Raw genomic sequence first — 44,544 nt, 5'->3', positions numbered from 1 at the left:
AAGGCGTGAACATCGCGCCCGGCCCGGCCGAGGAGGAGGACCGGGAAACCCCGGACGATCGCGGGCTCACGACTGACACCAGCCCGAGCGACTGATCCGCGCGCGCGACAGCGCCCGTTGCCTCTTCGGTGACGGGCGCTGTCGTGTCGAGGCCCGGGCGGCGGCAGTGCCCGGGCGGCGGCAGTGCCCGGGCGGCGGCAGTGCCCGGGCGGCGGCAGTGCCCGGATCGCGGCAGTGCCCGGATCGCGGCAGCGCCCGGGCGGCAGCGCCCGGGCGGCTGCCGTTCCCGCGGCGGGGATCGGGGTGGTGACCGTCCGCCGTCGGATCAGTCCGCCTTTACCACCGGCAGCTCCGACCACTCGGTGGTGTAGCGCGGCGAGGAAAACTCACGCTTCATCGACCACGCCGCCGGGGCAGCCAGCCCGCCCTGGCCGAGGCCGATCGCCGCTTCGCCAAATTTTGACCGGACGGCGCCCATCAGGTCGCCGATGTGCCGCTGATCCAGTTCATTGACAAAGGGATCCAAGGTCTGCTGGCCTCCCGCCGGCTCCAGTCCGGACAGCAGCACTCCCGCCCTGACGTACTGGGCGCCGGGAACAAGGCAGCCGCGCATGGCCGCCACAGCCGCCTTGGTCAGCTGGATTGGATCCTGCGTGGGGGCGGGCAGATGAACGCTGGCAGCAGGAAAGGATGCCTCGCCGCCGGCGAATTTGCTGGTCCCTGCCGTCACGGTCAGCACCGAGGCGCGCAGTCCCTCGGCAGCCATCCGGGCAGCGCCGCGCTGGGCATAGACCGCCATCACTTGGTCCATCTCTTCCAAGGTGGTCACCGGCGTGGAGAAACTGCGCGAGAACATGATTTGCTGCTTGTCGGCCCGTTCCTCCGTGTGCGGGATGCATGCCGTGCCGTTCAGTTCCAACACGGTCCGCTGCAGCACCACGGAAAACTTCTTGCGGATCACCTGCGGGTCCGCAGCCTTCAGGTCCGCAACCGACTCGATTCCGATGGCATTCAGCCGCTTCCCGGTTCGTCCGCCCACGCCCCACAGCCCGGTCACCGGAACGCGCGACTGGATCCAGCCGATGTCGGAAGCCGGCATTGAATCCAGCGAGCACACTCCGGCCATCTGCGGATTGCGTTTGGCTATGTGGTTGGCAAACTTAGCCAGGGTCTTGGTCGGTGCCACGCCCACACTGACGGGCAGACCCACCTGCCGGGCCACAGCCGCGCGGATCCTGGCGGCCGTCTCCCTCACCTGAGCCTCATCACCCGGCAAGCCCAAGAACGACTCGTCAATCGAATAGACCTCTTGCCACACTCCAAACCGACCGAGCACTTCCATCACCCGGGCACTGAGGTCCCCGTACAGCTCGTAGTTGCTGGAGCGCGCCACCAGCCCCCATGCTTTGGCCCGCGGCGCTACCTGGAACCAGGGCGTCCCGGTCTTCAGCCCCAGTTGCTTGGCTTCCTCGGAGCGTGCCACCACGCAGCCATCATTATTGGAGAGCACGACGACGGGGCGCCCCTCGAGCGATGGATCAAACACCCGCTCACAGGAGACATAGAAATTATTGACGTCCACCAGCGCAATCCGTTCGCTCCGGTGTGCAATGGGTTCGCGGGATACGGTTGGTTCCCCAGACCCGGACACGGGCGCGCTAGACATGGTGCAGACATCGGGTGGCCACACCCCAGATGCTCAGATCGGCCAGTTCGCCCACCTCGGTGGGGACACCGCCGTCGTCAGTCTGCAGGCGCACGCCGTCCGCAGCGACATACAGCCGCCGCACCACCAGCTCCCCGTCCAAAACGGCGATCACCACGGAGCCATCGCGCGGCGTCAGCGCGCGGTCCACGATCAGCTCATCGCCATCGCAGATCCCGGCCGCGGCCATCGAGTTCCCGGCCACCCGCATCACAAAGGTGCTGGTGCGGTCGTGGATGAGGTGCCGGTTCAGGTCGATGCCGCCGTGGAAGTAGTCGCGCGCCGGCGACGGGAAACCACGGGCATCCTCTGGCGTCCCGTCCCCCAGCTCCGGGCCAACCGACGCACCGGAGGGCCGTTCCAGACCGAACATCCCGACCCCCGTCTTCGAACAAAGCTTCGAAGCACAACACTAGCACCCGCAGCCCGCGAAGGGCTTGGCTGACCCAGGTCCGTGGGCTTTCCGGGAGCGACTCCTGCCCGGTCGACTGATCCTCCACAGACAGAGGGCTGTTGGGGGTTATCCACTTAGCTCGAATACCGGTTCGAGCCGGAGCTTTGGCTGCGTAGCGTTGAAGAATGGCAGCGGAACCGTTGGACGAGGCACAGGAGCCGGAGGAACATTCCGGCCTTCCTGCCCTGCCCGACGGCGGTGCCGCCGACGGACTCGGCGAACCCACAGACGCCGGCCCGGGTGAACTAACAGGCGCCGGCTCGGGCGAACCCACAGTCGCCAGCCCCACAGAACCGGCGGGTCCCGAGAGTGTTCCTGATGCCGCCGCGCCGGATGGTGGGATAGGGCCGGAACCTGCGGCGCCCCTGCCTGCCGGTGAGTTGTGGGCGGAGGATTGGCAGGAGCTGGAGCCGGCGGAACTGGCCGGCCTGCTGGCCGGGATTGATCCGGGGGCCTTGGACGACTGGTCGGCGTTGGAATACCTCAAGGCGGTCCGAAAGCATGAGGCATGGACGCATTCCCGCCGCCTCCGGGCCCAGCACCGCATGGCCGTGCTCAGGCCCGCCGTGGGCCCCGATGCCGGTGCACCCGACGGGATCTCCCGCCACGCCGCCACCGAACTGGCCCCCATCCTCGGGGTACCCCGCAGACAAGCTGCGGCGGAACTGGCCGACGCGCACCAAATCGCCACCTACCTGCCCAGCACCCTCGCGGCCCTCGACCAAGGCATCATCGACCTGCCCAGGGCCGCGGCCATTGCCCGCAAGGGCACCGACCTGCCACCGGCCGTCCTGACCGAATACGAGGCCCAAATCCTGCCCGGTGCCGGGGCCATCACGCTGGAATCCGTCCAGGCCCGTGCCCGCACCGCCCGCGATCGGCTGCATCCCGAACCCTTGGAAACCCGGCACCGGGCCGCGATGGAATACCGGACCGTCCAGTACCAGCCCCAGGACGACGGGATGGCCGAACTCATCATCCGCACGTCGGCGGAGAAAGCGATGCTGGCCTACAACCTCATGCAGGCCCACGCCCGGAAACTGCAGACCGCCGGCGAGACCCGCACCCTGGGCCAGCTGCGCGCCGATGTCTTCACCGACATGCTCCTGCACTACCCCGACCACGCCTACCAACCCCATACGCCTGACACCGGCAGCTCAACGCCGGACGCAGCCGAAACAGCTCGGAGGGAAGCCGGCGGCCACCCCGTGGCCGGCGACCCGAAGGCCACCGGAACCCCGGCAGATGGACCACCCGCAGCAGCCACCAGGGAGGCCGACCGGCCGCCAGGCCGCGGGCGGTGCACTTGCGGATCCGGGAACGTGACCGCGTCCGTCGCCGTGACCGCACCCCTTGCCGCCTTGCTGGCGCTCTCCGAAGAACCCGGTGAACTCACCGGCTACGGTTTCATCCCGCCGGACATGACCCGCGAGCTCGCCGCGCTGGCCAAATCCTGGCTGATCGTACTCACCGACGACTACGGCCAGGCCATCGCCGCCGCCAAAGACCTGCGCCACCCGCCCGAATGGCTCAAACGCCTCGTACGGCTGCGCGACCGGCACTGCCGCGACTACGGCTGCACCACCCCGGCCGACCAATGCGACATCGACCACACCATCGCCTGGGAAAACGGCGGCAAAACCGTTCTGGAGAACCTGCACGCCGCCTGCAAGCCCGATCACAAGACCAAACACAACGGCGGCGGAACCGTCAGCCAACACCACGACGGGACCCTGCACTTCACCACCCGCTCCGGCCACACCCACACCACCACCCCCGACGAAGGATGGGCACTCACCATTCCCACTGCCGAAGGGGAACATGGCAGCGAAGTGGGTTCGGATGACACCACGGGCCGTTACCCGGCTGAAGATGCTGGCGAACAACGGGACGACATTCCCCCGCCCTTCTGAGCAAGCCGCGCGGCGTCGAAAGATAGAGAGGCGTCCCTGATGCTTTCCTCGGCTTGCGGTGTTATCCACAGGTGCTAGGCCCCCGTTGGCATGAGCCAGCTGGACTCAACTTTTTCAAACTTCTGGAATAATCTGGGGACAGAGGCGTTAATATGAGTCGAAGGCACTCAAGTTCCATACGGGAGGATTTACATGCCACTGTTCTTCGGACCAGCTTCCGGCAACGGTTCATTCGACGAGTTCCTGGCCCGCTACCTGCAGGGCCAGCGGGCGGCCCAATCCCGCCGCACCGTCGACCTCACCCGGCTGCTCAGCCGCCGGACGCACGAAGTGCTGGCACAGGCAGCCCGGTTTGCCGCTGGACTGGGGCACACCGAGGTGGACGCACTGCACGTCCTGCACGTCATGGTCGGCCAAGAGCCCGCTGCCAGCCAGATCAAGCTGACCGGTGCCGACCCGCACTCCCTTGCACGCGCCGCCGAGCAAGGTCTGCCAGAAAAGACAGGGCCGACCAACGAGACGCCGTCGCTGACGCCGTCGGCACAGCGTGCCCTGCTCGACGCCCATCAGGTGGCCCGCGCGTTCGGCTCCACGTACATTGACCCCGAACACCTGTTCGCAGCCTTCGTCCTTAACCAGGAGACCCCTGCCGGCCAGATTCTGGCCGACGCCGGCGTGACCCCGCAGGCGCTGCAGCAGGCCGCCGAGGAAGCTGCAGCCAACGCTGGCGCCACCAACAACACCATCGGCGAACAGCCGGCAACCAACCCGGCTTCGGACACCCCGATGCTGGACCAGTTCGGCATCGACTTGACCGACCGGGCCCGGGAGGACCGGCTGGACCCGGTGATTGGCCGCGCCGACGAAATCGCGCAGACCATCGAGATCCTCGCGCGTCGGACCAAGAACAACCCGGTGTTGATCGGCGAGGCCGGCGTCGGCAAGACCGCCATCGTCGAAGGCCTCGCCCAAGCCATCGTGGCGGGAGATGTCCCCGAGCAGCTGCGCGGCAAGCGCGTGGTGGCACTGGATCTGCCGGGGATGCTGGCCGGCACCCGCTACCGCGGCGATTTCGAGGAACGCCTGACCAAGACCATGGAAGAGATCAGTGCCGCCAGCGGCGAGCTGATCGTGTTCATCGATGAGTTGCACACGGTGGTCGGGGCCGGCGGGGGCGGCGAAGGCGGCATGGACGCCGGCAATATCCTCAAGCCCCGGCTGGCCCGCGGCGAACTGCACCTAATTGGTGCCACCACGCTGGGCGAATACCGCAAGGTGGAGAAGGATCCTGCCTTGGAGCGCCGCTTCCAGCCGGTCATGGTTGGCGAGCCCTCGCTTGAAGACGCCCTGCAGATCCTCGCCGGGCTGAAGGACCGCTATGAGGAACACCATCAGGTGACCTACACCGACGGCGCCCTCCGCGCCGCCGTCGAAATGTCCGCCCGCTACATCACCGACCGGTTCCTGCCGGACAAGGCGATCGACCTGATCGACCAGGCCGGCGCCAGGTTGAATCTGCGGCGCGGTCCGCGCGTTGACGTGGATGCGCTGCGCGCCCGGATGACGGAACTTGAGACTGCCAAGAACGCTGCGGTCGGCGAGGAACGCTACGAGGACGCGTCCAAGCTGCGCGACGAAATTGAAGACCTGAAGGACCGGGTCGACGCCGCCTCCAAGCCTGCCACCGGTTACTCGGAAGACAACGACGGCGCAGCGCGCCGCGGCGTCGCGCCGTCCGATGTGGTGGGCGAAACGGAGATCGCGGAAATCATCTCGCGCTCCACCGGCATTCCGGCCGCCCGGCTGACGCAGGGCGACCGGCAGCGGCTGGCCCGGCTGGAGGAGGACCTGCACGCCCGCGTGATCGGACAGGACGGCGCGGTGACAGCAATCGCCAAGTCCGTGCGGCGCAATCGCACCGGCATGGGCGACGAAGGCCGTCCCGTCGGCAGCTTCCTGTTCCTAGGACCCACCGGCGTCGGAAAGACCGAGTTGGCCAAGGCACTGGCAGAGTCGCTGTTCGGCGACGAGAACGCCATGGTCCGCTTTGACATGAGCGAATACGGCGAGCGCCACACCGTCTCGCGCCTGGTCGGCGCACCTCCGGGCTACGTGGGTTACGGCGAGGCCGGGCAGCTGACCGAACGCGTCCGTCGGCACCCGTACTCGGTGGTGCTGCTGGATGAGGTGGAGAAAGCACATCCGGACGTGTTCAACCTGCTGCTGCAGGTGCTCGACGACGGACGCCTCACCGACGGGCAGGGGCGCACCGTGGACTTCCGCAACACCGTGGTGATCATGACCTCCAACCTTGGGTCGGAGTTCCTCGCCAGCAAGGGCGGCGCACTGGGTTTCACCGCCAACAACGGCGCGGATGGCTACGGGAGCGAGCAGGACCTGCGCGCCCGGGTGATGGGCCGGCTGCGCGAGACCATGCGGCCGGAGTTCCTGAACCGGATCGACGAGATTGTGCTGTTCCGCAGGCTGGAGAAGGAGCAACTGCGCTCCATCGTGCGGCTTCAACTGCGCAAGTCGGAAGCCCGGTTGGCCGCGCAAGGCATCTCGCTGGCCGTGGACGAAGACGCGGTGGACTGGATTGCCGACGCCGGCTACGAGCCGGAATACGGAGCCCGGCCGCTGCGCCGCGTGATCCAGCGCGAGCTGGATGACCGGGTCGCGGACCTGCTGGTGGCGGAGGCGGTCGCCGAGGGCGGGCGGATCAGTGTGACCGCGGGCGATAGCGGACTGCTCGTAAGCGCCGACAGCCTGGCGGCAGCCGCATAGCCCTTATCAGCTGGCGGCGCGGCGAGAGCGAGGGCGGGACAAACCCATTAACCGGGGTGTCCCGCCCTCGTTGTTGTGTGCCACCGCAGATGAGTCCCGACATTAAGGTCCGGCACAGACGATGGAGATCGTGGCCCACCTTTGCACTATGCGGCTTAGCTCATACCCGCGGCACCTCAGGTCACACCTGATGGCGGCTTAGCTCATCCCTGCACCGGGGGGCTCGGCCGCCGGCAGGTGGGCAGCAAGGCCTTCGAGGATCAGGTCTACGCCGAAGTCGAACTCGTCGCCAAAATCGTAGCCGGGCTGCAACACATGCTCCGTGGCCAGCTCCCGCAAATGCGGATAGTCCTCGGCAGTGAACATGTCCACCATTTCCCTACCGACTTCCGCCAGGCTGTCCGGTCCGTCGAAGGGCAACGACGCCTCCTGGAGAGCAGTTCCGTAAATGTAGGCGTCGAGCAAAGCGTAGGCGTGTGCCGCCAGGGGCAGCGAGAATCCGGCGGCACGGAGGGTCCCCAACGTCGCATCGTGGTGGCGCAGGTTGGCCGGTCCCGGTCTGGTGCGGGATTCCATCAACGCGATCGCCCACGGGTGCTGTCGCAACACCAAGCGGGCAGATGCCGCCCGGCGCTTCAACTCAGGCTTCCACTCCCGGCCGGGCACCGGCAGTTCGATCTGGTCGAAGACGGCGTCGACAATGCCGTCGAGGATCTCGTCCTTGTTGCGGACGTGGTGGTAGAGCGACATGGGCTTGGTGCCCAACGACTGAGCCAGCGAGCGGATGGTCAGGCGAGCCAGCCCGCCGTCGTCGGCAATTTCCATGGCGGCGCGGAGCACCCGTTCCCTGCTGAGTGGAACCCGTTCTGCGGGGGCGGCGCCCGATTTTTCTTTCATTGTCCCGGCGACTATAGCATTTCCGTACTTTGTACGGTACTTTCGTACAAAGTACGGGAGTACCACCCAGTCCGAGAGTTCGGTCCTCGAGAGGAAGCCCCATGGAAGCCACAGATTCCGCCGATTCGTCAGCAAAATCCGCCCCGCTGCACGACCGCTCTGGCCCGCCGGCAAAAGGCACCATGCGCGCCATCGTCCAGAAGGAATACGGATCAGCCGACGCCTTGCACCTGGCCCAGATCGCGGTTCCGGAGTTCACCGAAAACCAGGTGCTCCTCAAGGTCCATGCCGCCGGGCTGGACCGCGGGACCTGGCACATGGCCACCGGGCTGCCTTACCCCGTCCGCGCAGTATCCGGGTGGAAAGCCCCCAAAAACCCAGTCCCCGGCCTCGACGTTGCGGGCACGGTGGCAGCTGTTGGGAGCGAGGTCACGAAATTTGCTGTTGGCGACGAGGTCTTCGGATTCGGCAAAGGCTCCTTGGCGGAGTTTGCGGTGGCGTCGGAGTCGCTGCTGGCCCTGAAGCCGGCCGGACTGACGTTTGAGCAAGCCGCGGCGGTTCCGGTTTCCGGTGTGACCGCGCTCCAGGCGCTGCGGGATATCGGACGCGTCCAGTCGGGGCAGCGGGTGCTGATTACCGGTGCTTCGGGCGGCGTCGGTACGTACGCCGTGCAGATAGCCACGGCTCTGGGGGCAACCGTCACCGGTGTGTGCAGCGCCGCCAAAGCGGAACTGGTGCGTGATCTGGGTGCCGAGACCGTGGTCGACTACGCCCGCGAGGACTTTGCCGCCGGGGGCCATCAGTACGACGTGATCGTGGACATCGCGGGGAACCCGTCCCTGGCGCGCCTGCGCAGGGCTTTGGCCCCTGCCGGCACTGCGGTCATCGTGGGCGGCGAACACGGCGACCGCTGGACGGGCGGTCTGTTCAGGCCGGTGGGCGGAATGCTCCTGTCCCTCCTCCGCCCGCAGCGTTTTGTGATGTTCATGGCGCGCCAAACGTCCGCCGATTTGGAAAAGCTGAGTGAGCTGATCGTCACCGGGCAGGTGAAACCGGTCGTCGACCGGACTTTCCCGCTGGAGCAAATGCCCGAAGCCTTGGGACACCTGGAGGCCGGTGCGGTTCGGGGCAAGTTGGTCATCACCGTGTAGTCCGGGCGCTGGGCTCCATCGCCGGAACGCACATTAGACGGGAGGCCTTCGCCGACACACAAGGCTAAATAGTGGCGCGTGCTGCTGCCGGGTCCCAGACTGGGAGCGTTACCAGTTCGGGCAGCACCGCGAAGGAGCCACGGCCAATGCTCAAGACCCATCTCCGTCTCAAACCCGTCCTCGAGATCCTGGCGGCCGCAGCCGCAGCCGGTACCCGGCCGGATGCCAGGGAAGTAATCAGCGAAGCATTGCGCCGCGTACCTCCCACCACGCACGAGCAGGAACTGCTCAGCGGCGGGGTGCCGCGCGCGTTCAAGAACCTGACGACGGCGACTGCCCGGCTGGTGAAGGCCGGCTGGATGTCCAAGGGCCGGGGCGGTTGGTCCATCACCGATCAGGGGCTGCGGGCTATCGAGGCCTTTCCCGACGCAGCGGAACTGGCCGCTGCCCTCGACGCAGGTACCCCGCTGCCGGAAGTGTCGACGCCGGCGGACCCCGAGCTTCCCGCCGGCCAGCCTTCCCCGCTGGAACCGTCATCGTCATCGGCGGCGGATCGCGAGCTTCCCGCCGGCCAGCCCTCACCGCTGGAACCGTCGTCGTCGCCAGCGGATCCCAAGTCTCCCGCGGACCAGCCCTCGTCCGTCGCCGTGGTGGGCGACTTCGGCGTATTGCTTGGCGCAGACCGGGATTGGGATCCGGCCGCCGAGTCGGTGCAGATGCGTTTCGACGCCAGCGACGGCCTCTGGAAACTGGACGCTGAACTGCCGGCCGGCCGGTATGCGTTCAAGTTCGCCCTGAATGGCTCGTGGGAGGAAAACTACGGCGCCTACGGTCTCCTGGACGGCGCCAACCATGAGTTCCAGCACGACGGCGGTGCCCTCGCCATCGCCTACGACCACGCCATCCACGATCTGGCGCCAGAGTCGCTGCCGGTCCGCGCCTGACACCTGGCGGCGGGCGGCGGGCGGCGGGCGACTGGCGGTTGTTGGCTAGCGCCTGACGGCGGGCGACTGACGCCTGTTGGACCAGAGTGTCCCGCTGTAGCCCCGAGGCCAGCACGACGAGGGGAATAAAAGGCGGTGGATCGCCGTCGTGATCGGCTGCTGCCCAGGCGACCGCACTGTGTTCCGGGCGGGTCGGGTCGCGACGCCGTCGAAGTCCTGTTGGCCGAGCCCTCTGATTCTGCGGGAGGGCCCGTCGGAGAGGTGCCAATAACGCCCTGCCGGAACCCTTGACTGCTCCGTAAAGCGGCTGCCACCATGAGTCCCACATGGCGCAAAGTTGCGCACCATGCGCAACTGCTTCAGGTCCGGCTGGCGCCAGCACCTCGAAGGAGAAAGCACTCATGTCGGAGATTCTCGATTCGGGCTCCGCCCCGTTCAATCGCACGGATTCATCCCTCGTCAACCCCAACCCCGCGGTCACGCTTTATACCCGGCTCCGCAAGTCACCCTATTTCTGGAAATCGCGGGAACACGGCGTCGCGGCCTACAGCGTGTACAACCACACCTACCATCCGCGCCACTACGGCGATCCGGTCAGTGAGTACTGGTCGCTGTTGAACGACGTCACCTTGTGGGACGTCGGGGTGGAGCGGCAGTTGCAGATCAGCGGACCACAGGCCTTTGACTTCACCAATATGCTGACCCCGCGCGACCTGACCAAGTGTCAGGTGGGCCAGTGCAAGTATGCCTTCATTACCGCGGCCGACGGCGGCATCATCAACGACCCCATCCTGTTGCGTGTGGAGGAGAACAAGTTCTGGCTGTCGCTGGCCGACAGCGACGTGCACCTGTGGGCCATGGGTCTGGCACACGCCGGCGGCTGGGACGTCACGGTGGAAGAAGTGGACGTGGCGCCAGTCCAGGTCCAGGGCCCCAAAGCCAAAGGGCTGATGTCCGACCTGTTCGGCCCGCAGATCCTGGACATGCCCTACTACTACATGCAGCACCACACCTTGAACGGCATGGATGTGGTGGTCAGCCGCACCGGCTACACGGGCGAGGTTGGCTACGAGATTTACCTGTACAACGCCACCGAGAACGCCGGCCGCCTCTGGGACACCATCTGGGAAGCAGGCCAGCCCCATGACCTGCGGGTCATTGGCCCCTGCCACATCCGGCGGATCGAGGCCGGCATGCTCGCCTACGGCTGCGATATCACCCTCGACACCAACCCCCTGGAAGTCGGCTACGACTACAACTGGATGGTGGATTTGGACCAGGAAGCGGACTTCGTCGGCAAGGAAGCGCTGGGCCGTATCCGCGAGAAGGGCATCGATCGGCTGATGGTCGGTCTGGATATCGGCGGCGAACCGCTGGGCAGCTACAACGACGGGTCCATGATCGAGCCCTTCCCGGTCTCGGTCGGCGGCGGCTCCCCCGTCGGCGCGGTCACCAGCGCCTGCCATTCCCCGCGGCTGGAACGCAACATCGGGCTGGCCATGGTGCCGATCGACCTCAGCACCGAGGGCACCGCCCTGTCCATCCATACCCCCGAAGGCGTCCGCGAAGGCACAGTCGTCCAAAAGCCCTTCGTCGATCCCACCAAGTCCACACCGAAGGACTGAACGTCAGGCCCGCCCACCCACAACAACGACGGCGGAACCTTCCTTTCGGAGGAAGGCTCCACCGTCGTGCTTTCCACCTTTCACAGGCGGCGCCGGCTCCGCGGCTTCACGGTGTTGTCCGGGCGGCGACAGGCGCCCTTCGGCGATCCGGGCTGCCGTCTTCGAAGGCATCCCCGATCGGCGGCCCGGCCACGGGCAGGGTGAACCTGAAGACGCTGCCCACGCCGGGCTTGCTGTCGCATGTGATGGTTCCGCCATGGCGTTCCACGATGTCCTTGGAAAGCGCCAGTCCGAGGCCCAGTCCCGGGATGGAGCCTCGGCGGGCCGCCGGACTGCGGAAAAACCGCTTGAAGACGTTCTTGCTTTCCGCTTCACCCATGCCCATTCCCATGTCTGCCACGCTGCATTCCACGACGCCGTCCCCTGCAGCGCAGCTGACCGTGACGTCCCCTCCCTGCGGGGAGTATTTGATGGCATTGGAGAGCAGGTTGTCCAACACCTGACGGACACGCGCCGGGTCGCAGACCACGTTCAGCTCCCCGGGCGTCTGCACGGTGAGCCTGACGCCTCCGACGGCAGCCCGAGGTTCGGCCGCCGCCACCGCCTGAACGGCGATTTCCCCGAGATCCGCGGGCACCGGCTGCAGCTCCGAGAAGCCTGCAGCAGTGCCGAGCAAATCGTTGACCAGGTTGAGCAGCTGGTCCGAATTCCTGGTGATGGTTTCCAACCCTGAGACCATGTTCGCCGGCAAGTCCGGCGCCATGGCCAGCAACTCCGCATACCCCTTGATGGAGGTCAGCGGTGTTCGGAGTTCGTGGGACACGCTGGAAAGAAAATCACTCTTTGCGTCCACCGCCGCCACCAGCTCGGTGACGTCGCTAAAAGCCAGCACCGTACCTTCGCGGCGGCCGCTGTCGTCTGCCATCACCTGGGCGGACGTGGACAGGACACGTTGCCGGGGCTTGCGGCCCATCCAAATCAGGTACTCGGAAAACGACTCGCCCCGCAGGGCGCGGCAAATCGGCCGGTCCTGCGCCGGGATAACGGTAGTACCGCCGTCGGTATAGAGCTCCAGTCTGGATTCCGGCGCGAACTTCTCCCCCGGAGGAAGTGCCAAAAGGCGCAGCTCCTCCTGCCGTCGGTTGCGCAGGATCGTGTTGCCGCCTTCATCGACCGCGAGGACCCCAACGTTCACCGCTCCCACGACGGCGGAGAGGAGCCGTTCACGCTTGCCACTGGCTGCCAACAGGCTGCGCAGCTCGGCGTCCTTGGCCTCAACCACGCGCTGCTGCTCCATCATGCTTGCCGTCATGACCCGGACCGTGATCCCAATGGCCAGCATCATGAACGGGATGAGCAGTGGGTGGGTTAACGCTTCGACAGTGACGGCAGGCTGCTTGAGGAACACCGGAATCCACACCATCGCCAGGGCGGCCAGCGCACCGGCGATCACGGACAGCCGCGGGAGTTGGCCCGAGGCCGCCAGCCAAATCACTGGGAAGGCGGCCAGCAGCCCCACGCCGGTCAGGAACGACCCGGTACCTTCGCGCAGCAGCCCGATGGGAATGAAGTCAAGCAGCGGAATGATCAGGAAGGACGGGTAGGGCAGCTTGTCCCAGGGAACGAGGAAACATGCCGCCAGCAGCACAGCGTTGAGCACCATGCTGAGCCCAAACAGCGGATCCGCGAGGATGGGCGCAGCCGCTATCCAGGTGCCCACCAGCAGGAACAACATCGTGACAGACAAGGGCAGTTGGCTCATCACTACGCGCCCCCGCAGCGAGAGAGTATGGAACTTCACCCGGTTCAAGATCAACAGATCGAGGACTTTTTCCACGGCGGCGACTCCAATATCGTCGTCACGGGCGGATTCTGCAGTGACGGATGTGACAAACGGGAAGATAACCGCCTTAATGAAAGCATGCCCGCTGCCCCCAGCAACCGCCGTGCCGTCATAGTCGAGGACAACGCCGACATCCGCAGGCTGCTGGTTCAGATTGTCAGCGATCAAGGCTTTACGGTTGTGGAAGCAGAAACCGGGCGGGACGGTCTTGAGCTGATCCGCAACGGCGGCGCCGACCTCATCACGTTGGACCTGAACCTGCCCGATTTGGACGGCATCGAAGTCTGCCGCCAGGTAAGGGCTTTTTCTGACGCTTACATCTTGATGATCACCGCCCGCGTGGACGAGATCGACCGCCTGAATGGGCTGGAAACGGGCGCGGACGACTACATCAGCAAGCCGTTCAGTCCCCGCGAACTGCAGGCACGGATCGCCGCGCTGTTCCGCCGCCCGCGCACCCAGCCTGCCGAAGCAGCGCCCAGCACCGCCGACCAGGAACGCGCCGCCGAGGTCCAGCGCAGCCTGCTGCCCGGCGAGCCGCTCCGGTTGAAGGACTACGACATGAGTGGTCGTTGCCGGCCCACCCGGAACGTGGGCGGTGACTTCTTCGACTGGTGCGCCACCGAAAACGGCCTGCAGGTTACCGTTGCCGATGCGATGGGCAAAGGCATGGGCGCTGCCCTCATCGCGGCCACAGTCCGCGCGGTGCTGCGTTCCTCCAACCGGCATGCGGACCTCAACCGGGCCTTCGAAGCAGCCAGCCAGGCGCTGGAAGTGGACTTGGCGCAGTCCTCGTCGTTTGTGACCATCTTCCACGCCCGACTGGACGCCGGCAGCGGAACGGTGGAATACGTGGACGCCGGTCATGGGCTCGGGCTGCACCTGTACGACGGCGGCCTGCGCCGCCTCCCCTCGGGCGGCCCTCCAGTGGGTGCTGTGCCGGGCAGCACGTGGACCGCCGGCAGTTTGTTGCTGGCGCCCGGGGATTCCCTGTTGGTTCTCAGCGACGGGCTCCTCGACGCCTTCGACTCAGTGGATGCGGCAATGGACGCGGTGGCCGCTGTTGCGGCCGTGCGGAACTCACCGCACGAGGTCTGCGACGCCGTGCTGGATCTGGCCGGCAGCGCCGTTGCCGACGACGTTACCGCGGTGATGTTGCGCCGCTGCCCGAGCGGCCTGGGAGCCGAGGCCGCTCGGTGAAACCTTTCGCCATCCGTTTGCTGGTAGTTCTGACGGTCATTCTGGGCGCCAACTACTTGATCTGGCGCTGGCTGGAATCGCTGAACTGGTCCGCCTGGTGGATTGCTGTTCCGCTGGTTCTTGCCGAGACCTACAGCTTGATCGACGTGGGGCTCTTCGGCCTGACTGTATGGCGGATCCGTGAACGCAAAGTGCCGCCGCCTCCGCCAGCGGACGCCACCGTCGACGTGTTCGTCACCACCTACGACGAACCGCTGGACCTGGTCATGGCTACAGCGCTGGCGGCACGGGACATCCGTTACCCGCACAGCACGTGGATTCTGGACGACGGTGCCAGGCCGGAACTGGCCGACCTTGCCGCCAGTCACGGGCTGGGGTACCTGACCCGCACCGGCGACTGGGCGGACAAGCCGCGGCACGCCAAAGCCGGCAACCTGAACAACGCGCTAATGATGACCCAAGGGGAATTCCTCTTGATCCTCGATGCCGACCAAATCCCCCGGCCGGACATATTGGACAAGACCCTGGGCTATTTCAACCAGCGCCGGGTCGCCCTCGTCCAGACCCCGCAGTACTTCAGCAACGTTCCGGCCGACGACCCGCTGGGCAGCCAGGCCCCGCTGTTCTACGGGCCCATCCAGCAAGGCAAGGACGGATGGAACGCAGCGTTCTTCTGCGGTTCGAACGCCCTGCTCAGGCGCGAAGCTTTGATGCAGCTGGGCCTGGCCGGCTATGTCACCGAAGTCGACCGCGGGGTTCAGCGCGCGCTGACCGGGGTGCGAAGTGCCATCCGCAAGGCCCGAAGGTCGCCGGAAGCGGCAGATCCGCTGGTGACAATGCTGCTCGACGAGGTGGAGGCGGCTGCTGACACGGCCCGCGCCAAGCTCCGAAGCGGCGGCTCACTCAGTGAAATCACCTATGACCTCCGGAACAAGGTCGACAGCGCCGTGCGGTCCTTGGTCGCCGAAAACTTCGCGGCCGTGGAAGCGGACCTGGCCGAGATTGCCGCCATGGGGCTCGGGGGCAAGATGGGCACGCCTGAACCGGACGAACTGGACGGGGCAGTGGAGCGGATGTCCCAGCGGGATTGGTCCCCGCTGGGGGCGCTGGGATCGGTGCAGGCCGTGCTGGACGCTGTGTCCATTGAACGCCCCGACGAAGCCCAGCCGGTAATGCCGCTGGCTACCATCTCCGTGACAGAGGACATGGCGACCTCGATGCGGCTGCATGCGATGGGCTGGCAAAGCGTCTACCACCACGAGGTCCTTGCCCACGGGCTCGCCCCGGAGGACCTCAAGACCATGCTCACCCAGCGGCTGCGCTGGGCCCAAGGCACCGTCCAGGTGATGCTCCGCGAGAACCCGCTGGCGCAACGGGGGCTGAAGCTCGGCCAACGGCTGATGTACTTCTCCACAATGTGGAGCTACCTCAGCGGCTTTGCCGCGGTCATCTACTTCGCCGCACCGGTCATCTACCTCACCTTGGGCATCCTCCCCGTCAATAGCCTAAGCACGGACTTCTTCATCCGATTCATTCCGTTCATGGTGGTCAACCAGCTGCTGTTCGCGGTGGTGGGTAAGGGCGTCAGCACCTGGCGCGGGCAGCAGTACAGCCTTGCTCTCTTCCCCACCTGGGTCAAGGCGTGCACGACGGCGGCCCGTAATGTCTGGCTAGGACGCCCCCTCGGATTTGCCGTCACTCCGAAAGCCCGCCAATCCGAAGGGAGCAGCTGGAACCTGATCACGCCGCAGCTGGTGACCATGGCGTTGCTGGTTGTTGCCCTCCTGGCAGGCACGGCAAGACTGGCCGCCGGGCTGAATGAACCCCTGGGCACTCTGGTGAACGTGGCGTGGGTTATCTTCGATTTGCTGATCCTGAGCGTGCTGGTCAAAGCTGTCAGGTACAAAGGGTTCAAGCCCGACGAAAGGAACGCCGATGCAGTTCACCGTTGAGACAACGCCCGGTTATGCCGAAGTGAACGGGAGCGGCCGGCTGAACATGGTCGCAGCCCCCCGCCTCCGCGAAGTTGTGGCCGCAGTCGTGGCTGACGGGAACCACCATGTGGTGGTGAATATGGCGGGCACGGAGTTCATGGATTCCTCCGGCCTCGGGGCGCTGATCGGCTGCCTGAAGATCGCCCGCCAAGCCGGGGGCGACCTCCGCATCGCGAACGTGCAGCCGCAGGTGAAGATGGTGCTTGAGCTGACAAGCATGCACCGCGTGCTGACCCCGTACCAGAGCGTCGAGGCAGCGTTTTCCAATGACTGAGGTCCTGGCCGAAACATCGCGCCAGGGACTGGCCACGGCGGAAACTGTCGACGCCCTGCACGAGGACTTCGAGGCACTGTGGACGAAAGCCGGCTTCGTTCCGGATATGGACCGCATGGCCTTCTCGACGGCCGTGATCGAGGCCGCAACCAACGTGGTGCAGCACGCCGTCCCCGCTTCCGATACTCCCCTGCAGCTCGGCGTCGAGATCACCATACGGTCCCGCCGGCTGGAAGCACGTATTTCCGAAATCGGCGCAGCACCTTCCCGCCCCGGCTTCCCGGACCAGCACGGGCATGAGGTTGACGCGGAATCGGAGTCAGGCCGTGGACTCAACCTGATCCATGCCTTGGTCAGCACGGTCACCTTCGAGCGCCACGGCGAGGACAACGTCTGGGTTCTCTGCCGCCACGCCTCCGAGGACAGCCCCTAAAGCCGCCGGCAGGCTACTAGTCAGCTGCGAGTTCGCCGCGGACCAGCCGCCGGGCGACTTCGGTCAGCAGCTCCAGGCCGCGCAGGGCGTCGTCGTCGCGGGTGAATTCGGCTTCGTTGTGGGAGACACCGTCGACGCTGGGGACGAAGAGCATGACCGTCGGGACAACGTCCTTCATGTTGGTCGAGTCATGCCCGGCCACGGTCATGATGTCGGTGTGGCTGAGGCCGAGCCGCTCGGCACTGGCGATGCCAAGCGCAACACCGGCAGGCTGGTAGGACACCAGTCCCCACTGGTGGGTCAGCTCGAGACTGACCGCCGTGCGGGAGGCCACCTCCGCGTCCGCGATGCGCTTGTCCAGCAACTCCTTGGCCCTGGCCAGCACGTCCTCGTCCGGAGACCGCAGGTCCAGGTTCATGACCGCCTGCCGCGCAACGGTCACCGGCGAGTTGGGCAGCACATACATTTCCGACACCGATGTGTGCAGCTGCCCCGGGGCGAACTCGGCCGCGAGGTTGCGGGCGGCGGCGATGACCAGCGCTGCTCCGTAGAGGGCGTCCCGGCGGTCCTCCATCCGGGTGGAGCCGGTATGCGACTGCGCCCCGTCGACCGTCACGCGGTACTTGCTGGCTGCCCACGTACGGTCCACGATCCCGACCTGGGTGCCGGTTTCCTCAAGATTCCTGCCCTGCTCAATGTGGATTTCGGCATACCGGGCCACATCAGCCAGCACGGGGGCGCCGCCGTCGGCACTGCGGTGCCCTTCGGCCAAGGCTTCCGCAACCGTTGTTCCGGCCGGGTCTTCCGTGGCCAGCGCCTGTTCCAGGGCCAGCTTGCCGGTGAAGACGGAACTGCCCATCATGCTGGGTGTGAAGCGGCTGCCTTCCTCGTTGAACCAGTTGACCACGGCGACGTTGTACACCGCGTCGATTCCTCCGTCAGCGGCTTCGGCTGCGACGCGGGCCGCGGCATGCGCGCCGGCCAGCACGCCGTAGGCGCCGTCGTACCTGCCGGCCAGCGGCTGGGAGTCCAGGTGCGACCCCAGCAGCACGTAGGGGGCACCGGGAGCAAGTTCAACGGTGCCGAATTGGTTGCCGGCGGCGTCGATGGTTTCGGTGAAACCGTGCTGTGCCAGCCACTCGCCGAACCAGCGGCGGGTGGCGTGGTCCGCCGTCGTACCCGCCTGCCGGTCAACGCCGCCGCCGGCGGTGGCGCCGAAACCGGACATGGTGGTGAAGTCTGCAAGGAATTCCTGGTTGCTGGTACTCATCGGGTTTCTTCCCGGGTTGCGGCAGTCGCCGTCTCCGCGGCTTCCGTGGCCGGGAAGTTTTCCGCCCCGAAGCGGATCTCGCCGCCCACCATGGTGGCCAACACCTGCGTGGAACTGATGCGCGAGGGGTCAACGGCAGTGGGGTCCTGATCCAGGAAAACCAGATCGGCGAGCATGCCGGGCACCAACCGCCCCTTGTTCTCTTCCGTTCCCGTGGCCGCCGCGGATCCAGCGGTATAGGCAGCCAGCGCGTCGGCCGCGGTGATCCTCTCGTTGGGCCCGTAGACCTTGCCGGAAGGGGTCAGCCGCTGCACGAACGACTGCATGACATCGAGCGGCCGGCCGTTGGAGACCGGCCGGTCCGAGCTCCCCGGCAAGGTGGCGCCGCGTTTGAGCAGGCTCTGGGCCGGGTAGGACGTCGCCGTCCGTTCCGGACCAAGCAGCCTCGCCATGCCATCACCGAACTCGGTGATGAAGTGCGGCTGCGGGACCAGGACAATTCCCGCCGCTGCGATGCGGTCCAGCTGTTCCGGCCGGACCACGCCTCCGTGCTCAATCCTGTTGGGCAGCGGCTTGCGGCCGTAGGTTTCCTGGGCTTCCGTGATGATGTCGATCGCGTGGTCCACGGCATGGTCGCCGATTGCATGCATGGCTATGGCCCAACCCGCCCGGTACGCTTCGAGTGCCGACGAGCGCAGTTCTGCGGCGTCCATCTGCAGGTAGCCGTGGTTGTGCGGGCACCCGACATACTCTTCGGTGACGTAGGCGGTGCTGCCCAGCAGCGATCCGTCGCTGAAAATCTTCACCGGCCCCAGCCGGAGCCAATCGTCGCCCAACCCGGTGCGGATGCCGGCGTCGAGCCCCCGGGAGTCCGGGTCTGCCGCATGCCCCGGAACATGGTGCAATGCATCCAAGACCAGCATCGGCTGCATGCGCACGCTCAGCAGTCCCTTGTCGCGTGCGCTCTGGTACGCGGCGAACTCGCGCGGCGAGTAGCCAATCCATCCGCCGGCAATGCCGGCGTCGGTGACGCTGGTGATGCCCTCGGTCAGGTAGTGGGACGTGGCGAGGTCCAGGGCGCGCTCAAGGGTGGCCAGCGGGTAGGGCAGCATAATGTCCTGCACCAGCCGCATGGCGTTCTCCTCGAGCAGCCCGGTGGGCCGGCCCTCGGCATCCCTGGCGACGACGCCGCCGTCGATGGGCGCATCGAGGTCTGCCCCGCGTTCCACAATCAGGTCGAGTGCAACGCCATTGACATTGCAGGCGTGGCCGGAAGAGTGCTTGATCCATACCGGGCGCCCGCCGGCGGCAGCATCCAGCCGGTCTCGGTCAGGCTGGGCCCCACCGTGCAGCAGCGGGCTGTACCCGGAGGCCACGACCCAGTCGTCCTCCGCGAGTGACGATGCTGCTTCGGCGATCACCGCATAGGCGTCCTCGAGGCTCTCGACGGACCCAAGGTTTGCTTCCATCAGGCCCAGCCCGAACCACACGCTGTGGGCGTGCACATCATTGAAGCCGGGAACGACGACGGCCCCAGCGGCGTCCACAATCCTGCGGGCGCGCGGGACGCTCTGCTCGTCGACGTCGAGCGCCAGCACCTTCCCGTCGTGGATCAGCAGGCTTTCAGCCACCGGATGGCCGGGGTCCTGGGTCAGTACGCGGGCGTTGCGGATCAGGAGATCGACGAGCATGAGTCCTCTTCGTGCTTTCGCTGCGGCGTGCCCGGAGCGACGGATGGCGAACAGGGCCGTGCCGGCCGCCTCCCCTATTCAACACTGGAGCTTTGATGCGCTCAATGGCTAAAAGACGCCATAAGACGCCGGGGAATTAGGCAATTGCATAAGATCGGTCCATGAGCGAGTCGCGCGTACAGACCAAGCCGCACAACGGCAGCCGGCCCCGGGACTTTGCGCCGGACCCGTCGGCCGAACCGCAGTGGACCGAACTTATCCAGCGCTTGTGGCGGGAGCGCGATTCACTGGTCAGCGACTTCCTGGAGCGCTTCGCCGCCATCTCCTATGAGGGCGCGCTGGTTCCGGACGAGGACGTCCACCGGACGGCGCAAGACACCATGGAGATGTTTTTGTTCCTGTTGGCCGGCTTGGATCTCCCTCCCGATCTTCAGTCCTTGCCGCGGGACGTGGCCGCGCGGCGGGCGCGTCAGGGGGTTCCGCTGGAGGCCTTCCTCGGCGCTGTCCGCAACGACTTCAGGGTCCTGTGGAAGGGACTCGAACGAGTTGCGCGCGGCCACGGCACCGACATCCTCGTTGCCAACATGGACCGCGTCCTGGACACCGTGGAGAGCTACGTCAGCAGCATCCAACAGGCCTTTTCGGAAGAAGAAGCCCTGCTGGCCCGAGACAAGCAGCTGCACCGGCAACGGCTGCTTTCACGGCTCTTCAACACGGATACGCGAAATAGCGCCGAAGTGTCGGACATCGCCGCGGGACTGGAAGTCCAGAGCTCGGACGTGTTCGAACTGGTGGCCATCACCAAAGAGACACTGGCGAAGTTGCAGCGGCAGCCGGCGGCTGACCGCCAGACCTTCTCCTATGAACGGGCCGGGGCGCTGTACCTTTTCCGCGTAGTCCGTTCCGGCCGGACCTGGCAGGACGATCCGCCCGAGTTCCCGGCCGGCTTCGTCCCCGCAGTTGAAGGCCTGGCCGCGATTCCGCAGGCGGCTGCATCAGCGCTGGTTCTGGCTGCCAAGCACGGGGCCGCAACAGGACTGGCCACCATCGCGGGAACCTGGATGACAATCGCCAGGGACCTTCTGGAGGACACCCTCCCCGGATTCTCGCATCCGGTCACCGAGGCCTTGGACCACTGCACGCCGCACGAGCGCCAGCGGTTGCTGCAGGTGGCTCGAAGCTACGGACGCACGGGGTCGATCAAGGAAACGGCGGAGGAACTGTACTGCCACCGAAACACGGTGGTCAACCGGCTGCATTCCCTGGAAGAGGTGATCGGCCTCGATATGACGGTGCCTGCGCAGGCAGCCTTGGCACTGGTTGCGCTGGCGGACTACAAAAACTGACGTTTCTTGTTGATATGCACAAATCGTCGTTGTCAAGCCGGTGAGTATTGTCATTGTTTAGGTGATTGGCACTCCCTTACAGTCGAGAGGTACTTCACAGCTCTACCGCGGGATGTCCTCCGTTCAGGGCCAAAGGAATGACGGGCTGCCGCTGCCTCCTGCGACGGGGCCGGCCCCGCACAGCTTGAAAGGCAACCACGTGTCGACGCCGCAATCTATCAATACTCCGGGTGCTCCACCCACCATTTCCGGCAAGGATGCCGGCAAGATCGCCCGGGCCGCCTTCGTTGGGACGGCTCTCGAGTGGTACGACTACTACCTCTTCGGCACAGCCGCAGCCCTGGTCTTCAACCGCCTGTTCTTCACGGACCTTGATCCCACGGCAGCCCTGCTGGCGTCGTTCGCCACGTTCGGCGTCGGCTTCGCCGCCCGACCGATCGGTGCTGTCCTGTTCGGTTACATTGGCGATAAGTTCGGGCGCCGCCCCGCGCTGCTGACCACCATCGTGATGATCGGCATTGCCACCGGCCTCATCGGGCTGCTGCCGGACTTCGGCAGCATCGGACTGGCCGCCCCCATCCTGCTCGCCGTGCTGCGACTCGTCCAGGGCCTGGCCGTGGGCGGCGAATGGGGCGGCGCCGTGACCATGGCCGTGGAGCACGCCCCGGCTGAGAAGCGCGGCCGTTACGCCGCCATGGTCCAGATCGGTTCGCCGGTGGCGACCCTCCTGGCCTCCACTGCGTTCACTCTGGTGCTGCTCTTCCCCTCCGACTTCTTTGACGCCTGGGGCTGGCGCATTCCCTTCCTGCTGGCCTTCCCGATGCTCCTGATCGCGCTGTGGATCAGGATGAAGGTGGAAGAGTCCCCCATCTTCAAGGATCTCCTGGCCCAGGAAGAGACGTCCAAGGTTCCGGCCGTCGACGTCTTCCGTCATGCCGGCGGCCGCCTGGTGGTTGCCGTGCTCGCCGCCCTGCTGGGCGTGGGCGGCTTCTACATGATCACCACCTTCGTGGTCAGCTACGGCGTCAACACCCTCGGCGTGGACCGCAATGTCATGGTCAACGCCACCCTGATCGCCGCCGTCGCGCAGATCATCGTCACCATTCTGATGGGCCGGCTTGCGGAAAAGATCGGCCCCGGCAAGGTCACCATGTGGGGCGGCATCCTCACCGCCGCCCTGGCCTTCCCGCTGTTCGCCATGATCGACACGAAGTCGCCGCTGCTGATCACCCTGGCCATCACGCTCGGCATCATGCTGATCGCTGTGGCGTACGCGGTCAACGGCGCGCTGCTGACCGAACTGTTCCCGGCCAAGCTGCGCTATTCCGGCGTGGCCCTGGGGTACAACATTGCCGGCGCCACCAGTGGCTTCATGCCGATGGTCGCGACCGCCATGCTCGGCGTTTCCGGCAACCAGTCCTGGGGCGCGGCCATGATCCTGGCCATCATCGCGCTACTGACCGCCGTCGGCGGCTTCCTCGGCGAGCGGATGCGCGTCGAGGACAAGCGGATCGTGGCAGACAGCTAGGCCCAATGCCCGCCGACTCGGGCGGGCGCCGACCGCCGGAACGCACCGGTGGTCGGAAGCTTCACTCTCCAACACCCGTGGGGGAGCCGTCCTTCCCGGCGGCTCCCCCACCTCATATCAAGGAGCTTTGGATGATCACTGAAGAACAGTCCCGGCGTATCCTCGAGGCCGTCGACGCCGCCTTCGACGCACAGTTGGCCTTTACCCAGGAGTTAGTGAAGCACCCGTCGCTGCGCACCCAGGAAGGCAGCGCCCAGGACCTGCTGCACTCTGCGATGGCGGCCCGCGGGCTGGACATGGACCGCTGGCAGCTTGATCCCGATGAGCTCGCCACCCATCCGGGCTTCGGCCCGGTGACTGTCTCCTACGAGGATGTCACGAACGTCGTCGGCACCTACCGTCCCGCCGCCGAGGCCGGCCGCTCCCTGATCCTGAACGGGCACGTCGACGTGGTCCCGGAGGGTCCGGACGAGGCATGGTCCCGCTCACCGTGGGATGCCCCGATCATCGACGGCTGGATGTACGGGCGCGGCGCCGGTGACATGAAGGCGGGGCTGGCCGCCAACCTTTTCGCGTTCGACGCCGTGCGGGCCGCCGGTCTTGCGCCCGCGGGCCGCATCCACTTCCAGTCCGTGGTGGAAGAAGAGTGCACCGGCAATGGTTCCCTGTCGGCGCTCATGCGCGGCTATCAAGCAGATGCGGTCATCATCCCGGAGCCCGAAGAGGACATGCTGGTCCGGGCCAACGTCGGGGTCCTCTGGTTCAAGGTGCGTGTCACCGGCAACCCGACCCATCCGCGCGAGATGGGCACCGGCTTCAACGCCATCGACGCCGCCTACACCGTGATCACCGCCCTGCGCGAGGTCGAGGAGAAGTGGAACGCGGACCGGGGCCGGCACCGCTACTTCGAGGACCTGGAACACCCCATCAACTTCAACTTCGGGCAGATCGTCGGCGGCGATTGGCCCTCCAGCGTGCCCGCATGGTGTGAATTCGATGTGCGGGCGGCCATCTACCCCGGCATTCCGGCAGAGCAGGCGTGGAATGAACTGCAGGAGCGCCTCGCGCAGCTTCAGACTGGACCGGCAGCGATCCAGGCCGTCGCCACCAAGACCGGATTCTTCGCCGAGGGCTATGTATTGGAACCCGGCAGCGAAGCTGAGTCCCTGCTGGAGAGCACCCACCAGCAGGTCTTCGGCTCGGAGCTGGCGAGTTTCACCACCCCCGGCTATTTGGACGGACGCGTCTTCACGCTCTACGCGGACACTCCCACGCTGGTGTACGGACCGGTTTCCGAGGCGATCCACGGCTTTGACGAGCGGGTGTCCATCGAATCAATCCGCCGAATTACCAAGAGCATCGCCCTGTTCATTGCCAACTGGTGCGGCGTGGAAGAGCGGCAGTAGGACCGCAGCTGCCACCGCTGTCCGGCCAACCGGCGGTGGCAGCCTAGTCGCTGTGTTTTCGGAGGAACTCCGGCAGCTGACGGCCTTCCCACCACGACACCGCGTGGTTGATCACTGTGCCCAGCACCAGGGACACAGCGATGGCCAGCAGCACGGCGAATTCGGTGGACAGCCTCGGCCAGGCGCCGGACGCGGCACCGATGCCCACGGAGTAGGCAGACCACAGCACACCGGCGATGGCGGAGTGGGCCAGGAACCTGCCCGCGGGCTGCGGGATCATCGCGGCGGCCACGTTGAGCGTCAGCCGTCCCATCGGCACGAACCGGGAGGTCAACACCAGCGGCAAGCCCTTGCTGCCCAAGTTGGTCCGCGCGGCGCTGAAACCGGACTGCCAGTGGCGGCCGGAGAAGAACTTCCGCTCGGTGAGGTTGAAGCGGCGCACCAGGACGAAAGTGGCGGCATCACCTGCCACGGCCCCCACCAGCATGACTGCCGCCAGCAGGTAAGGGTTCAGCTGGTGCGAATGCACCGAAAGCGACCCCAAGGCGACGAACAAAGTGGTGCTGGGCACCGGCGGAACCAGCGCCGCAATGGTCACGAAGAGCGCCCCGATCGGGTAGATCCACCAGTCGTCCAGACTGCGCAGCAGCACGCCGAGTTCATCCATCCCTCTATCCTCTCCGATAGGCGCGGAGCGACGTCCGAACGGAGGGCGCGCGGGGGTCCTTCAACAACCCTCGTGCCTAGACTTAGCCCATGAGCAACATGGAGACTGCGCCCCAGGAAGTTGTCTGCACTTTGGAAGCGGACAGCCCAAACGCGGAGGTCCTGGCTCCTCGGGACGTGCCGCTCGGCGGCATCCGGGCCATGAGCGTGCGGCGGACGCTGCCACAGAAACGCCGCAGCCTGATTGGATCCTGGTGCTTCCTGGACCACTACGGACCGGACCTGGTCCCGGCCACAGGCGGCATGCAGGTTCCCCGGCACCCCCATACCGGCCTGGCCACTGTCAGCTGGTTGTTCTCCGGCGAGATCGCCCACCGGGATTCAGCGGGATTCGAGGCCATGGTCCGGCCGGGAGAGGTCAATCTGATGATCGCCGGCCGCGGCATCTCCCACCAGGAATTCTCGACGACGGAGACCACCGTGCTGCACGGTGCACAGCTCTGGTTCGCGCTGCCCGAATCAACCCGGAACATGCCGCCGACGTTCGAACACTACGCTCCCGCCCCCGTCGTCGGCGCCGGAACGGAACTGCGGGTGTTCTTCGGTTCACTGGCCGGCTCCACGTCCCCTGTCAACACCTACACCCCTCCGCTCCTCGGCGCCGAAGCCACACTGCGGCCGGGGGCCCGGCTGGAACTGGATTTGAACGCTGATTTCGAACACGGAATCCTGCTGGATACCGGCGACCTTCTGCTGGACGGAGAGAAGGTTCCCGTGGACCACTTGGTCTACCTCGCCACCGGACGCAACCACCTCGTGCTCGAGGCCGGAACCGCCCCGGTCCGGCTGATCCTCATCGGCGGCCAGCCGCTGGCCGAGCAGATCATTATGTGGTGGAACTTCGTGGGCAGGAGCCACGACGAGATCGTGGCCTACCGCGCTGCGTGGCAAGCCGAGATCGGCGTCGAACCGGCGCCGGAACCGGAAAGCGGAACCTATCCGGACGGCGCCCCGTATCCCCGGTTCGGGCCCTTCCCGGACGGAATGCCCGCGCCGCTGCCTGCACCCACGCTGCCAACGGTCCAGCTGCGCCCGCGCGGCTGACTTCTGCCAGACTCCCCGCGACCGACTCTCTTTGGAGGAACTGTGGAATCCGAGCCAACCATCACCGTCCGCTTGAACACCGACAAGCGCCGTTATGAACTGGTGCACGAGGACAAAGTCATCGGCAAGGCCCACTGGTTGCCGTTCGAGGGACCCGCGCGACCTGAACGGATTTTCTTCCACACCACCGTCGACGAGGCGTATTCCGGCCAGGGACTCGCGGGACGTCTGGCCCGCTACTCGCTCGACGACAGCATTGCCGCAGGATTGGCCGTTGTCACCGTCTGCCCCTATTTCAAGGGGTACGTCGACAAGCACCCGGAGTACCAGCCTGCTACGGTTCCCGTCCGGCCGGGGCACTTGGAAGCGGTCGATCGGGTTACCGGCTAGGGAGCACGCCCCTTGCGGCCGAAAGGGCCGCCCGATGCCCCGGGCAAAGGCCCGGCAGACTGTGCCGAGGAACTCCCGCCCACCTCCAACAGTTGGAAGGGGAGATGGTCACCACGCCCGGCTTTGATTCCGGGCAGGCAAGGAGCGGAACGTGGGAATGTTCGACAAGCTGGTTCAAAAGGGCAAACATATGGCGGTCCAGTACGCCAAGGAGCAACTCGCCCAGCGCACCGGACAGCAGCGCCAGCAACGCCCGCAGGGCTCCGGCCAGGGCTCGGGTTACGGCCAGAACAACGGGTACGGGTACGGACAAGACCGTGGGTACGACGGCGGCGGCTTCAACCGCTCCAGTGGCAGCAACAACCAGCCCTACGCGTCCGGGTCACAGCCTCGTGACCGTAGGCCCGGACAGACCGCCGGAGTTGGCCCCGACCAGGCGGCCATTGCGAAATACAAATACATGCTCCAAACGGCACCGCCGCAGGATATGGAACGGGCCCACATCGAAGCCTTCAACCGGTTGACCCCGCAGCAGCGCGCGATGCTGCGGGACGAGCTCAACAGCCAACTTCCGGCCTCCGAACGGGCTGCTTCCGACAGGCCGGAGACTCTGGCCAGGGCCGCAACCCGTGCCGAAGTAGCGCGGCCGGGGTTCATGGAACGGATCCTCGGACGGTCCGGATCGGGCCGGGGCGGCGGACGTCTGGCAGCGGGAGCGGCCGGTGCTGCCGGGGGCCTTGGGGCCGGGCTGCTGGCCGGCGTGGCCGCCGGCTTTGTCGGTTCTGCCATCGCCGGTCCCCTGCTGGATGGGTTTTCGGGCATCGGGGAAGGAATTGCCGGCGCCGCTGACGGTATCGGCGATAGTGTCGCCTCCGCGGGCGAGGGTTTCGCCGAAAATGCAGGCTTCGGCGGCTTGTTCGGCGACGGCGGTGCCGGCGGCTTCTTCGGTGATGGTGCCGAGGGAATCGGCGACTGGGAAATTTAATTACTCCGGCACTCTGGATAGACGAACCGAGGCCGCTGCGAGGTGGCGGATGGCCGTGCTGGAACCTGCAATGACGGCTCCGCCATTGCCCCTCCCTGCCTCGATCGGTCGGCGGCGGCTCGTCCGTTCGGCGGGATTTAAGTGCTACACCCAGGCGACAGCCCGGACGGGTGCTCCATCCGTTGCGGTGAGCTTGAGCGGGAAGAAGCCGACACGGCAGCGGGCGGGCAGACTGGTGGCGTGCCGGACGTTTTCCACGATCAGACCGTCGGATCCCAGTACCAGCTCATGCACCGGAAGGCTGAAGGTCTCGTCGGGCTGCAGCGTTGGGTCGGGATTTAGCGTGTCAACGGCGAGTACACGCATCCCCCTGGCCCACAGCTCGTCGGCCGCGGACCGCGAGAGCACCGGATGGTCGAGGTAAGCTTCCGAGCCGAAATGGCTGTCCCAGCCGGTCGCCAGCAGCACGATCCTCGGCACGTGCTCCTGGACTTGGCCGGCGAACTGATGCCAGCGGATCTCCTCGCCAGCCCCCAGCCCGGGGATGTGCAGTACCAGCGCCTCATCCACCAGTTCCTCCAAGGCCACATCCGACGTGGTGCGACCACCCGGGACGCTGTGGCACGGAGCGTCGAAGTGAGTACCGGTGTGGCTGCCCAAGTGCAGCTCGGAGACCTCCACCCCGTTCTGCGGGATCGTCAGCGTGCCGGTGATCCCGACCTGCGGGTCCCCGGGAAAGACTTGCATCCCCGAGGACACCGGGTGGGAAAGGTCTATGAGTCTCACGGGCGCGCTCAGGCTGCCGTGCCCGCGCCGGGAGACGCCGCGCCCTGGGCAGCACCGGGTTCTTGGGCCAGATGCCCGGCACTTTCACTGGCGAAACGTGAGCGGCTCTTGATGGACAGGGCCAGGTACAGCAGGAAGCTAAGCAGGAATGCCGGGATGGTGGCACCCACCGGACTGGGCCAGAGGTAGGTCAGGATGTAGGAGGCAGCGGCACCGATGACCCAGACGGCGATGGCGGCCCAGTTGATGCCGGCGGTATACCAGTACCTTCCACCGTCTTCACGCAGAATGTCACGGCCGTAAGTACGGCGCTTGATGATGTAGTAGTCCACGATCATGATCGCGAACACCGGCACGAAGAACGCCCCGATCATGACAAGGAAGTCGGTGAACTGGTTCAGCAGGGCCATCCAGGTGGAACCTGCAATCGAGACGACGCCGACTACCAGCGCCGTAGGCAGGAACCGGAGCTTCCGGCGCGCCTGGGCGTTCACGATGGAAGTGACCATGCCGTAGACCACCATGGAGTTGGTGGCCATCACGGACATGAAAATCACGATGGCCAGCGGTGTGCCGAAGGCTCCCACAATCACCGTCGGGTCGAACTCGGCGGCCGGCTCTCCTGAGAGAATCACATAGCCAATGGCGGTGGCACCCAGCGCCATGGCCAGGACCGTGGAGAGTGTGTAGCCAACGCCGGAGCCGAGGACACTGGCACGGCTGGACTTGGCCAGTCGATTGAAGTCGGCGGACAGCACGGTCCAAGAGATGGCCGTGGCGATCACAATATCCAACACCACGAAACTGGTGTAGCCGAGCGACTCATCGACGCCTATCGCACCAAAATCCGCAGGACTGTAGGTGGTGAAAGCAGTAATAAAGACGTAGACCATGATCGCCAAAATGACGACGGCGAGCCACGGCTCCACTTTGGCGATGCCCTCATGCCCGAGGATTGCCAGGCCCACCACCAAGGCCTGGCAAAGAACGGCGAAGAGGATCGGGTTGGAGAATCCGGTCAGCTGGGCAACCACGTAATTGACAGTGACCCCGGCCAGCATCGCCTGCACCCAACTCCACCCCATCAGGATGATCACGTTTGCAGCCACAGGCAACAGGCTGCCCCTGGTGCCAAACGCGCCGCGGGTGATCGCCATGGTCGGCAGGCCCGTGCGGGTACCGATATTGCCGATCAGGGTCAGCACGACGGCGCCGACCAGCGTGCCGATTACGATCAGCCAGATGGCGGAGCTGAAGTCGATCCCGGGGATGAAGAGGGTGCCGGTCAGCAGTGTTGTGACCACGAAGTTGGCGGCCAGCCAGATCATGCCGATTCGAGGCATAGACAGTGTGCCGCGGATCGGCCCAAAGCCGTCTGCATTCTGCTGCAGGTGGTTGTCGAGACGCCGGTAGAGGTTCATGTCCGTCCTAGGTGGATGAAAGATTTAGCAAAAAGGGCCTTAGGCCTGGCCCGGGCGAGGAACCGGCGAGAGATGTTCGTGCACGGCAATCAGTCCGCCGTCGTCGTCTCCGCGAAATACGATGGTTTCCCGCTCCCGGTACGAGTCCTTGCCGTCCGGCAGGGCCACGGTGGTTTCCACGTCGTGCGTGAAGACAGCGCCGCCGGGGAAGACGGTCACCTGCTGGTTGATTGATTCGCAAGCGATCACGCGCCAGCCCTCAGCCAGCCAGCCCTCCCATAACGCCTCGTAGGCGGCGCGGTTTTCCACCGGCCGGGGCTCGGTATGGAAAATGAAGCTGGCTTCCGGAGCGAACCCGGCGAAATAACGGTCCGTGTCGCTCGCGGAGAAGGCGCTGACAATGGCCGCGGCAGCGTCCAGCACCTGCTGGACAGGCGGGGTGGGTGATTGAACGGCGCCCAAAGGTGCCTCCTTGCTGCGCGCGAACGGCGGCTGGATGAAAGTTTCCAAGATGCAACAAGTGTTGCCTATAAGTGATCTCTACCGCAAGTGTGGGCCGTCACATCGCGCTCGGACAGGCAATACGGTGGCCTCCGCAGCCGTGGAGTCGGGGCAACGGACCGCTTGGAGTCACCGCGGTCTCCACCACGGACCTAGAAACAAACCCGCGCGTCGGCTATATAGCTAGCGCCCCTCAACGCGTGGTTGAGGGGCGCTAGCCGTGCAGTCACTTCTCAGGCACGCGGGAGGACAGAACCCGACGCCGCGGCGGCACCGTCGTCGTCATTGTCCTCGACAGCGGGCGGTGGGGTGATCAGCAGGGCGGTGCCTTCGTACGGCCCCAACTGGAGGAAGAAGCTGTGCAGGTCGTCGACCGTCCCGACGGTGTCGCCGCTGAACGCGTCGGTCACCTCCGAGCCCAGCGCCAACGCTTCCGAGCGAACGGTGCCGGCCACCTCCTGGCCGGAGAAGTTCAGGACCGTAACCTCCTGCCCGCCGGAGACCAGCTGGTGCACCATCACCAGCATGCCGCGGTGGGAGACGTCCGGGACGTCGATCAGCGCACTCTTGGCAATGCCGTGCTCTTCGCGGACAGCCAGAATCCGGGCCAGCTGCCGGGCGAACGACGATTCGTCCTCCAGCTGCTCGGGCAGCGTGCCGTACAACGCCTTTGCCATGGGCATCCCGGAGGTTGACGTCTCGGCGGACGGGTCGAAGCCCATCAGGTCATGGGCGCCGCGGTTGATCCAGCGGGTGTCCCCGCGCGACATCAGCCGGGACACCCGGCTGCGCTCCAGCGGCAGCATGCCGCACAGGTCCCAGCCGGAGAGGGCGAAAACCCCCGGCTGCAGCGCGTTGTACATGGCCAGCAACAGATGCACCCGGCGGATCTCCGCCGACTGCTCTTCGGTGATCGAGTCCAGATCGGTGATGCCCAGCACCGCGGTGATCACGCTGGCGGTGGTGCAGGCAATGCCGTTGGCGGTGAACACCAGGTTGTAGGGTGCGGCCTCGCCGGTGATCCCGTCCCGCAGGGTCTGCTGTACCTTGTGGGCCAGCTCGGCACCGGTGAGTTCCTCGCCGTCGAGCTCGTAGACATCGTCCTTGTGCTTGGTGGTGAAGTGGACCAGTTCGTAGGTCAGCTCGTCGTGGTTCTGCAGCGCGTGCACCAGCGACGCCTGGTCGATGCCGATTTCCAGCGCCAGCCGGAGCGTTAGCCGCAGGAACTCGGTGTCCGCGGTGACCAGGGCATGGTGGTAGGCCGGGCGGGTGACGAAGTCGTAGGACAAATCCGGTCCCGTGGCGGAGGTCTCCTTGATGTCGTCCATGCTGAGGTTCAGTTCCTGGAACGTAAAGCCGCCGACCTTGCGGACCATGCTGCCGATGATCTGGTTCGCTGCCGCGGAAAGCGGGTGTCCTTCCGACCAGCCCGGCGTTTCCTCCGCGCTTTTCTCCACGCCCAGGAACCCGTTGGCGTCGAGCCGGAGCGCCCCGGTGCCGAGGTCCACCAGCGAATGCAAGGCATCGCCCATCACCAGGCGCATGCCCGAGAACGTCGGATCCAGCCAGTTGATGGACGGCTGGCCCGCCTTGAAGTAGTGCAGGTACACCCAGCGGTGGGGCTTGCCGTCGACGTCCAGAACCGGCGGGGTGGCGCTCCAGTTGGTTTCCTTCACGCCGGGCTCGTAGAAGATGACGCGCTGGAGTTCGCCGATGATGTAGCCGGCCTGCTGCAGGGCCCGCTCGGTCGCGACATCGATATTGACCGAGTCCTCGCCCTCGGGAACATCCGGCAACAGATCCCAGTCGGACTCCGGGATATCGATCATGTGGTAAATGCCCGGATAGTCGCGGAAGTTCATTTCCGCCAGCCGGAAGTCTGCGCCCTTGCCGGTGTGGCCCGGCACGATATCGTCAACAATCGTTCCGCCATGGTCGGCAGCAACACCGCACATGTTCCGGAACTCATCCTCCGTGCCGAACAGCGGATCGATCGCCATGCTGATGCGGTCGAAGTGCCCGTCCACGCTGGGGGTGTGGTTCCAGCCGGTGAGTCCGCCGGCCAGCTTCACCGGACCGATGTGAATGGCCTTGATGCCAATCTGCTGGAAAGCCTCCCAGAGCCCGGCGTCCCCGAGCGCGGCCAGGAACGTCTGCCCGGGCCTGGTGATCAGCGACAGCGGGTAGGCCGTGAACCAGACCGACGCGCGCTCCACTGCAGCCCGCGGATTCGGATACGCGTACGGGTTCTGCCACATGCTGGCCTGCCCCGAGAGCTGGCGTCCCAGCACCTTCGCGTCGCCCAGCATGGACTGGTTGCGCAGCCACTCCACATAGACACTGTTGCGCGCGTCCGGCTCGAACGGCGGGTGGCCGGGCACGAAGTGGCGGCGCCGGGCCTTCGGCCGCAGCGAGCGGGGCCGGGCGGGGTAAAACTGCTCGTCGAAGCTGATGTCCGGTGCCTGCGGTTCGGTTAGGGGCTCGACGGCGGCGCCCTGGCCGTCTGCGCCGGCGGCAGCACCGCCGTCGTCATGGCGGGTCCGCTCAAGGACTGGTTCGTGCCCAGGAACCGAATCGTTCATGGCGTCATCTCCTTCGTGCTCGACTGCTGGAATTATCCAGACGCGCTTTCTTCCAACACTGCCAGACGGCCCGGGCCGCCACTACCCCCGCGCCCCGCCAGCCGGGCCGTTCCGGTTCTTCCACCCGGCGCCGCTGGTGGCGTCGCTCCACCAAACCCGTGACAACGACGGCGGTGCTGCCGCCCTCCGCGGGCAGGCGCACGAGGCCTTCGCCAAGGCGGCCGTTCGGCGTCCCCGAGCGGTCAACTCGCGCGGGCGCTGCGGTGCTCGTGGGCGTATTCGGCGGTCACCAGGATGGGCAGGTGGTCGGACTGTCCGCGCGGCAGCGTCTCCACGCTCTGGATGTCCAGGCCCAGCGAGGTGGCGAAATCGAAGTGGCCGCGAAAGAGCTTGTAGCGGGTGTAGGTCCGGCGGTTGCTCAGCGTAAGTTCGTAGCCGGTTTCCTTCAGGTGCTCAATCAGGTTCTTGGTGAAGAAAGGGTAATTGAAGTCACCCACCATGAGTGTCATCTGCTCGCCCTGGCCGCCCAGCTCAAGCAGGGCTTCGTGGCCGGCTTTGATCTGGTGACGGCGCAGGGAGTTGGTGGCGGTCAACGGTGCTGCGTGGAAGTCGCCGACCACCAGCTCATGCTTGGTCTGGTTGTCCACCATCTTGACCCCGAGCAGCCGCTCGTGGGCAGGCGCCAGCACATAGTCATGCAGCGACTTTTTGAGTTCAAAGGTGTTGGTATCGACCGCCGAGAACCTGGTTTCGTCGTAGTAAACGGCCAGTCCCAGCCTGTTTCCCTTGGTCGAATCGGCCATCCGCAGGTGCCCCAGTTTGTCGGGCAGCTTCTCCGTGTCTGCTTCCTGCAGGCACATCACGTCGACGTCGTAGCGATCGGTCAGATCCTCAAGTTCCGCGCTGGCACTGTGCTTCCGAAGGTTGTAGCTGATAGCCCTCAGCAATGGAGCTCCCTTCCCTGACGACGGTGGCTGTAGCCTGCGCCCATACTACAGAGGCAATCCGACCCTCACATTCAGCAAGCAACTGCCAAGGCACCCTCAAGGGCCGATTTACGCCGGACCGGCGCCGGTCGCCAGAAGCGGCGCCGGTCCCGTCCTCGCCCCCGGGACGGGTGGCCCCTTAGGTTCCGCAGAACGTCCGGTAAGTGCCGAAGTCTTCCGGCGGGGCGGCGGCGTAGCGCTCCAGCCCGGGGCGCTCGTCGTACGGCCGGGCCACCGCGTCCAGGAGGCGGTTCAGCGGATCCAGGTCCCCTCCCGCAGCGGAGGCGAGGGCCTCCTCGACCAGGTGGTTGCGCGCGATGTAAACGGGGTTCACCTGGTCCATCAGGGCCGGGTCCGGCCCCACGGGAAGCCATCTCTGAATCCAGTCATCAAAACCCGCCGGGTCCGGAAACAGGCGCCGCGCAGCTTCAGGCCGGCCCCGGGCGGCCGCACCGAGACTGCGGAAGAACAAGGTGTGGTCTACCGTGCCCTCCTGAAGCAGTGCCAGCACGTCATGCACGAGCGGTGAGACCACCTCGGCGTCGACCTCGCCGTGCAGGCCGATCTTGGCCCGCGCGCCGGCCAGCCAGACGGCGCTGTACTCGCGCCTGAAGCCGCCCAGCGCTTCTGATGCGAGGGCGACTGCCTGTTCCTGGTCGTCGTGCAAAAGCGGCAGGAGAGCCTCGGCGAGGCGGGCGAGGTTCCACTCAGCCACCAGGGGCTGGTTGGCATACGCGTAACGACCGCTCTCGTCGATGGAACTGTAGACGGAGGCCGGATCGAAGGCGTCCATGAAGGCACAGGGCCCGTAGTCGATGGTTTCGCCCGAGATGGTCATGTTGTCGGTATTCATGACCCCGTGCACGAATCCCACGAGCATCCACTGTGCCACCAGCGAGGCTTGGGCGGCGATCACAGCCTGCAGCAGCGCCAGATAGGGGTGCTCATCGTCGGCAGCGGCCCTGTGGTGACGGGCAATGGCATGGTCGGCGAGCCGTCGCAGGAGGCCGGGGTCGCCCGTGGCGCGGGCGTACTGGAGGCTTCCCACGCGCAGATGGCTGCTGGCGACGCGGGCAAGAACCGCTCCCGGCAACTGGGTGTCGCGGTAAACCGGGAGCCCCGTCGCCACGACAGCCAGGGAGCGTGTGGTCGGGATGCCCAGGGCGTGCATCGCCTCGCTGACCACGTACTCGCGGAGCATCGGGCCCACCGGAGCCTGGCCGTCACCGCCTCGGGCAAACGGCGTGGCCCCTGAACCCTTGAGGTGGACATCGCGAAGGTGGCCGCCGGTATCGGTGATCTCCCCCAGCAGGAGCGCCCGCCCGTCGCCGAGCCGGGGAGAGTACCAGCCGAACTGGTGCCCGGCGTAGGCCTGTGCAACCGGAGTGGCACCAGCGGAGACCAGATTGCCCGTTAACAGAAGCAGGCCATCAGGGCCGCGCAAGGCGTCCGGGTCGAACCCCAGCTCATGGGCCAGCGGCTCATTGAGGACCAACAGCCGCGGGTCGCGGACCTCCTGCGCCCGCCACGGGACGGCCAGCTCGGCAAGCTCGCGGGCGAAGCGGCCATCAAAGGCGACGGTTGATTGTGCGGGAGCACTCATCCTCCAAGAATATCTACGACAACGTATCGGCATCACCCCCACCTGTCTGGGCCCAGAACGCCCGAAGGAAGAACACGATGAGCACGCACATCCACACCATCCTGAACCGGGCCGGAGAAGAGATGGTGTATATCGGACCTGACCACCCCTCCTACGAGCTGCTGGCCGGGCTGGTGGCTTCCGTTCACCAGGCCTGGCAGGAAGGCTATGAGCAAGGGCGCTGCGGTGGTGCCGACAAAAACCCGTATCGGGGCTACTAAGTCCAGTACCACCGCCACCACCAGTCAGTGCTCCGGACGGTGCCGCGTCAGCCCCGGCGAGTGCCCGCACCCGCACAGGGCGCAGCACTCACCGGTTGCAAAATAAGCAGATGTACCCCTAGCACTCCCTCCGCAGATAGGCAAAGCTGAAGGCAGGGGAAACTGGCGCCTGCCTCGATCATCCGGTTGCTCTCTTTCAGCCGGCCGGGCCGGGGTGCCGACGCAGAAGACGTCGCTCCTGCAGTTCCGGCATGGGACCGGAACGGTCAAAACACAGAGAGGTGTTGCGAGATGACTGACCTAGCAAGCACTACCGGCGAGACCGGCCAGGTTACTACCGGTCTCTACATCGGCGGTGAAGTCCGGGACTCCGGCGAAAAGTATGCAGTTGCGGATCCGGGCAAACCAGGGACGGTGGTGGGGTACGCCGCAGCGGCGTCTAAGCAGGATGTGGCCGATGCCGTCGCCGCGGCAAAGTCCGCGTTCCCGGCCTGGGCGGCCTTGGGCGCGAAGGAACGGGCTGCCCGGCTCGCCTCGGCGATCGAAGGCCTCTCGGATTTCCGCGACGAAGATGCGGCCATCCTGTCCCAGGAGAACGGCAAGATCCGGATGGAGGCCTGGGTGGACGCTTTGGTCTTTGACATCCGGTTCCAGCTGGCCCTGTCGCTCGCCGACGAGGTGGACCAGGGCAAGGTCCTCGAACCTGCGCCTGGCATCCCGGTGACCACTTCGGTGGCATACCAGCCGCTGGGCGTGGTGACGGTGATTGTTCCGTTCAACTGGCCCATTGCCATCCTTGGTGCGTCACTGCCCCATGCACTGCTGGCGGGCAACACCGCGATTGTGAAGCCACCGCCCACCACACCGCTGGCGATGACCCGGGTGGTGCAGCGGGTTGCCGAAAAGCTGCCCCCGGGCGTGCTGAACATCGTCACCGGCCAGGACAGCGAAATGGGCGCCCTGATCCAGAACGACGACGTGGCGAAGGTCTGCTTCACCGGCAGCGTGGGCGGCGGCAAAAAGATGATGGAGATGGCCTCCAAGAGCCTGACCCGGGTCACGCTGGAGCTCGGCGGCAACGACGCGGCGGTGTTCCTCGAAGACGCCATTCTGGACGACACCCATCTGGACCGGCTGTATGCGGCCGTCTTCGACACGACCGGGCAGATCTGCATGAACGCCAAGCGCGTCTACGTGCACCGGTCACGGCTGGACGAGCTGGTTTCCGGCCTGACCGAACGGCTGGAGAAGGCCGTCATTGGCTACGGCCTGGACGAAGCCACCACCATGGGGCCGCTGCACCAGCCCGCGCAGAAGACCTTTGTCGAGGAGCTCATCGCCGAGGCGAAAGCGGCCGGTGCCGATGTGCGGGAATTCGGCGAACTGCCGGACGACCCCGAACTGCAGGGCGGCAACTTCCTGCGGCCGGCGCTGGTGGTTGACCCCGATCCCGAGCTGCGCGTGGTCACGCAGGAACAGTTCGGTCCGGTCATCCCGATCATCCCCTTCGACACCGAGGAGGAAGCCGTCGCCCTTGCCAACGACACCTGGGCCGGCCTCTGCGGCTCGGTGTGGACGGCGGACAAGGACAAGGCCAATGCGGTCGGTGGCCAACTGGTTTGCGGTTACGTCTGGGTCAACGACCACGGCGCCACCCGACTGGACCTGCGGGCACCGTTCGGCGGCATGAAGCACTCCGGTTTCGGCCGCGAACAGGGCATTGAGGGCATCCGCGCATTCCAGGACACCCGCGCCATCGCACACCTGGACGAAGCAGCCGCGGCAGCGGGCCACTAACAACGACGACGACGGTGCGCGGCCAACCGGGAGGTTGTCCGCGCACCGCTCTCCTCACTACCACTCCCCTGCGCATCCCTCCACATCAGCGGCTCTCCTGACCACAGCCACCGGTAACAGGTGAACCGTTGTATTCTTGCGGCAGGGCGTCACGATGCCCACCCCGTCCTGCGCCTACCCTCCCGCGCCTGCCTGCAAGGATCCCCTTCCTGATGCCCCTGCGCCGCCGCCTCTTGGCACGCTTTGCTTCACTGACCGCAGCAGCCGTCTTCGCCGTTGCTCTCCCGGTCCTGCCTTCCGCGGCTGCCGAGGATGCTCCGGCGCCACCCCCCGTTCAGACCCCACCTTTGCCTCCGCAGAACATGCCCACGGACCGCTTCGTGGTGAAGTTCAAAGACAAGGGCGGAACCTCCGCGGGGCGCGGCAAGGCCTATGGGCGCACCGCCAAGGCATTGGGCATCAGTGTCAAAGAGTTACGCTCCACCGCAACCGGCGCCCAGGTCATTAAGACCAGCGAACTCCTCGGCGCAGCCGGAGCCGAAGATCTGGCTGCGCTGCTGGAAAGCGATCCTTCCGTTGCCTATGCCGAACCGGACGCGCTCATGCAGGCAGCCGGGGAGGCTCCGAATGACCCTCTCTTCGTTGAACAGTGGAATCTCTTAGAAGACACAGCCGGCAGTCGCCTCTCCGGTGCCTGGGACGTCAGCCGGGGAGAAGGAGCCACCGTTGCTGTGGTGGATACCGGCATCACGTCCCACGGGGATCTGACCGCGAACGTGCTGCCCGGCTACGACATGATTTCGGATCCCGCCATGGCCCGGGACGGCGACGGCCGTGACGCCGATGCGCAGGATGAGGGCGACTGGTACGGGATGAACGACTGCGACGGCAACGAGTGGCCCTCGGACTCGTCCTGGCATGGAACCCATGTGGCCGGCATCGTCGCGGCGATCACCGGCAACAACCGCGGAGTCGCCGGTGTCGCACCGGAAGCCAAGATCCTGCCGATCCGTGCGCTGGGAACCTGCGGCGGCTACATGTCCGACATTGCTGACGCCATTATCTGGGCAGCCGGCGGAAAGGTGCCGGGCACCAGCGCCAACCCGACAGCAGCGCAGGTGATCAACCTGTCCCTCGGCGGCCCCGGGGCCTGCACCGCCACTTCGCAGGCCGCGATCGACTTCGCCGTCACGTCCGGTTCCACCGTTGTGGTGGCAGCCGGCAACGACAACACGAATGCCTCTGACTCCAACCCCGCCAACTGCCAAAACGTCATCACCGTAGCCGCCAGCGGGCCCGAGGGCAGGCCAGCCCCATATTCGAACTTCGGACCCGCCATTGATGTCACGGCACCCGGTGGAGACATAGGCACCACGGGCAACGGCGGTATCCTCTCCACCTTCAACCGAGGCACGACTGTCCCCGGCGCCGAAGCCTACGGTTACGGTGAGGGCACCTCGATGGCCGCACCGCACGTCGCCGGGATCGCCGCCCTGCGCTACGCCAAGCTCGGAAGCAAGACCGGCCCCGCGGACATCGAACAGCGGTTGAAAGCCACCGCCCGCACGCTGCGCGGCAATTGCACGAAGGACTGGGGCGCTGGCCTGGTCGATGCCACCGCTTTCATGGCTGACGCGGCGGGTGCGGAAACTGCGCCAACGCCAGCCCCGGACGCCTGCCTGATCCCCGGAACGGTCGCGGTCAAGGGGACAGCGAAGGTGGGGCATACGCTGGCCGCCAACCCCGGGACGTGGAGTCCCGCACCGGGCGACTTCTCGTACCAATGGTTACGAGGCGGCACCCCGATCAGCGGAGCCACCGGGCCCTCTTACCGGCCGGCTGCGGCCGACGTCGGGTACACCCTCACCGTCTCCGTCACCGGTGCCAAGGACGGGTACGACTCCGTTGTCCGGTCCTCGGCCCCGACTCTGGCTGTAACCAACGGCGACCTTACCGGGCCGACGCCGGCTATCAGCGGTACCCGGAAGGTGGGCTACACGCTCACTGCGGTACCAAACACCTGGACCACCGGAACCAGCCTGAGCTACCAGTGGTATCGCTCCGGAACCGCGATCAGCGGCGCCACCGGCCGCAGCTACCGGCTCACCGGCAACGACGCCGGCCGTCAGGTTTCGGTCCGCGTCCGCGGCTCGAAGCCCGGGTACACCTCCTTGAACCGCTACTCGGCGCGGACCTCCACCATAACCAAGGGCACCCTGAAGACTTCGGCACCGGCCATCAAGGGCACCCTGCGGCCCGGCTACACGCTCACCGCTTCCCCGGGCAGCTGGACCTCCGGGACAACCCTGAAGTACCGGTGGTACCGCTCCGGAACCCCCATCCGCGGTGCCACCGGCAAGACCTACCGCCTGGTTTCAGCGGACCGCTATGACACGATCAAGGTCCGGGTCACCGGTTCCAAGACCGGCTACACCACGGCCAGCCGCTACTCGCTCTCCACCAGCCGCCTGCGGTAGCGCTCAAACCGCCTGCTTGGTCCGCCAGCCGCCGCGGTATTCGTTCCGTGCGGTCACCGAGTAGGGTGCCGGGCTGACTACCGCGCGGACTTCCAGCTGGCGGTGCGGCTCCACGGTGGTCTTGCGGGTTCCGCCGTCGGGCTCACCCCACACCACCTTTACCTCGGTGCCGAGCTCGACGTCGGGGTTGACGGTGGCCAGGGACAGTGCCCGCTTCTCGTTGGCGCTGTACCCGGTGAACAGGGACAGTCCCACCTTGGTGCCGCCGGCGTCGACGATGGAGTCGTAGTTCGAGGACCCGTAGTTGGCGTTGGGCAGGTCGAAGTACTTGTAGGGCGTGCCCTCGGTGTCGAAGAGCGAGGCGAAGATCTTGGTCACGTCCTCCGCGTTCCAGGCCAGCGTCACCTTCTTCCGCTGTTCAGCCGGGTCAATCTTTTCCAGCGCCTCGCGGCCGATGAAGTCGTGGTCGAACTTCACGAAGGAGCCGTAGCCCAGCTCCCACGGGTTCAGGTAGTAGTCCTCGATGCTCTCGGAAACGAAGCTGCCGGCCACGGCGTTGACCGCCTCGTAGCTGTCCGCACCCAGCCATTCCCGGTAGGGACGCAGCTCGTCGCCGGAATAGATGGCCGGCAGCGGCGACGGAATCCAGCCGGATTCCAAGGTATTGGACGAGTACGCCCGCGCACCGACGGCCAGCATGCCGAACTCCTGGCCGGCGTCCAAAATGAATTCCCGCACCTGGTCGTAGGACTCGTACGGCCCCCAGAGCTCCAGCCCAGGGGCCCCTGCCATGCCATGCCGCAGCGTGCGGACCCGAGCCCCGGCCACCTCGAGGTAGTCCATGCTGAAAAATTTCAGCTGCTCCACGGTGCCGCCGTTGATCTTCTCGATGATCTGCCAGGCGTTGGGACCCTGGATCTGGAAGCGCCAGTACTTGCGCTGCACCGGCTTGCCCATGGGACGCGACGGCGAACGCCGGTCCACCTCCACCTCGACGTCGTATCCGCCGGTCTGCCCGTGGAAGAGCAGCCAGTTGGCCGCCGGCGAGCGCCCCACGTAGACGAACTGGTCCTCGGCTTCGTGGAACAGGATGCCATCGCCGATCACGTGCCCGGACGGCGTCGTCGGCACATACTGCTTGGCCTTGTTCACCGGGAAGCTGGCCACCGAGTTGACCGCAGTGTCGGAGATGAGCTTCAGTGCGTCCGGCCCCTTGATGAACAGGTTGTCCATGTGGTGGGTCTGGTCGTAGAGCACGGCCGTCTCCCGCCAGGCGCGCACCTCGCTGCGCCAGTTGGTGAACTCCGGAGCCACCACCGGATAGATATAGGCGCCGATTTGCGAGTTCCGCAACAGCTCGACGGTGTTTCCCGCTTCGTCCAGGACCTGCTGCAGGTTCTGTGCACTCATGATTCCCCTCTCCCCGCCGGCGGTGCCGGCCTCTCTTTCATGCCTCCGGTTCCGGAAGGCATGTCGTTGGATCGCAGGTGGCAGGGGAACCGTGTTCGTTAGCTGGCTGATTCCTCGGCTGCCCGCATGATGGCAGTGGCTACGCTCTTGAGGTGTTGCTCCATGGCTGCCGCGGCCCGACCGGGATCCTTGGCGCAGACCGCGTCCACAATCTCCAGGTGCTCCGGCAGCGAAACCGCCGGCCGCCCCGGCTGCATGGCCAGCCGGAACTGGAAGCGGACACTCTGGCCGCGAAGCCGCGCGATCAAGGCGGCTGCGGTGTCGTGCCCGCTCAGTTCAACGATCCGGCGGTGCAGCGTCTTGTTGTAGTCCGAATACGTCAGCAGGTCACCGGCCTCCACCGCCTGGCTCATCCTCCGGCCCAGCGCCTGCAGTTCCTCCACGTCCGCGTCGGTGACCCGTTCGGCCGCCTTGGCTGCGCAGATGGCTTCCAGGGCGGCACGGACTTCGGTGATCTCCACCGCTTCCTCCACGCCGACGGCGCGGACCCGGGCTCCCCTGTTCTGGATACGCTCCACCAACCCCTCCAGCGTCAGCTCCGCCAGTGCTGCCCGGACCGTGGCCCGGCTGGCATGGAACTCAGCGCAGATGTCCGCTTCCACCAACCGCTGGTTGGGAACAAGTTCGCCCCGGTCAATCGCCTTCTTCAGCCCGGCGACGACGGCGGCTGGGTCAGTTGATCTGGGTGCTGCGGTTTGGGTGGTGGTGCTCACGGGCGGCTGCTCCATGCTGGATAGTGTGCTGACAAAGTTGTTGCCAATAACCTAGCCCACGGAAACCTCAGTGGGCGTCCGGCACATCGATGGGTGGTGTGCCATGCGTGTGGAACGTCGGGATGGTCTGCATGCCCCACGCCTGGCCCTTCTTTCGTTCCGCCTCGGTCCAGACCACAGGCTCCCAGTCCGGTGCCAGCAGCAGGCGCGCGCCGGCATTGGCGAACTCGATGCGGTTGCCGCCCGGCTCATAGACGTAGAGGAAAAACGTCTGGTTGATGGTGTGCTTGTGCGGGCCCGACTCGATGTGGATCCCGTTCTCCAAAAAGATATCGGCGGCCTTGAGGATGTCCTCGCGGGTATCCGGGGCGAAGGCAATGTGGTGCAGGCGGCCGGAGGCGCCTAGGTTGTCGGCCGAGTAGACCAGGTCATAGGACTTCTGGCCGAACCGGAACCAGTGCGCGGCGGTGCGCCCGCTGTCCAGCCGGATCAGTTCGCTGTCCTTGAGCCCCAGGACCTCGGCAGAGAACGTGGCGTTCTCTTCCACGTTGGCCGCCAGGTAGTTGATGTGGTCCAGCCGGCGGGCGTTGACGCCGTGTCCCGGGAAGCGCGAGGCCTGGTTTTTCAGGGCCGGCTTGTCCTCCGTGGCGCGGTACCACTCGGTCTCGTAGTAGACGGACATCGGGTGTCCGTCAGGGTCGGTGAAGTGGAACGAGGGTCCAACACCGAATTCCCCGTCGTGCCAGTCCCCGCCCAGTCCCGACTCCTGGATCGAAGCCACGAGCCGGTCCAGCGCCTCGGGCGAGGCAGCCCGGTGGGCCACCAGGCCGACGCCGGAGGCGGCGCGCGGCGTGAGTTTGATGCTCCAGTTCTCGTAGTCGTCCCACGTGCGCAGAAAGACCGAGTCGCCCGCGCGGCCGACCTCGCGCATGGCCAGCAGGTCGTTGAAGAACCAGTAACTCTCGTCGAATTTATCCGTCAAGAGTTCGATGTTGCCTAAATGGGCGATATCGCGGGGTTGGGGTTTCATCATCATCCTTCGTTGGTTTGCCGGGCCACACTGTTCCGGGGAAAAACGGTGCCGTCGAACAGCTTCCGCGCTGTCCGCAGCACGGTGGAGGACTTGGTGGTGATCCCGGCGGGGCCTTCCGCCAGGTCGGCGCCGACATCGAGGTAGCCGGTGGGGTGTTCCAGCCGCAGCGGCCCGCCGTCCGGGGGCAGCCGGACCAGGTCCTGCGCCACGCCCCCGGGCAATTGGATGCCCGCCGCCACGGTGGTGCCGCCGAGCACGCCGATGGAGGTGTGGCAGCGCACCGGCAGGAAGCTTCGGGTGTTGATCACGCCGTCGTTGCGCGGTGCGGAGAGCAGCACCAGCTTCGGCACGGTCTTGCCGGACACATCGCCCATCCCCATCCGCTTCGCCGCCTCGATCCGAATCCGGGCCAGCCGGTCCGTCAGGCCGGTGTTGGCCTCCAGTTCGGCCGGGGTTTCGTAGCCGCTGACGCCGAGATCGGCCGCGCGCAGCAGGACCGAGGGCATGCCGTTGTCCACGCACGTGGCCTCGAGGCCGTCCACTGTGTCCTTGGCCTGGCCGGTGGGCAGCAGGGCCCCGGTGGAGGACCCGGCCGTGTCGGCAAAGTCCAGGGTGATGGGGGCGGCGGTGCCGGGCACGCCGTCGATGGCCGCGTCCCCGCGGTAGTCCACTCTGCCGCCGGGCGTTGCGAAAGTGGCTGTGGCAATGCTGTCCGAATTCACCATCCGGATGCGCACCGCCGTCGTGCTGCCCTGCGCCGGGAACAGGCCGCGTTCGACGGCGAAGGGGCCGACGCCGGCCAGCATGTTGCCGCAGTTCTGGCTGTCCGAGACCGTGGCTTCGTCCACGGCCACCTGCAGGAACAGGTAGTCAACGTCCGTCTCTTCAGCTGTCGACGGCGCGATGACGGCCACCTTGCTGGTCAGCGGGTGCGCCCCGCCGACGCCGTCGATCTGGCGGGCGTCCGGGCTGCCCATGATCCGCAGCAGCAAGTCGTCGCGCTGGGCAGGATCGGCCGGAAGGTCCGCTGCCAGGAAGTAGGCACCCTTGGACGTGCCGCCGCGCATCAGCATGCAGCGGATGCCCCGGTCGTAGTCCTCGGTGCCACCGTCGAACGGGCGGACGTCCCCGGCGCCGCCGTCGTGCTCAGCCGTCATAATCCTCAGCCGCCACATACTCCACGCCGAGCTCCTTCAGCAGCGGCCGCAGACCGTAGTAATCCAGCCCGAGCGTCCCCTCCTGGAAGAGGGACCGGGTCTTCGCTTCTTGCGCGGTCCGCGCTCGGGAAGCCTCTACGGCGGCCGGCGCGGCC

Annotated in this window: 35 protein-coding genes; 18 read left to right on the top strand and 17 right to left on the bottom strand. The window is 66.1% G+C overall.

What is annotated here, in order from left to right:
* Window positions 1-325: 325 nt before the first annotated feature.
* Together AC5RWT_RS17270 and AC5RWT_RS17265 are read right to left on the bottom strand one after the other, a co-directional pair.
* Complete coding sequence (locus AC5RWT_RS17270) at window positions 326-1,582, bottom strand: Y-family DNA polymerase (protein ID WP_494081220.1); 1,257 nt, start codon at window positions 1,580-1,582, stop codon at window positions 326-328.
* Window positions 1,583-1,658: 76 nt separating this feature from the next.
* The gene (locus AC5RWT_RS17265) at window positions 1,659-2,078 is read right to left on the bottom strand and encodes a LexA family protein (protein ID WP_494081219.1); all 420 of its coding nucleotides are present in this window, start codon (window positions 2,076-2,078) and stop codon (window positions 1,659-1,661) included.
* Between the two features lie 206 nt (window positions 2,079-2,284).
* On the opposite strand from AC5RWT_RS17265, the gene AC5RWT_RS17260 reads away from it, so the two are divergent.
* Window positions 2,285-4,072 carry an HNH endonuclease signature motif containing protein gene (locus AC5RWT_RS17260; RefSeq protein ID WP_494081218.1) on the top strand — a complete coding sequence of 596 codons (1,788 nt, stop codon included), beginning with the start codon at window positions 2,285-2,287 and terminating at the stop codon, window positions 4,070-4,072.
* Between the two features lie 192 nt (window positions 4,073-4,264).
* A complete protein-coding gene (locus tag AC5RWT_RS17255) occupies window positions 4,265-6,856 on the top strand; it encodes an ATP-dependent Clp protease ATP-binding subunit (protein WP_494081217.1) in 2,592 nt (863 codons plus the stop codon).
* A gap of 198 nt (window positions 6,857-7,054) precedes the next feature.
* Here the strand turns inward: AC5RWT_RS17255 and AC5RWT_RS17250 are convergent, their stop codons facing one another.
* Window positions 7,055-7,753 (bottom strand): TetR/AcrR family transcriptional regulator, encoded by a 699-nt coding sequence (locus AC5RWT_RS17250; RefSeq protein ID WP_494081216.1) that lies wholly within the window; start codon window positions 7,751-7,753, stop codon window positions 7,055-7,057.
* A gap of 101 nt (window positions 7,754-7,854) precedes the next feature.
* Between AC5RWT_RS17250 and AC5RWT_RS17245 the strand changes: the two genes are divergently transcribed.
* The 3 genes from AC5RWT_RS17245 (at window position 7,855) to AC5RWT_RS17235 (ending at window position 11,473) form a co-directional block, all read left to right on the top strand.
* A complete protein-coding gene (locus tag AC5RWT_RS17245; protein WP_494081215.1) occupies window positions 7,855-8,904 on the top strand; it encodes an NAD(P)-dependent alcohol dehydrogenase in 1,050 nt (349 codons plus the stop codon).
* A gap of 146 nt (window positions 8,905-9,050) precedes the next feature.
* Window positions 9,051-9,848, top strand: coding sequence for a pullulanase X25 domain-containing protein (locus AC5RWT_RS17240; protein WP_494081214.1), 798 nt, complete (start codon window positions 9,051-9,053; stop codon window positions 9,846-9,848).
* 401 nt (window positions 9,849-10,249) lie between these two features.
* Window positions 10,250-11,473 (top strand): glycine cleavage T C-terminal barrel domain-containing protein, encoded by a 1,224-nt coding sequence (locus AC5RWT_RS17235; protein ID WP_494081213.1) that lies wholly within the window; start codon window positions 10,250-10,252, stop codon window positions 11,471-11,473.
* A gap of 106 nt (window positions 11,474-11,579) precedes the next feature.
* Here AC5RWT_RS17235 and AC5RWT_RS17230 read toward each other — a convergent pair whose 3' ends face one another.
* Entirely contained in the window at window positions 11,580-13,310 is a 1,731-nt protein-coding gene (locus AC5RWT_RS17230) for a sensor histidine kinase (RefSeq protein ID WP_494081212.1), read from the bottom strand.
* 84 nt (window positions 13,311-13,394) lie between these two features.
* On the opposite strand from AC5RWT_RS17230, the gene AC5RWT_RS17225 reads away from it, so the two are divergent.
* Genes AC5RWT_RS17225 through AC5RWT_RS17210 form a run of 4 tightly spaced genes read left to right on the top strand, consistent with a single transcriptional unit; the run spans window position 13,395 to window position 17,217 of the window.
* Window positions 13,395-14,516, top strand: a complete 1,122-nt coding sequence (locus AC5RWT_RS17225) for a SpoIIE family protein phosphatase (protein WP_494081211.1) — start codon at window positions 13,395-13,397, stop codon at window positions 14,514-14,516.
* Entirely contained in the window at window positions 14,513-16,468 is a 1,956-nt protein-coding gene (locus tag AC5RWT_RS17220; RefSeq protein WP_494081210.1) for a glycosyltransferase family 2 protein, read from the top strand. The genes AC5RWT_RS17225 and AC5RWT_RS17220 overlap by 4 nt, the downstream gene beginning before the upstream one ends.
* Window positions 16,452-16,784 (top strand): STAS domain-containing protein, encoded by a 333-nt coding sequence (locus AC5RWT_RS17215; protein WP_494081209.1) that lies wholly within the window; start codon window positions 16,452-16,454, stop codon window positions 16,782-16,784. Before AC5RWT_RS17220 ends, AC5RWT_RS17215 begins: the two co-directional genes overlap by 17 nt.
* Complete coding sequence (locus AC5RWT_RS17210; RefSeq protein WP_494081208.1) at window positions 16,777-17,217, top strand: ATP-binding protein; 441 nt, start codon at window positions 16,777-16,779, stop codon at window positions 17,215-17,217. Before AC5RWT_RS17215 ends, AC5RWT_RS17210 begins: the two co-directional genes overlap by 8 nt.
* Before the next feature lie 16 nt (window positions 17,218-17,233).
* On the opposite strand, the gene AC5RWT_RS17205 is transcribed toward AC5RWT_RS17210, so the two are convergent.
* Both AC5RWT_RS17205 and AC5RWT_RS17200 read right to left on the bottom strand, forming a co-directional pair.
* Window positions 17,234-18,487, bottom strand: coding sequence for a M20 family metallo-hydrolase (locus AC5RWT_RS17205; protein ID WP_494081207.1), 1,254 nt, complete (start codon window positions 18,485-18,487; stop codon window positions 17,234-17,236).
* On the bottom strand, window positions 18,484-20,178 hold the full coding sequence (locus AC5RWT_RS17200) for an amidohydrolase (RefSeq protein WP_494081206.1): 1,695 nt from the start codon (window positions 20,176-20,178) through the stop codon (window positions 18,484-18,486). Before AC5RWT_RS17200 ends, AC5RWT_RS17205 begins: the two co-directional genes overlap by 4 nt.
* A gap of 161 nt (window positions 20,179-20,339) precedes the next feature.
* On the opposite strand from AC5RWT_RS17200, the gene AC5RWT_RS17195 reads away from it, so the two are divergent.
* The 3 genes from AC5RWT_RS17195 to AC5RWT_RS17185 all read left to right on the top strand — a co-directional run bounded on the left by AC5RWT_RS17195 (window position 20,340) and on the right by AC5RWT_RS17185 (window position 24,458).
* Entirely contained in the window at window positions 20,340-21,524 is a 1,185-nt protein-coding gene (locus AC5RWT_RS17195) for a helix-turn-helix domain-containing protein (protein WP_494081205.1), read from the top strand.
* Window positions 21,525-21,723: 199 nt separating this feature from the next.
* Window positions 21,724-23,052, top strand: coding sequence for an MFS transporter (locus tag AC5RWT_RS17190; protein WP_494081204.1), 1,329 nt, complete (start codon window positions 21,724-21,726; stop codon window positions 23,050-23,052).
* Between the two features lie 131 nt (window positions 23,053-23,183).
* Window positions 23,184-24,458 (top strand): ArgE/DapE family deacylase, encoded by a 1,275-nt coding sequence (locus tag AC5RWT_RS17185; protein ID WP_494081203.1) that lies wholly within the window; start codon window positions 23,184-23,186, stop codon window positions 24,456-24,458.
* Between the two features lie 43 nt (window positions 24,459-24,501).
* On the opposite strand, the gene AC5RWT_RS17180 is transcribed toward AC5RWT_RS17185, so the two are convergent.
* Window positions 24,502-25,125, bottom strand: coding sequence for a DedA family protein (locus AC5RWT_RS17180; RefSeq protein ID WP_494081202.1), 624 nt, complete (start codon window positions 25,123-25,125; stop codon window positions 24,502-24,504).
* An 89-nt stretch (window positions 25,126-25,214) separates the two neighbouring features.
* Between AC5RWT_RS17180 and AC5RWT_RS17175 the strand changes: the two genes are divergently transcribed.
* The 3 genes from AC5RWT_RS17175 (at window position 25,215) to AC5RWT_RS17165 (ending at window position 27,603) form a co-directional block, all read left to right on the top strand.
* Window positions 25,215-26,228, top strand: a complete 1,014-nt coding sequence (locus AC5RWT_RS17175; RefSeq protein ID WP_494081201.1) for a pirin family protein — start codon at window positions 25,215-25,217, stop codon at window positions 26,226-26,228.
* Window positions 26,229-26,270: 42 nt separating this feature from the next.
* Window positions 26,271-26,618 carry a GNAT family N-acetyltransferase gene (locus AC5RWT_RS17170; RefSeq protein ID WP_494081200.1) on the top strand — a complete coding sequence of 116 codons (348 nt, stop codon included), beginning with the start codon at window positions 26,271-26,273 and terminating at the stop codon, window positions 26,616-26,618.
* A gap of 157 nt (window positions 26,619-26,775) precedes the next feature.
* Window positions 26,776-27,603, top strand: coding sequence for a hypothetical protein (locus tag AC5RWT_RS17165; RefSeq protein WP_494081222.1), 828 nt, complete (start codon window positions 26,776-26,778; stop codon window positions 27,601-27,603).
* Window positions 27,604-27,747: 144 nt separating this feature from the next.
* On the opposite strand, the gene AC5RWT_RS17160 is transcribed toward AC5RWT_RS17165, so the two are convergent.
* The 6 genes from AC5RWT_RS17160 to AC5RWT_RS17135 all read right to left on the bottom strand — a co-directional run bounded on the left by AC5RWT_RS17160 (window position 27,748) and on the right by AC5RWT_RS17135 (window position 35,482).
* A complete protein-coding gene (locus AC5RWT_RS17160; protein WP_493969632.1) occupies window positions 27,748-28,389 on the bottom strand; it encodes a cyclase family protein in 642 nt (213 codons plus the stop codon).
* 8 nt (window positions 28,390-28,397) lie between these two features.
* Window positions 28,398-29,810 (bottom strand): purine-cytosine permease family protein, encoded by a 1,413-nt coding sequence (locus tag AC5RWT_RS17155; protein WP_494081199.1) that lies wholly within the window; start codon window positions 29,808-29,810, stop codon window positions 28,398-28,400.
* Between the two features lie 39 nt (window positions 29,811-29,849).
* Window positions 29,850-30,272 carry a YybH family protein gene (locus tag AC5RWT_RS17150; protein ID WP_494081198.1) on the bottom strand — a complete coding sequence of 141 codons (423 nt, stop codon included), beginning with the start codon at window positions 30,270-30,272 and terminating at the stop codon, window positions 29,850-29,852.
* A 272-nt stretch (window positions 30,273-30,544) separates the two neighbouring features.
* Complete coding sequence (treS, locus tag AC5RWT_RS17145) at window positions 30,545-32,893, bottom strand: maltose alpha-D-glucosyltransferase (RefSeq protein WP_494081197.1); 2,349 nt, start codon at window positions 32,891-32,893, stop codon at window positions 30,545-30,547.
* A 242-nt stretch (window positions 32,894-33,135) separates the two neighbouring features.
* On the bottom strand, window positions 33,136-33,837 hold the full coding sequence (locus AC5RWT_RS17140) for an endonuclease/exonuclease/phosphatase family protein (RefSeq protein WP_494081221.1): 702 nt from the start codon (window positions 33,835-33,837) through the stop codon (window positions 33,136-33,138).
* 181 nt (window positions 33,838-34,018) lie between these two features.
* Window positions 34,019-35,482: a protein adenylyltransferase SelO gene (locus AC5RWT_RS17135; RefSeq protein WP_494081196.1), complete on the bottom strand. Its 1,464-nt coding sequence runs from the start codon at window positions 35,480-35,482 to the stop codon at window positions 34,019-34,021.
* Window positions 35,483-35,559: 77 nt separating this feature from the next.
* On the opposite strand from AC5RWT_RS17135, the gene AC5RWT_RS17130 reads away from it, so the two are divergent.
* From AC5RWT_RS17130 to AC5RWT_RS17120, 3 genes are all read left to right on the top strand, one after another.
* Window positions 35,560-35,742 carry a hypothetical protein gene (locus AC5RWT_RS17130; protein ID WP_494081195.1) on the top strand — a complete coding sequence of 61 codons (183 nt, stop codon included), beginning with the start codon at window positions 35,560-35,562 and terminating at the stop codon, window positions 35,740-35,742.
* A 291-nt stretch (window positions 35,743-36,033) separates the two neighbouring features.
* Window positions 36,034-37,539: an aldehyde dehydrogenase family protein gene (locus tag AC5RWT_RS17125; RefSeq protein ID WP_494081194.1), complete on the top strand. Its 1,506-nt coding sequence runs from the start codon at window positions 36,034-36,036 to the stop codon at window positions 37,537-37,539.
* Window positions 37,540-37,886: 347 nt separating this feature from the next.
* On the top strand, window positions 37,887-40,016 hold the full coding sequence (locus tag AC5RWT_RS17120; RefSeq protein ID WP_494081193.1) for a S8 family serine peptidase: 2,130 nt from the start codon (window positions 37,887-37,889) through the stop codon (window positions 40,014-40,016).
* A 3-nt stretch (window positions 40,017-40,019) separates the two neighbouring features.
* On the opposite strand, the gene ligM is transcribed toward AC5RWT_RS17120, so the two are convergent.
* The 4 genes from ligM to AC5RWT_RS17100 form a co-directional block, all read right to left on the bottom strand.
* Window positions 40,020-41,426, bottom strand: coding sequence for a vanillate/3-O-methylgallate O-demethylase (ligM, locus tag AC5RWT_RS17115; protein ID WP_494081192.1), 1,407 nt, complete (start codon window positions 41,424-41,426; stop codon window positions 40,020-40,022).
* Between the two features lie 98 nt (window positions 41,427-41,524).
* Window positions 41,525-42,214 carry a GntR family transcriptional regulator gene (locus AC5RWT_RS17110; protein WP_494081191.1) on the bottom strand — a complete coding sequence of 230 codons (690 nt, stop codon included), beginning with the start codon at window positions 42,212-42,214 and terminating at the stop codon, window positions 41,525-41,527.
* Window positions 42,215-42,266: 52 nt separating this feature from the next.
* Window positions 42,267-43,229, bottom strand: a complete 963-nt coding sequence (locus AC5RWT_RS17105; RefSeq protein ID WP_494081190.1) for a VOC family protein — start codon at window positions 43,227-43,229, stop codon at window positions 42,267-42,269.
* Between the two features lie 2 nt (window positions 43,230-43,231).
* Entirely contained in the window at window positions 43,232-44,389 is a 1,158-nt protein-coding gene (locus AC5RWT_RS17100) for a 4-oxalomesaconate tautomerase (RefSeq protein WP_494081189.1), read from the bottom strand.
* Window positions 44,390-44,544 lie beyond the last annotated feature (155 nt).

Source organism: Arthrobacter sp. Dra40 (assembly GCF_059091905.1).
This window is presented reverse-complemented; position numbering and strand designations above follow the sequence as displayed.

What these genes read in the sequence shown, in the direction of transcription:
- AC5RWT_RS17265 (WP_494081219.1), bottom strand. Translation starts at nt 2,078, where the DNA reads ATGTTCGGTCTGGAACGGCCCTCCGGTGCGTCGGTTGGCCCGGAGCTG.
- AC5RWT_RS17260 (WP_494081218.1), top strand. Translation starts at nt 2,285, where the DNA reads ATGGCAGCGGAACCGTTGGACGAGGCACAGGAGCCGGAGGAACATTCC.
- AC5RWT_RS17255 (WP_494081217.1), top strand. Translation starts at nt 4,265, where the DNA reads ATGCCACTGTTCTTCGGACCAGCTTCCGGCAACGGTTCATTCGACGAG.
- AC5RWT_RS17250 (WP_494081216.1), bottom strand. Translation starts at nt 7,753, where the DNA reads ATGAAAGAAAAATCGGGCGCCGCCCCCGCAGAACGGGTTCCACTCAGC.
- AC5RWT_RS17245 (WP_494081215.1), top strand. Translation starts at nt 7,855, where the DNA reads ATGGAAGCCACAGATTCCGCCGATTCGTCAGCAAAATCCGCCCCGCTG.
- AC5RWT_RS17240 (WP_494081214.1), top strand. Translation starts at nt 9,051, where the DNA reads ATGCTCAAGACCCATCTCCGTCTCAAACCCGTCCTCGAGATCCTGGCG.
- AC5RWT_RS17235 (WP_494081213.1), top strand. Translation starts at nt 10,250, where the DNA reads ATGTCGGAGATTCTCGATTCGGGCTCCGCCCCGTTCAATCGCACGGAT.
- AC5RWT_RS17225 (WP_494081211.1), top strand. Translation starts at nt 13,395, where the DNA reads ATGCCCGCTGCCCCCAGCAACCGCCGTGCCGTCATAGTCGAGGACAAC.
- AC5RWT_RS17215 (WP_494081209.1), top strand. Translation starts at nt 16,452, where the DNA reads ATGCAGTTCACCGTTGAGACAACGCCCGGTTATGCCGAAGTGAACGGG.
- AC5RWT_RS17210 (WP_494081208.1), top strand. Translation starts at nt 16,777, where the DNA reads ATGACTGAGGTCCTGGCCGAAACATCGCGCCAGGGACTGGCCACGGCG.
- AC5RWT_RS17205 (WP_494081207.1), bottom strand. Translation starts at nt 18,487, where the DNA reads ATGAGTACCAGCAACCAGGAATTCCTTGCAGACTTCACCACCATGTCC.
- AC5RWT_RS17200 (WP_494081206.1), bottom strand. Translation starts at nt 20,178, where the DNA reads ATGCTCGTCGATCTCCTGATCCGCAACGCCCGCGTACTGACCCAGGAC.
- AC5RWT_RS17195 (WP_494081205.1), top strand. Translation starts at nt 20,340, where the DNA reads ATGAGCGAGTCGCGCGTACAGACCAAGCCGCACAACGGCAGCCGGCCC.
- AC5RWT_RS17185 (WP_494081203.1), top strand. Translation starts at nt 23,184, where the DNA reads ATGATCACTGAAGAACAGTCCCGGCGTATCCTCGAGGCCGTCGACGCC.
- AC5RWT_RS17180 (WP_494081202.1), bottom strand. Translation starts at nt 25,125, where the DNA reads ATGGATGAACTCGGCGTGCTGCTGCGCAGTCTGGACGACTGGTGGATC.
- AC5RWT_RS17175 (WP_494081201.1), top strand. Translation starts at nt 25,215, where the DNA reads ATGAGCAACATGGAGACTGCGCCCCAGGAAGTTGTCTGCACTTTGGAA.
- AC5RWT_RS17165 (WP_494081222.1), top strand. Translation starts at nt 26,776, where the DNA reads ATGTTCGACAAGCTGGTTCAAAAGGGCAAACATATGGCGGTCCAGTAC.
- AC5RWT_RS17155 (WP_494081199.1), bottom strand. Translation starts at nt 29,810, where the DNA reads ATGAACCTCTACCGGCGTCTCGACAACCACCTGCAGCAGAATGCAGAC.
- treS (WP_494081197.1), bottom strand. Translation starts at nt 32,893, where the DNA reads ATGAACGATTCGGTTCCTGGGCACGAACCAGTCCTTGAGCGGACCCGC.
- AC5RWT_RS17135 (WP_494081196.1), bottom strand. Translation starts at nt 35,482, where the DNA reads ATGAGTGCTCCCGCACAATCAACCGTCGCCTTTGATGGCCGCTTCGCC.
- AC5RWT_RS17130 (WP_494081195.1), top strand. Translation starts at nt 35,560, where the DNA reads ATGAGCACGCACATCCACACCATCCTGAACCGGGCCGGAGAAGAGATG.
- AC5RWT_RS17125 (WP_494081194.1), top strand. Translation starts at nt 36,034, where the DNA reads ATGACTGACCTAGCAAGCACTACCGGCGAGACCGGCCAGGTTACTACC.
- ligM (WP_494081192.1), bottom strand. Translation starts at nt 41,426, where the DNA reads ATGAGTGCACAGAACCTGCAGCAGGTCCTGGACGAAGCGGGAAACACC.
- AC5RWT_RS17110 (WP_494081191.1), bottom strand. Translation starts at nt 42,214, where the DNA reads ATGGAGCAGCCGCCCGTGAGCACCACCACCCAAACCGCAGCACCCAGA.
- AC5RWT_RS17105 (WP_494081190.1), bottom strand. Translation starts at nt 43,229, where the DNA reads ATGAAACCCCAACCCCGCGATATCGCCCATTTAGGCAACATCGAACTC.
- AC5RWT_RS17100 (WP_494081189.1), bottom strand. Translation starts at nt 44,389, where the DNA reads ATGACGGCTGAGCACGACGGCGGCGCCGGGGACGTCCGCCCGTTCGAC.